This is a genomic window from Pseudoalteromonas sp. Of11M-6, from assembly GCF_022347905.1.
In the GTDB taxonomy this organism is placed as follows: domain Bacteria; phylum Pseudomonadota; class Gammaproteobacteria; order Enterobacterales; family Alteromonadaceae; genus Pseudoalteromonas.
Genome location: NZ_JAKRFW010000019.1, coordinates 1 through 57,671, shown reverse-complemented (window position 1 = coordinate 57,671; position 57,671 = coordinate 1). Strand labels below are relative to the sequence as shown.

The 57,671-nt window shown below is 43.4% G+C and carries 51 protein-coding genes (1 of these 51 running past the window's edge); 28 read left to right on the top strand and 23 right to left on the bottom strand.

Features of this window, described 5'->3' with window-relative positions; genetic code table 11:
* From alaS to csrA, 3 genes are all read left to right on the top strand, one after another.
* Positions 1-2,194 carry the 3' portion of an alanine--tRNA ligase gene (gene alaS, locus MHN32_RS11625; protein WP_239421771.1) on the top strand. 410 nt of this gene lie to the left of the window's left edge, so the window shows 2,194 of its 2,604 coding nt (coding positions 411-2,604); its start codon lies off the left edge, out of view; it ends in the stop codon at positions 2,192-2,194.
* A gap of 7 nt (positions 2,195-2,201) precedes the next feature.
* Positions 2,202-3,425, top strand: coding sequence for an aspartate kinase (locus MHN32_RS11620; protein ID WP_010606210.1), 1,224 nt, complete (start codon positions 2,202-2,204; stop codon positions 3,423-3,425).
* A 90-nt stretch (positions 3,426-3,515) separates the two neighbouring features.
* Complete coding sequence (gene csrA, locus MHN32_RS11615; RefSeq protein ID WP_010375935.1) at positions 3,516-3,701, top strand: carbon storage regulator CsrA; 186 nt, start codon at positions 3,516-3,518, stop codon at positions 3,699-3,701.
* Between the two features lie 76 nt (positions 3,702-3,777).
* Here csrA and MHN32_RS11610 read toward each other — a convergent pair whose 3' ends face one another.
* Positions 3,778-4,272, bottom strand: a complete 495-nt coding sequence (locus tag MHN32_RS11610) for a YcxB family protein (protein WP_239421770.1) — start codon at positions 4,270-4,272, stop codon at positions 3,778-3,780.
* 458 nt (positions 4,273-4,730) lie between these two features.
* On the opposite strand from MHN32_RS11610, the gene MHN32_RS11605 reads away from it, so the two are divergent.
* From MHN32_RS11605 to MHN32_RS11585, 5 genes are all read left to right on the top strand, one after another.
* Positions 4,731-4,979: an OadG family transporter subunit gene (locus tag MHN32_RS11605; RefSeq protein ID WP_128725554.1), complete on the top strand. Its 249-nt coding sequence runs from the start codon at positions 4,731-4,733 to the stop codon at positions 4,977-4,979.
* A gap of 12 nt (positions 4,980-4,991) precedes the next feature.
* On the top strand, positions 4,992-6,773 hold the full coding sequence (gene oadA / locus MHN32_RS11600; protein WP_239421769.1) for a sodium-extruding oxaloacetate decarboxylase subunit alpha: 1,782 nt from the start codon (positions 4,992-4,994) through the stop codon (positions 6,771-6,773).
* 10 nt (positions 6,774-6,783) lie between these two features.
* Entirely contained in the window at positions 6,784-7,914 is a 1,131-nt protein-coding gene (locus MHN32_RS11595; RefSeq protein ID WP_010606214.1) for a sodium ion-translocating decarboxylase subunit beta, read from the top strand.
* 120 nt (positions 7,915-8,034) lie between these two features.
* On the top strand, positions 8,035-8,757 hold the full coding sequence (bla, locus tag MHN32_RS11590; protein WP_102057295.1) for a subclass B1 metallo-beta-lactamase: 723 nt from the start codon (positions 8,035-8,037) through the stop codon (positions 8,755-8,757).
* Positions 8,758-8,766: 9 nt separating this feature from the next.
* Entirely contained in the window at positions 8,767-9,084 is a 318-nt protein-coding gene (locus MHN32_RS11585) for a hypothetical protein (RefSeq protein ID WP_010606216.1), read from the top strand.
* A gap of 86 nt (positions 9,085-9,170) precedes the next feature.
* Here MHN32_RS11585 and MHN32_RS11580 read toward each other — a convergent pair whose 3' ends face one another.
* Together MHN32_RS11580 and MHN32_RS11575 are read right to left on the bottom strand one after the other, a co-directional pair.
* Positions 9,171-10,715 (bottom strand): basic secretory protein-like protein, encoded by a 1,545-nt coding sequence (locus MHN32_RS11580; protein WP_239421768.1) that lies wholly within the window; start codon positions 10,713-10,715, stop codon positions 9,171-9,173.
* 249 nt (positions 10,716-10,964) lie between these two features.
* A complete protein-coding gene (locus tag MHN32_RS11575; protein ID WP_239421767.1) occupies positions 10,965-11,972 on the bottom strand; it encodes an alpha/beta hydrolase in 1,008 nt (335 codons plus the stop codon).
* 212 nt (positions 11,973-12,184) lie between these two features.
* Here MHN32_RS11575 and MHN32_RS11570 point away from each other — a divergent pair, with 212 nt between their 5' ends.
* Complete coding sequence (locus tag MHN32_RS11570; protein ID WP_010606219.1) at positions 12,185-12,367, top strand: ribosome alternative rescue factor ArfA; 183 nt, start codon at positions 12,185-12,187, stop codon at positions 12,365-12,367.
* A gap of 3 nt (positions 12,368-12,370) precedes the next feature.
* Here MHN32_RS11570 and MHN32_RS11565 read toward each other — a convergent pair whose 3' ends face one another.
* Complete coding sequence (locus MHN32_RS11565; RefSeq protein ID WP_239421766.1) at positions 12,371-13,852, bottom strand: diguanylate cyclase; 1,482 nt, start codon at positions 13,850-13,852, stop codon at positions 12,371-12,373.
* A gap of 180 nt (positions 13,853-14,032) precedes the next feature.
* Positions 14,033-14,440: an MAPEG family protein gene (locus MHN32_RS11560; RefSeq protein ID WP_010606221.1), complete on the bottom strand. Its 408-nt coding sequence runs from the start codon at positions 14,438-14,440 to the stop codon at positions 14,033-14,035.
* 94 nt (positions 14,441-14,534) lie between these two features.
* Here MHN32_RS11560 and MHN32_RS11555 point away from each other — a divergent pair, with 94 nt between their 5' ends.
* Positions 14,535-15,491 carry a helix-turn-helix domain-containing protein gene (locus MHN32_RS11555; RefSeq protein WP_010606222.1) on the top strand — a complete coding sequence of 319 codons (957 nt, stop codon included), beginning with the start codon at positions 14,535-14,537 and terminating at the stop codon, positions 15,489-15,491.
* 128 nt (positions 15,492-15,619) lie between these two features.
* Here the strand turns inward: MHN32_RS11555 and MHN32_RS11550 are convergent, their stop codons facing one another.
* From MHN32_RS11550 to MHN32_RS11535, 4 genes are all read right to left on the bottom strand, one after another.
* Entirely contained in the window at positions 15,620-15,907 is a 288-nt protein-coding gene (locus MHN32_RS11550) for a hypothetical protein (protein WP_010606223.1), read from the bottom strand.
* Between the two features lie 310 nt (positions 15,908-16,217).
* Positions 16,218-16,772, bottom strand: coding sequence for a hypothetical protein (locus tag MHN32_RS11545; RefSeq protein ID WP_239421765.1), 555 nt, complete (start codon positions 16,770-16,772; stop codon positions 16,218-16,220).
* Between the two features lie 117 nt (positions 16,773-16,889).
* A complete protein-coding gene (locus MHN32_RS11540; RefSeq protein WP_010606229.1) occupies positions 16,890-17,624 on the bottom strand; it encodes a YafY family protein in 735 nt (244 codons plus the stop codon).
* A 32-nt stretch (positions 17,625-17,656) separates the two neighbouring features.
* Positions 17,657-17,974 (bottom strand): hypothetical protein, encoded by a 318-nt coding sequence (locus MHN32_RS11535; RefSeq protein ID WP_010606230.1) that lies wholly within the window; start codon positions 17,972-17,974, stop codon positions 17,657-17,659.
* Between the two features lie 155 nt (positions 17,975-18,129).
* Here MHN32_RS11535 and MHN32_RS11530 point away from each other — a divergent pair, with 155 nt between their 5' ends.
* Complete coding sequence (locus MHN32_RS11530) at positions 18,130-19,140, top strand: hypothetical protein (protein WP_239421764.1); 1,011 nt, start codon at positions 18,130-18,132, stop codon at positions 19,138-19,140.
* A gap of 132 nt (positions 19,141-19,272) precedes the next feature.
* Positions 19,273-19,659, top strand: coding sequence for an MmcQ/YjbR family DNA-binding protein (locus tag MHN32_RS11525; protein ID WP_010606232.1), 387 nt, complete (start codon positions 19,273-19,275; stop codon positions 19,657-19,659).
* Here the strand turns inward: MHN32_RS11525 and MHN32_RS11520 are convergent.
* Entirely contained in the window at positions 19,637-20,518 is an 882-nt protein-coding gene (locus tag MHN32_RS11520; protein WP_239421763.1) for a LysR family transcriptional regulator, read from the bottom strand. The two genes, MHN32_RS11525 and MHN32_RS11520, sit on opposite strands and share 23 nt — an antisense overlap.
* Before the next feature lie 233 nt (positions 20,519-20,751).
* Here MHN32_RS11520 and MHN32_RS11515 point away from each other — a divergent pair, with 233 nt between their 5' ends.
* Positions 20,752-21,135, top strand: coding sequence for a rhodanese-like domain-containing protein (locus MHN32_RS11515; protein WP_010606234.1), 384 nt, complete (start codon positions 20,752-20,754; stop codon positions 21,133-21,135).
* A gap of 104 nt (positions 21,136-21,239) precedes the next feature.
* The gene (locus MHN32_RS11510; protein WP_239421761.1) at positions 21,240-22,685 is read left to right on the top strand and encodes a serine hydrolase domain-containing protein; all 1,446 of its coding nucleotides are present in this window, start codon (positions 21,240-21,242) and stop codon (positions 22,683-22,685) included.
* Between the two features lie 174 nt (positions 22,686-22,859).
* Here MHN32_RS11510 and MHN32_RS11505 read toward each other — a convergent pair whose 3' ends face one another.
* Positions 22,860-23,456, bottom strand: coding sequence for an ACP phosphodiesterase (locus MHN32_RS11505; protein ID WP_206473274.1), 597 nt, complete (start codon positions 23,454-23,456; stop codon positions 22,860-22,862).
* Positions 23,457-23,610: 154 nt separating this feature from the next.
* Between MHN32_RS11505 and MHN32_RS11500 the strand changes: the two genes are divergently transcribed.
* Positions 23,611-24,192, top strand: coding sequence for a VTT domain-containing protein (locus tag MHN32_RS11500; RefSeq protein ID WP_102057285.1), 582 nt, complete (start codon positions 23,611-23,613; stop codon positions 24,190-24,192).
* A 6-nt stretch (positions 24,193-24,198) separates the two neighbouring features.
* Here the strand turns inward: MHN32_RS11500 and MHN32_RS11495 are convergent, their stop codons facing one another.
* The 3 genes from MHN32_RS11495 to MHN32_RS11485 all read right to left on the bottom strand — a co-directional run bounded on the left by MHN32_RS11495 (position 24,199) and on the right by MHN32_RS11485 (position 29,308).
* Positions 24,199-25,257, bottom strand: coding sequence for a hypothetical protein (locus tag MHN32_RS11495; RefSeq protein WP_239421758.1), 1,059 nt, complete (start codon positions 25,255-25,257; stop codon positions 24,199-24,201).
* Between the two features lie 64 nt (positions 25,258-25,321).
* The gene (locus tag MHN32_RS11490; protein ID WP_239421756.1) at positions 25,322-26,806 is read right to left on the bottom strand and encodes a sulfotransferase; all 1,485 of its coding nucleotides are present in this window, start codon (positions 26,804-26,806) and stop codon (positions 25,322-25,324) included.
* A gap of 54 nt (positions 26,807-26,860) precedes the next feature.
* Positions 26,861-29,308, bottom strand: a complete 2,448-nt coding sequence (locus tag MHN32_RS11485) for a TonB-dependent receptor (RefSeq protein ID WP_239421755.1) — start codon at positions 29,306-29,308, stop codon at positions 26,861-26,863.
* A 339-nt stretch (positions 29,309-29,647) separates the two neighbouring features.
* Here MHN32_RS11485 and MHN32_RS11480 point away from each other — a divergent pair, with 339 nt between their 5' ends.
* The 4 genes from MHN32_RS11480 to MHN32_RS11465 all read left to right on the top strand — a co-directional run bounded on the left by MHN32_RS11480 (position 29,648) and on the right by MHN32_RS11465 (position 33,798).
* On the top strand, positions 29,648-30,112 hold the full coding sequence (locus MHN32_RS11480) for a CreA family protein (RefSeq protein WP_102057281.1): 465 nt from the start codon (positions 29,648-29,650) through the stop codon (positions 30,110-30,112).
* 131 nt (positions 30,113-30,243) lie between these two features.
* Entirely contained in the window at positions 30,244-30,417 is a 174-nt protein-coding gene (locus MHN32_RS11475; RefSeq protein ID WP_157782802.1) for a hypothetical protein, read from the top strand.
* 570 nt (positions 30,418-30,987) lie between these two features.
* Entirely contained in the window at positions 30,988-31,674 is a 687-nt protein-coding gene (locus MHN32_RS11470) for a hypothetical protein (protein ID WP_010606242.1), read from the top strand.
* Positions 31,675-31,929: 255 nt separating this feature from the next.
* Positions 31,930-33,798, top strand: coding sequence for a DUF885 domain-containing protein (locus MHN32_RS11465; protein WP_239421753.1), 1,869 nt, complete (start codon positions 31,930-31,932; stop codon positions 33,796-33,798).
* Between the two features lie 104 nt (positions 33,799-33,902).
* Here MHN32_RS11465 and MHN32_RS11460 read toward each other — a convergent pair whose 3' ends face one another.
* From MHN32_RS11460 to nfsB, 3 genes are all read right to left on the bottom strand, one after another.
* Positions 33,903-34,964, bottom strand: a complete 1,062-nt coding sequence (locus MHN32_RS11460) for an endonuclease/exonuclease/phosphatase family protein (RefSeq protein ID WP_235366597.1) — start codon at positions 34,962-34,964, stop codon at positions 33,903-33,905.
* 133 nt (positions 34,965-35,097) lie between these two features.
* A complete protein-coding gene (locus MHN32_RS11455; protein ID WP_010606245.1) occupies positions 35,098-36,210 on the bottom strand; it encodes a M35 family metallo-endopeptidase in 1,113 nt (370 codons plus the stop codon).
* Between the two features lie 387 nt (positions 36,211-36,597).
* Positions 36,598-37,257, bottom strand: coding sequence for an oxygen-insensitive NAD(P)H nitroreductase (gene nfsB / locus MHN32_RS11450; protein WP_211866694.1), 660 nt, complete (start codon positions 37,255-37,257; stop codon positions 36,598-36,600).
* Between the two features lie 96 nt (positions 37,258-37,353).
* Here nfsB and MHN32_RS11445 point away from each other — a divergent pair, with 96 nt between their 5' ends.
* Positions 37,354-38,265: a LysR family transcriptional regulator gene (locus MHN32_RS11445; protein WP_010606247.1), complete on the top strand. Its 912-nt coding sequence runs from the start codon at positions 37,354-37,356 to the stop codon at positions 38,263-38,265.
* Positions 38,266-38,267: 2 nt separating this feature from the next.
* On the opposite strand, the gene MHN32_RS11440 is transcribed toward MHN32_RS11445, so the two are convergent.
* Positions 38,268-39,116, bottom strand: a complete 849-nt coding sequence (locus tag MHN32_RS11440) for a sterol desaturase family protein (RefSeq protein ID WP_239421751.1) — start codon at positions 39,114-39,116, stop codon at positions 38,268-38,270.
* A 121-nt stretch (positions 39,117-39,237) separates the two neighbouring features.
* Between MHN32_RS11440 and MHN32_RS11435 the strand changes: the two genes are divergently transcribed.
* Positions 39,238-40,206: an AraC family transcriptional regulator gene (locus MHN32_RS11435; protein WP_239421749.1), complete on the top strand. Its 969-nt coding sequence runs from the start codon at positions 39,238-39,240 to the stop codon at positions 40,204-40,206.
* Positions 40,207-41,257: 1,051 nt separating this feature from the next.
* On the opposite strand, the gene MHN32_RS11430 is transcribed toward MHN32_RS11435, so the two are convergent.
* A complete protein-coding gene (locus tag MHN32_RS11430) occupies positions 41,258-42,085 on the bottom strand; it encodes a hypothetical protein (protein ID WP_239421747.1) in 828 nt (275 codons plus the stop codon).
* Positions 42,086-42,418: 333 nt separating this feature from the next.
* Here MHN32_RS11430 and MHN32_RS11425 point away from each other — a divergent pair, with 333 nt between their 5' ends.
* Positions 42,419-43,867 (top strand): RimK family protein, encoded by a 1,449-nt coding sequence (locus tag MHN32_RS11425; protein WP_010606541.1) that lies wholly within the window; start codon positions 42,419-42,421, stop codon positions 43,865-43,867.
* On the top strand, positions 43,867-44,976 hold the full coding sequence (locus MHN32_RS11420; RefSeq protein ID WP_010375872.1) for a GNAT family N-acetyltransferase/peptidase C39 family protein: 1,110 nt from the start codon (positions 43,867-43,869) through the stop codon (positions 44,974-44,976). Before MHN32_RS11425 ends, MHN32_RS11420 begins: the two co-directional genes overlap by 1 nt.
* Before the next feature lie 66 nt (positions 44,977-45,042).
* Here MHN32_RS11420 and MHN32_RS11415 read toward each other — a convergent pair whose 3' ends face one another.
* Positions 45,043-46,881 carry a di-heme-cytochrome C peroxidase gene (locus tag MHN32_RS11415; protein WP_102057270.1) on the bottom strand — a complete coding sequence of 613 codons (1,839 nt, stop codon included), beginning with the start codon at positions 46,879-46,881 and terminating at the stop codon, positions 45,043-45,045.
* 184 nt (positions 46,882-47,065) lie between these two features.
* Between MHN32_RS11415 and MHN32_RS11410 the strand changes: the two genes are divergently transcribed.
* From MHN32_RS11410 to MHN32_RS11395, 4 genes are all read left to right on the top strand, one after another.
* Positions 47,066-48,568 (top strand): ethylbenzene dehydrogenase-related protein, encoded by a 1,503-nt coding sequence (locus MHN32_RS11410; protein ID WP_239421746.1) that lies wholly within the window; start codon positions 47,066-47,068, stop codon positions 48,566-48,568.
* Positions 48,565-49,236 carry a DUF1566 domain-containing protein gene (locus MHN32_RS11405; RefSeq protein ID WP_239421743.1) on the top strand — a complete coding sequence of 224 codons (672 nt, stop codon included), beginning with the start codon at positions 48,565-48,567 and terminating at the stop codon, positions 49,234-49,236. Before MHN32_RS11410 ends, MHN32_RS11405 begins: the two co-directional genes overlap by 4 nt.
* A gap of 11 nt (positions 49,237-49,247) precedes the next feature.
* The gene (locus MHN32_RS11400) at positions 49,248-51,212 is read left to right on the top strand and encodes a pre-peptidase C-terminal domain-containing protein (protein WP_239421741.1); all 1,965 of its coding nucleotides are present in this window, start codon (positions 49,248-49,250) and stop codon (positions 51,210-51,212) included.
* A 256-nt stretch (positions 51,213-51,468) separates the two neighbouring features.
* Entirely contained in the window at positions 51,469-53,199 is a 1,731-nt protein-coding gene (locus MHN32_RS11395) for a hypothetical protein (RefSeq protein WP_239421740.1), read from the top strand.
* Positions 53,200-53,274: 75 nt separating this feature from the next.
* On the opposite strand, the gene MHN32_RS11390 is transcribed toward MHN32_RS11395, so the two are convergent.
* The gene (locus MHN32_RS11390) at positions 53,275-55,503 is read right to left on the bottom strand and encodes a TonB-dependent receptor (protein WP_239421739.1); all 2,229 of its coding nucleotides are present in this window, start codon (positions 55,501-55,503) and stop codon (positions 53,275-53,277) included.
* A gap of 138 nt (positions 55,504-55,641) precedes the next feature.
* Here MHN32_RS11390 and MHN32_RS11385 point away from each other — a divergent pair, with 138 nt between their 5' ends.
* A complete protein-coding gene (locus MHN32_RS11385) occupies positions 55,642-56,112 on the top strand; it encodes a DUF4920 domain-containing protein (protein ID WP_239421738.1) in 471 nt (156 codons plus the stop codon).
* 3 nt (positions 56,113-56,115) lie between these two features.
* On the opposite strand, the gene MHN32_RS11380 is transcribed toward MHN32_RS11385, so the two are convergent.
* Entirely contained in the window at positions 56,116-56,604 is a 489-nt protein-coding gene (locus MHN32_RS11380; protein WP_029215865.1) for a hypothetical protein, read from the bottom strand.
* A gap of 113 nt (positions 56,605-56,717) precedes the next feature.
* Positions 56,718-57,398, bottom strand: coding sequence for a hypothetical protein (locus tag MHN32_RS11375; protein WP_174169935.1), 681 nt, complete (start codon positions 57,396-57,398; stop codon positions 56,718-56,720).
* Between the last annotated feature and the right edge of the window lie 273 nt (positions 57,399-57,671).

Sequence of the window (57,671 nt, the reverse complement as noted above, 5' to 3'; positions counted from 1 at the left end):
AGCATTTGATATCTGGTCAAAACAAGTTGGTGTTCCTGAAGACAGGATCATCCGTATTGCGACGGCGGATAACTTTTGGTCAATGGGCGACACGGGTCCTTGTGGTCCTTGCTCTGAAATCTTTTATGACCACGGCGAACACATTTGGGGTGGACCTCCGGGCTCACCAGAAGAAGACGGTGATCGCTTCATTGAGATCTGGAACTTAGTATTCATGCAGTACAACCGTCATGCAGATGGCACAATGGAGCCGCTGCCAATGCAGTCGGTTGATACCGGCATGGGCCTTGAGCGTATCTCTGCAATTATGCAAGGTGTGCACTCAAACTATGAGATTGACCTGTTCCAAGCGCTGATTAAAGCCGCTGCAAAAGTAACAGATGCTCAAGATTTAGAAGATAAATCACTACGTGTAGTTGCTGACCACATTCGTTCGTGTGCGTTCCTTATTGCTGACGGCGTTATGCCATCGAATGAAGGTCGTGGTTACGTGCTACGCCGTATCATTCGTCGTGCAGTTCGCCACGGTAATAAACTCGGTGCAAAAGGGGCATTCTTCTATAAGTTAGTTGCTGCACTCGCTGAGCAGATGGGTGAAGCTTATCCTGAACTAGTGAAACAACAAGCAATTATCGAAAAAGTATTGCGTATCGAAGAAGATCAGTTTGGTAAAACCCTAGACCGTGGTTTAACTATTCTAGAAGAAAGTCTTGGAGGTATTGAAGGCGACGTTATTCCAGGCGATTTAGTGTTCAAACTGTATGACACTTACGGTTTCCCTGCGGACTTAACGGCAGATGTGGCGCGTGAGCGTTTTATGACGATTGACGAGCGTGGCTTCCAAGCATGCATGGAAGAACAGCGTAAAAAAGCGCAAGCAGCTGGCAAGTTCGGTGCAGATTATAACGAACGCTTGAAGTCTGATAAAAACACTGACTTCAAAGGCTATGATGCTGAGCACTATACCGGCACTGTGGTTGAAATCTTTAAAGACGGTCAACATACCAATACGTTAGAAGATGGTGAACAAGGTGTGGTTATCCTTGACCGCACGCCTTTCTATGCTGAGTCAGGCGGCCAAGTTGGTGATACGGGTGTACTAAAAGTGGCTAACGGCGAGTTTGTGGTTACTGACACGCAAAAGCTAGGTAATGCATTTGCACACCATGGTCATGTGGTTGGCCGTATTGGTGTTAACGATAAAGCCGATGCACGTATTGATGCTGAGCGTCGCGAGCGAGTGAAGAAAAACCATACTGCAACGCACTTGGTGCACAAAGCACTGCGCGATTTGTTGGGTGACCATGTTACTCAAAAAGGTTCATTGGTACTGCCGGATCGTTTGCGTTTTGACTTTTCACATTTTGAAGGCGTCACTAAAGCGCAGTTGCAGCAAGTAGAAGATGCAGTGAACGCAGAGATCCGCCGTAACTTTGCTTTGCAAACTGAGTTGATGGATATCGATGCTGCCAAAGACAAAGGTGCGATGGCGCTCTTTGGTGAAAAGTACGATGATGAAGTTCGAGTCGTTTCAATTGGTGGGTACTCAATCGAGCTTTGTGGTGGTACACACGTGAAGCGCGCTGGTGATATTGGTCTCTTCAAGATTGTATCAGAAGGCGGTATCGCAGCGGGTGTTCGTCGTATCGAAGCGGTAACAGGTGCTGATGCTATCGCTTATGTTAATGAGCAAGAGCAAGTGCTTTCTGAAATTGCGGCTTTGGTTAAGGGTGATACCTCATCAGTGCTAGAAAAAGTATCTGCGCTACTTGAAAAGTCAAAAGGCCTTGAAAAGCAAGTTGCTCAACTAAATGACAAACTAGCAAGTGCTGCGGGTGCAACGCTACTTGACTCTGTAACCGAAGTGAATGGGATTAAATTACTCGTAGCGAACGTTGCAGGAACTGAGTCTAAAGCACTGCGAGGCATGGTCGATGACCTGAAGAACAAGATTGGCTCAGGTGTCATCGCGCTAGGTGTAGCAAATGGCGATAAAGTAAGCCTAATCGCTGGCGTAACGAAAGACTTAGTTGGTCAGGTAAAAGCAGGTGAGCTAGTTAATCACATGGCTTCTCAAGTCGGTGGTAAAGGTGGCGGTCGTCCTGATATGGCGCAAGCTGGTGGTTCACAACCAGAAAACCTAGACGCAGCACTAAACAGTGTTCCAACTTGGTTAAATGAAGTAACGCAGTAATCAGCAAGTGGCGCTGATTGTACAAAAGTTTGGCGGCACCTCGGTAGGTTCGGTAGAGCGTATTGAGGCGGTTGCCGAACACGTTATCAAAACACAACAACAAGGCCACCAAGTGGTGGTCGTGTTGTCTGCAATGTCAGGCGAGACAAATCGTCTCATTTCCCTTGCCCAACAAATCGATGCACGTCCGAGTTCTCGTGAGCTAGATGTATTGATCACCACCGGCGAACAAGTTTCTATTGCGTTATTGGCGATGGCCATCATTAAGCGTGGGCATTCTGCCGTGAGCTTACTTGCCGATCAGGTTGGTATTAAAACAGATAACATGTTCTCTAAAGCGCGGATCACAGAAATAGACACGACCCGCTTAAAGCAAGAGCTTGAGCATAACCGAATAACCATTATTGCCGGATTTCAAGGGCGCGATGAAGAAGGCAATATCACCACGTTGGGGCGTGGTGGTACAGATACCTCAGCAGTTGAAATCGCAGGGGCTTTGCAAGCAGACGAATGTCAGATATATACTGATGTCGATGGCGTTTATACTACCGATCCGCGCATAGAGCCAAATGCAAGGCGTTTATCACATATTACTTTTCCTGAGATGTTGGAGCTGGCCAGTGTGGGCGCTAAAGTTTTGCAGATCCGTTCGGTTGAAGCGGCTGGTCGATATAATGTACCACTGCGTGTACTTTCTTCGTTTTCTCCTGACAACGGCACCTTAATTAGCTATGAGGAAGGTAAGATGAAAAATACTAAAGTGGTCTCTGGGGTAGCGAGTGTCAAAGACGAAGCGCTTATCTTAGTTAACAATGTAGATGCAAAACCTAGTAATCTTGCCAATATACTTTCTCTTCTTGGTGAGCATAATATCGAAGTCGATATGATTAACCATTTGAACCACAGTGAGAAAAAAATAGACTATGCTTTTACTGTGCACACAAATGATTGTATTCTGGCGGAAGAAGTTTTAGCGCAACATGCACAAAATTTAGGTGGCGCAACCGTAGAGGTTAATGCTAACGTGGCAAAAATCTCAGCGGTTGGCATCGGGATGAAATCTCATTCAGGTGTTGCTGGTCTCTTTTTTATGGCATTGGCCGAAGAAAATATTCACACTCTATTAGTATCTACATCAGAGATAAAAATCTCGGCACTGGTAGAAGAAAAATATTTAGAGCTAGCTGTACGGGCTTTACATGCCAAATTCGAATTGGAAAGTACTGAGTAAAAGAAGTTTTTGCTTACTTTTCTAGGAACTTTTATTTAAAATGGATTTGACGCGGAATCTTTTAAATTTTGGAATAACAGGAGCAAGAGAATGCTAATACTAACTCGTCGAGTAGGTGAAACCCTGATGATTGGTGATGAAGTGACTGTAACAGTACTAGGTGTTAAAGGTAACCAAGTACGTATTGGTGTAAATGCGCCTAAAGATGTTTCAGTTCACCGTGAAGAAATTTACATGCGAATTCAGGCTGAGAAATCTAGCCCGGGCAATATGTAATTGACCAAATATTGAATTACGATGTTAGTTAACATAGTTTGACTGGCATAAAAAAACCCCGCCACTGCGGGGTTTCTTATTTCTGGCTTTGCCCAGACAAAAAAGCAATCGCTTCTTCGTTAAGTCCAGATTTACTGATATAGCTCGGTTTGTTTTGGTGAAATACCAAAAAACCTCTACTCGTTTCAACGAGTTTATCTAAGTCGTCAAATGGGTAAGAAAATTCGGCATGTCTCGCTTTGGTGCTAATACCAGTTTTAGTGATTGAAACTTTGACGACATTGCCAGCAGCGCGAGAATACGACTGTCTTATCACCCACCAAGCTTTACGATAATAGAAAGCGACGCATTCAACCACAGCCAATAGAATAAGAAAGTTCCCTACGTAGTGCTCCTGCAACCCGTAAATAGCAAACAGCCCCAATGCAATTAGCAGTACAAGCAAGCCATATTTCGGCTTAACAGCAAGTCCATTGGCTTCAGATTCTTCAAAACACTCTCGATAATAGGCTTTATCTAACTTAAATTGGCTTTGAAAAGATAAATTTTCATTTTGTTCAAGGGAGGGCATAGACGTTCGTTGTGGTAAAAATTTCCCACTATTATACCCATCTATATTGAAAAAGCTGTAACGCGAGTAAATTGTTTGCAGTTCCCTTTTGCTATATCCAGCGAAATACGCGCCATACAGTATGACGTTTACGTAAACGTTAACTCTTGGTCAGTCCAATTTACAATTTATCTTGCGTAATCAAAAATCCTTTCTATATTCATTAGGATCTCAGTATTAGTTGGCGCTATTTTGAATATTTTTCATATTTATTACGTTGGTTTTCCATATTTATTAGTGCTTTCCTAGCTAACTAACTGATTATTTGTAAGTTAAGTGTTTTGGTAATACCAATTTACAGCAGGCTTTACAGTGGAACATTTTTTGTTATAAGGTGAATAAATATCTATAAAAAGTGAAGGTTTATACCAGTTCGTTAACATCGAATAGGAAAACCAAACAGCAAGTAAGGGGTAAAAATGGATATTGGAGCGCAGCTACTGCAAGCAGGAAATCTTATGCTGACCGGTATGGTTGGTGTTTTTGTTTTTCTGTCCATTTTGATTTTTGCGATGCGACTGTTGGCCAACTTTGCTGCTCAATTTAAAGAAGTAGCGCCAAGTACCACAAGATCAAAAACAACCAGAGCAACATCGTCACAGGGTGTGCCACAGGCACATATTGCAGCCATTAGCGCTGCCGTTGCAGCCTACAGAAAAAACAATTAATAGGGGTTTTGCATGTCACAGTTAAAGCTAACCGAATTAGTGCTGCGCGATGCGCATCAGTCATTACTCGCCACCAGAATGCGCTTGGAAGATATGCTTCCTATCGCTGAGAAGCTCGACAATATGGGCTACTGGTCTGTTGAATCATGGGGGGGAGCAACCTTCGACTCGTGTATTCGCTATTTAGGCGAAGATCCATGGGAGCGGATCCGTGCACTGAAAGCTGCAATGCCAAAAACCAAACAGCAAATGCTACTGCGTGGTCAGAATCTATTGGGCTATCGTCATTATGCTGATGATGTTGTCGAAAAGTTTGTTGAACGTGCCCACCATAACGGGGTAGATGTATTTAGAATATTCGATGCAATGAACGACGTGCGCAACTTAGAAACGGCTATTAAAGCGGCCATTAAAGTGGGCGCGCATGCGCAGGGCACGATTTCGTACACCGTAAGCCCTGTTCATACGCTGGAAATGTGGCTCACGCAGGCCAAGCAGCTCGAAGACTTAGGCTGTCATTCCATTTGTATCAAGGACATGGCTGGATTACTGAAACCCTATGATGCCGAAAAGTTAATCTCTGGGCTTAAAGCGTCCGTCTCTATTCCTATCGCAATGCAGTGCCATGCAACCACAGGGCTCAGTACTGCAACTTATCAAAAAGCCATAGATGCGGGTATCGATATGCTCGATACGGCGATTTCTTCGATGAGTATGACCTATGGTCATAGCGCAACAGAAACTATCGCGGCGATTGTGGAAGGCACAGAACGTGATACCGGGCTGGACTTACTTGAGCTTGAAGAGATCGCAGCCTATTTCCGTGAAGTGAGAAAGAAATATACAGCTTTTGAGGGCAGCTTGAAAGGGGTCGATGGTCGTATTCTATCTGCACAAGTGCCTGGTGGCATGTTAACCAATATGGAAAATCAACTGCGAGAGCAAGGTGCAGGTGACAAGCTTGACGCAGTACTAAAAGAAATTCCAAGTGTGCGTAAAGAACTTGGCTACTTACCGCTGGTAACACCAACCTCACAGATTGTCGGGACGCAAGCGGTATTAAACGTACTTACAGGTGAGCGTTACAAGTCTATAACTAAAGAAACTGCTGGCGTGCTGAAAGGCGAATATGGAGCGACACCAGCGCAAGTCGACCAAGCTTTGCAACAACGCGTGCTTGAAGGCGCAGAGCCTATTACCTGCCGTCCTGCAGACTTAATTGAACCTGAGCTGGATAGTTTACAAAGCGAGTTAGTCGCGACGGCAAAAGAGGAGCAAATTACCTTAGCCGACGAGATTATTGATGATGTGCTTACCTATGCATTATTCCCGCAAATTGGCCTTAAATTCCTGAAAAATCGCAATAATCCAGATGCGTTTGAGCCAAAACCGACGCTTGTTGAAAGCAAAGAGCAAAAAGCTGCAGCGACGCCTGCTAAAGCCAAGTCATCAACTAGTGAGCGTTACAGCGTAAAAGTGGATGGCAAAGTATACGATGTGGTGGTTGCGCCGGGTGGAGAGTTACAAGAAGTACAAGTCAAAGACAGTGAGCTTATTCCTCAGTCAACCTCGGTAAGCTCCAGTGAAACTTTGAATGCGCCACTTGCTGGCAACATATTTAAGCTTATGGTGCGCGCAGGAGATGAGGTGCAAGAAGGCGATGTGGTACTCATCATGGAAGCCATGAAAATGGAAACCGAGGTGCGTGCAACACACAGTGGCCATGTCGCGGAGCTACTCGTCTCTGAAGGCGACTCCGTCAGTGCTGGCGATGCCATCATGTCTTTAGCATAAGGATGTCGTGATGGAAGGGTTACTTAATTTATGGCAAGCAACAGGGCTTGCCAACTTCACCGTGCCTGCACTTTGTATGATGGCTGTGGGCTGCGGACTTTTGTATCTTGCGATCGCCAAAGGCTTTGAGCCGTTGCTATTGGTGCCCATTGGCTTTGGTGCCATACTCACGAATATTCCTGTTGCTGGGCTTGCCGATCCTGGTGGGCTTTTATATTACGTGTATTACATTGGCATAGACAGCGGAGTATTCCCCTTACTGATCTTTATGGGGGTGGGTGCGATGACAGACTTTAGTGCTTTGATAGCCAACCCCAAGATGCTGTTGCTTGGTGCCGCAGCTCAATTTGGGATCTTTGCCACCTTGTTTGGGGCTATATTGCTGAACTATATTCCGGGCTTTGAATTTACCCTGCAAGACGCCTCTGCAATCGCCATTATTGGCGGTGCAGATGGTCCAACTGCGATCTTCCTCGCGTCTAAGCTTGCACCAGAGTTACTAGGGGCAATTGCGGTGGCAGCCTATTCGTATATGGCGTTGGTGCCAATTATTCAACCACCAATCATGAAAGCACTCACGACGCAAGAAGAGCGCCAGATTGCGATGCCACAGCTGCGCCATGTATCAAAAACCGAGAAAATCCTCTTTCCTCTGGCGGTACTGGGTCTAACGATACTGTTTTTACCTGCTGCAACACCTTTGGTTGGTATGTTCTGCTTGGGTAACTTGATGAAAGAGTGTGGTGTAGTAGACCGCTTGAGTAAAACGGCGCAAAACGAGTTGATTAATATCACCACCATTTTCCTCGGGTTGGCGGTGGGCTCAAAGTTGGCAGCTGATCAATTCTTAACGGTTGAGACGTTGGGGATTTTAGCACTAGGTGCCGTGGCATTTGGAATTGGTACCGCAGCAGGTGTATTAATGGCTAAAACCATGAATAGATTTAGTGATACCCCCATTAATCCGTTAGTTGGCGCTGCAGGGGTATCCGCAGTCCCGATGGCGGCGCGTGTGGTCAATAAGGTTGGCCTTGAAAGCAATCCGCATAATTTCTTGCTAATGCATGCGATGGGCCCCAATGTCGCGGGTGTATTAGGCAGTGCGGTTGCTGCTGGTATTTTGCTTGCACTGGTAGGCTAATTTACACTTCTCCAACCATTTGCGTGGCGATTTTAGGTTGCCGCGCATTTTTATTTCTGGACTTTATATTCTTGAACTTGATAGTCTTTCGTCACTTTTAATTAACACGAACAACTTCAGATGAAGTTTTTAGCTCCTTTCTTATTTTTGTTACCCTGTGTGACAGTTGCAACGGAAACATCGACTTTAGTGGTAACACCGATAGCAGAGCATGTTTATAAACATGAATCTTCGCTACACGTTGAACCTTGGGGGTTAGTGGCAGGCTCTGGGCTGATTGTGGTCGACGGTCAAGATGCTTACATTGTTGATACACCTTGGACCGAGCAAGACACAGAAGCACTGCTATTGTGGGCCGAGGACCGCAAGCTCAATATTAAAGGGGCGGTGGTCACGCATTATCATCAAGATGCAAGCGGTGGCCTAGCGGTATTAAATAAACATCAGATCCCAACCTATGCATCAGCCCAAACTAATCATTTATTAGCCCAAAAACACAGCGCTATCGCGTCACATAATTTGCCGCAAGCCTCAGCAGCGATAAAGTCAGGTGTCGTTGAAACCTATTACCCAGGTGCAGGACACTCGAAAGATAATATTGTCGTGTGGCTGCCACAATCTAAGATTTTATTCGCAGGATGCTTTGTGAAAAGTGTGGTGAGTAAAAATTTAGGTAACTTGGAGGATGCTTCGGTTGATGAGTGGCAAGCGTCTATACACAAGGTATTGAGCCGATATCCGGAAGCAAACATGGTTATTCCAGGGCATGGTAAAGAAGGGGATTTATCTTTGTTGCACCATACCGTTAAGCTAATCAAAATCGAGCAATCAAAAGGTAAATAAAGGACTGACATGAAATTTATTCCATTTCGTAATTTACGCTGTCCGGGTTTAGAAACTGCGCTGTGGTATTGTCGCTTGTTGTTTTTAACGGGCGTAGCCTTGATAGTGCTTGGGGTTATCAAAGAGGGGATTGCAATCTATCATTGGCTAATCGCCATGATAGAGAATGGCGACGCGCCAATAAAAGCAGCCTATATCTATGACTTAGATTTGCTTTCCCACCCAAACTTTCATTTGATCATTGTTGGAGTGGTGAAGATCTACTTCTCCTGTGGCCTCGCGATTAAACTAAAAACAATGTCCCACGAGCAGGCGTTACAAAAATAACGAATACCACGTAAAGGAGTCTCATAGAGGAGTTTCTCAGAGAAATTTCTTAGACCCTTTTACGCGGCAGAGCTACTATTTAAAAATTAATACTCCAGCTGTCCACCATTTTGGATAAAGGCGACATATTCGTTCCAAACATCTTCAACACTTCGGCCCAAGATGTGTTGAAATGCAGCATCAAATGACCAGGTATAATTGCCCATATCTTTCGCCGCTTTATTAAACTTGTAGATAAACTCTGAGTCGTGCTGTTGTTTGACGTAATGTAAGAAAAACCCAGTTGTGGTGTAGCCACTAAGCCAGCGTTTAGCGTTGATGATATCTGGTGAGCGTGACTTATGAAAACCAGCACCGATCCGCACGGCATCAGCTAGACCTTCGGTGTATGCCCAGTTTGCCTTGCCATCACCATAGCTGTCATGAGTCAGCGGCGAGTTATTGTAACCATGGGTGACTTCGTGGAATAAAATGCCGTCGATTTCATCACGGATCACGGCATCGTTGTTATTATTATCGCGATAAATACGCTCTAAGTGCGCAGTGCTAACGACGATAGTCATCTCACCCGAACCGTCTTGTCCCATCTTATAGGCAACGAAATCCTTACCCCAATGATCTTTGGCTCTCAACTCAAACTGCAATTTTCTAAAACGCTGGGATTCACTGGCGTCGCGGTATAGCACTTTTGCTACATCTACACAGCGTTCGGCCATGTGTGCAGTTGGGTTTGGTATGATCCGTTTAAATAATTCCGAGCCTTGTGTTTCAGGATTTACATCAACAAAGTTTACTTCCGGACGTTGCCACGTGTCGTTTGGTGGTGTGCTATCGCTACTGACGGCTAATTCATAATTGGCGCTTTGGAAACCGTATACAGAAACATAAACCGGCGCATTTGAGCTTATATCGCAGCGCTCGTTGGAGCTGGCATCATTGATACTTTGGCAGTCATAACTTGCGGTGGTCGGTTGGCTATTTGCTTTTAGGTATAGATCCGCATCACCGCTGCCAGTCAAGGTTGCTGTGATAGGAGCTGAGCTTGTAAATGGCCCAAAATGCGCCCATTGGCCAGGGGTAACGCTACCACTTCGGTTAAATGGCAAGGTTGTACCACCGTTTGCCGGAGCACCGATAAATTCGATTTCTGCAAGCTGTAATAAATTGGCACCTTGCGTTGCGGTGACATTTAAGCGCACAAAGCGGTACGCTTGATTGATACTGACATTAAACTGCTTAGTTTGATGTCTCGAAGCAAAACTTTGATTGTTTTGCGAATCTATAGTGAACCACACTTGACCGTCTTGAGAGCCTTGAAGCGTCCAATTTTTGGGATCTCTTTGTGGCGCATCGTTCGCGGAAGTGAGGGTGTAAGCTGTTAAATTCACCGCTTCGTTAAACGCATAACTTATCCAACCGGAAGCTGAAAAAGTAAGCCACTTGCTGTAGTGGTTATTATCAAATGCGTTGACTTTGCCCTCATAGGGCTGGTTTTCTCCTGAAGCGCTGATAGCAGCGGCATTGGCAGTAGTCAGATCGCTGTTTGCGTGCGCCGAGCTTAAGCCCAGGCTCACTAAAGCGGCTGCTATAAAAGAACGTTGGAATCGCGTTTTAGCTATAATGATGTTCATGTTGACCTCTTTTGTATCGTTCCACTTTTTGTGGGTAGATATCTGTTGATGTTGTATCCATGGCTATTTTTATTTTGGTGCCCAAATAAGTTTGGAACGGTTTAATTGTTGTTGCTTTTATGTTCGTTTGTCAAATGGAAATTTACTTTAATTTAACGATAAGGGTGAAATTGTTGCTTCTCATTTAGGCTGAATCACGCTGCGAAGGCTAGCACTATCAGGCTTTACAGGGCGTGATGTTAGGGAATGTTATTTATTTTGAACTGTGTTTTGTTGGGGCGTGTTTGATTGATTTTTCGGGACTTTTTTATTTGTAGTCTCCTGGGCTGCATTTTGTTTGCGCTGTTTTTTTTTTAATCGCTTTCGCTCTGCTTTAGTTACGTGTTTTGCCACCCATTTGGCAATCTTTTGCATGAGCATTGGAGGGAAGTCATGACCCATCCCATTGACCAGTTTTAGTTTGGATTTGCGAATAGTAGCGGCGGTTTGCTGGCCTGCGGCCGCGGGGAAAATAGGGTCGTCTGTACCATGGATAACAAGTGTAGGCGTTTTTATCTTTGCCAGCGTGTGCTTGCGACATTGGCTTGCGACAATCGCTGCAAGCTGACGCTTAAATCCTTGCGGGTTATGCGCGCGTTCAATACTGTGTTTGGCTTGTTGATGTAGCGTCCCTTCGTCTTGAGGGTAAGCAGGACTGCCGATCAGCTGGTTGAGTTTTATATTGTATTGAATAGCAGATTGGTGGCAGTCTGACTTTGGCCGTGCTTTTGCTAGTTGCAGCATGACTTTTACATTTGCTGCGGTAAACTTGGGATACGCTGAGGTTGACATAATTGAGGTCAAACTTACCACTTTCTTTTTATGCTTAGCAGCAACGATTTGTGCAATCATCCCGCCCATAGAAGCACCAACAAGGTGGGCGCGTTTAATCTTAAGTCCTGCCATCAAAGCGACAACATCTTCGGCCATATCTTCTAGGGTATAGGGAACAGAAGCGCGAATGGGAAGTTTTTTGCTCAGCATGGTTTTTATCACACTCGGTGAACCTAAATGGTCCAAGTGGCTCGACAATCCCGTGTCGCGATTATCAAAACGGATCACCCGAAAACCTTTATTGACTAGCCCAAAGTACAATTCATCGGGCCAAATCGTCATTTGTGCCCCAAGACCCATTATCAAAATAATAACGGGGGCGTGAGGCACCCCCTCGTCCTGATAATGTATGCTGATCCCGGTTGCAATCTCGATATCGGTCATTGTCGCGAATGTTTAGCTTGACTTGAAAGGGCTGCATTTAAGTATAGAGCGTAGGTATGAACTTAACTTTAAAATAGCAGTCAAAAAAGACGAAAATTTATTGCTAAAAGCCATTGCGCTTTAAAACATTTAGGTTAATATTCGCGCTTGTTGATGGTCTGAAATTATGCATCAACACTATCAATTTATATGATTCTTATTTGGAGTAAGTCATGACTAAAAAAAGCAAACTTCAGCATGCTCATCAGCGTGGTGAAATTAAAGACAACGCATTAAAAGCGTTGGTAACCAGCCCGTTGTTTAAGGCGAAAGTTGAAAAAAGTAAAAAAGGCAAAGGTAGTTATCAACGGAGCGTAAAGCACAAAGGCCAAGAGCCTTACCTTAAGGCAGCCTAAGCTTTAAGATAAGGTTTTTTGCTGATACATTTGCTTGTCAGCTTGTGCGATTAAGTCGCTGATATCTGTTATCGGGTGTTGGGAAAATGCTCGCCCGACACTACCTTGAATTGCTACCTCTTGTTTTCCATGACTAAATTGCAAGGTATTGAGCTGTTGTTGCAGCTGTTGTGCTTTTTCTTCTGCAGACTGTGTGTCGTCAAATAAGCACAGGGCTGCAAACTCATCGCCACCTAGGCGTCCTACAATATCTTGTTTTCTGATACTTGATGACAAAAACGTCGCAACATGGGCAAGCGCCTTATCTCCAGCATCGTGACCAAATTGGTCATTAATCAACTTAAACTTATCTAAGTCAATGTAAAATAATGCCAAAACACCACCACGTTTATTAAATTGCTCGACTAGCACGTTGGCTTGTTTGTACCAGCCTCGACGGTTAAAAATGGCGCACAATTGATCATAATTTGCTTCATTTTCAGCTTGTTGCTTTTGCTGTCTGAGTCGTCCAATGCGTTTAGATACCGCAACGGCAAGCAGTAAAGACTCAATGGCAAACGCAAAAATAAGTGCATACCGCTGCATAAATGGGCTATATCCCACTAACAGCACGCGAAATACCATACCGACTAATACTAGGCTCAGTGCCGCAAAAACCAAACTTGCTTCGCCAATTTTACGCTTGGTTTGAAGAGCAGATAGCACAAAGATAGTGGCGACAATAACGAGGGTGATATAGGCCATAATTTGGCTTAATAAGTAGGACACTTGTGCTTGTTGAGTGGGAATTTTAAGTATGCTCAGGAGCATCACGATACCCGCGGCACTTTTAAGTAACAACACGAGTTTTGGCCACTGTTTGTCAACAAGTAGGATACTCAACATAAACCAGGTTGCCGAAACCACAGTGAGACCAATACTAAGTAAATATGCGTGTTTGAGTAATGGCTTGTACTGAGATGAAACAAAAAGATTTAATTGCCCTTCTTGGAATAATACAAATCCACAAAGGCAGAAGATATAAGCGCCGTAAAGCCTAAATATAGGATCATTGAGGCGACTACCCATGATCAATACATAGCAAATCAAGGTAAAACAAAGGCCATAAAATGCGCCCATGACTAGGCTGCTTTTTTGACTTTCCCAAATAAATTTCCCTATGCTCATCAGCCTAAATCTTGGCGTATGAATTTGCATAGAATCCAAGCTTAAGGTTGCTGTGTAGTTACCTTTTGGAATGATAAATGCGGGCTGTGAGAACTTAGCGGGCAAAGGGGCGTTGACTCGCCACTGATAGTGATTAAGGCCAACATCTACAAATGAAAAAACGCTGTCTTCATGTAAATTGCAGGCTATCGAGACGGTATTGTTGCCGCGTTCAATTTTGCTATAAGACGTGGTATTGATAGCAAGCGAAATTGAGTTGCCGTGAGCAGTCGTGAGCGAGCAATTGTCATCAAGCGCAAAAATTGAGGGGCTAAACAAAAATACGGCGCCGTAAATAACAGTGAGTAGGAGCGTAAGCTTCCCACTAAAGTTGCTGTGTATTTTGACGCCATTCAACCTAGACTGCAGCACAACCAAAACCTAAGGTTATTATTGTGGTTAATGTAACAAACTTGTACGTAACTTAGCCAGTGTAAAATCCCTTTAACCAGTGACTTTTTACATTCTATCGAACAAGAAGCTAAACCAGGCAAAAAACAAGCAAAAGCTACTTAATCCAAATGCTAGGGTTCGTAACCGTAAATTGCTGCCTAGCACGTGCTCGTAGCTGTGCCAATATCTTGCTGCGACAAACACGGTGCTAAGCACAAACCAAAATTGTCCCGTCATTTGCTCAATATGCAAAAGTATCAGTAATGCGATAAATAACACCGGCTGTTGAAACTGGCTGTCATAGCTATTACCTAATAATCTTATGCGCTCGGGGAAGGCGTGTTTTTCAACATAGCGAATATCTTGAAGTGCAATATCACCATTTTTGACTGCGCGAATTCTACTCGTTGCGGTTAAAAGAAATAATAGCAGCGTTAGGCTAAGCAAAAATAAAACCGGAATATGGATCCACATAGTAAAGCTCCTGAATTTGAAAGAGGTTTTACTTTAACTAGATTGATTGCTAACTTATCGTGTCAATAATGACTAATTTTGGTTTGATATTGCCATGAAGGTGATTTTGCTTTGTCCTGAACATGTGTTTGCGAGCGCATTAACTGGCGTGATTGATATATTGAACGTGGCAAACAAAGTCGCTGGTAAGGCGGTGTTTTGCTGGCAGACGGTTGCGCTTTCAGGGCAAAAGTCGGTGATGAGTAGTCAAGGCTTAGAATTTGTTTGTCATGCTGAATTTAGCGCATTGGCTGATGCTGATGTCGTTATCTGGCTCGGCAGTCACTTTTCATCAGAGCCTTTGTTGTGGCAACAATGCCAACAAGTCAAAGCACAATTAAACAAGCATGGTATTGAATTTCATCCCGCGACTTATCAACTTGCCGGATGTTGCGGTACCGCATTTTTAGCCACAGCAGGATTGTTGGATAAAAAACAATTTACGTGTAGCTGGTGGCTTACGCCTTTTTTTACACGATATTATCCCGTTTTAAAGCCCAACAGCCAAAAGGTAACAGAGCAAAGCGGTATGGTGTATACCGCGGGCGCAGCTCATAGTTACTTGCACTTGATGCTGCGGTTTATTACCGACGTGCTGGGTTCAGAAGTGGCAAAAACAATCGCCGCGTGGCTGGCGATACCAAACGAGCAAGCGAGTCAAAATGAGTTTGTGCAGCTCAGTGGCTTTTTACAACATAGAGATGCGCAATTGCTTAAGGCACAGTATCATATCAGTGATAATCTCGATGTTTCGCATAGCTTACAGAGCCTTGCGAAACATGCTTGTATGTCAGAGCGTACGTTAATTCGACGCTTTAAACAGCACACGAGTATGACGCCTTTTGAGTACGTGCGACTTGCGCGACTCGTTCGCACCAAACAGCTATTGCATAGCACTAATATGAGTGTGGAGCAGATAGCCAATCAGGTTGGCTACCAAGACAGTCAGGCTTTAGCTAAGCAATACAAAAAGCACTATAACCAATCGCTTAATCGAGTGAGAGGGTCGTAATAGTGGGTGTTAACCTTTCTCTTTGTGCAATAAATAACATCGGTTGTTATCGCTATTGTTAACTGCAAAACATGACTACTACAGGAAACCAAACTACGGAAATACTAACTTGGACATGTATTGTATGTTTACTTGTAAAGTTTCTCTGTTGCTTCTTTAAGTCCTGAATGGGGTAAAAATTGATCTGTGATTGTTAGAATCGAGTGCAGATTATTTTTTAATTTATCAAGCTCTATGTTACCTGGCTGAATAGCCGTTTGTAATAAATGAATGGCCATGTCAGCTAATAGAATACGCTGTTTTTCTAGCCATTCCTCATCGCCTTTGGTAGCGGGATTGCCAAGGTAGCTACTTTCTACCAAACTATGCAAATCCCAGCTAGTTTTGATTAACTTATTCCTTTCAATATCATTCACTGCCGACCTTCCGAAATATAGATATAATGACTCCCACACCGTGCTAGCCTTCTCTTTTTCGTGGGTTCGCTTTATATAAAGCAGAGCCATAATTAATTTGTTAAATAACTAAACAGCTGAGGCTAGCATGAACAAACATAACATACTTTATATGTGAACTAATACGCATAAAGCATTTAATGAAGTAGCCATATTTTGCTCAAAGTCGCCTGTCAGTCAAAGTCCATATCAATTTGTCTAAATGGTAAGGCAAGTGATGAGCAAATACAGTTGGAGGAATATTTTCCTCCATTCAATCAGTTCAACTTGCTTAGTTTGACGCGAGGCAACGGGCACTTGGGGTTTCACCGGGTTCGATGATATTAATATTGACCTCTTTTAAGTCACCAATTATGGGTTTTAAAGCTTTATCAAAGCGATTTGCTGCGGCTTCGATTTTTTCGGCATAGTCGTCAATGGCATCAAAATTAGCTGCGTGACTTTCAATTACTGCCTCAATTTGCTTGGCCTTTTCTTCTTGTTTTGCCAGTAGCGCTTTATTGATCACAAGTCGATCGTCGTCTTCTTGTATCGCCTCTTTACTAATGGCTTCCATTTCTTTGCTGAGCAGTGCGAGCTTGTCTTCAATATCTTTCATTGGTAACTCAGAAGCTGAGATATCAAGCTCTGCCGCTTTGAGTGCTTTGTATGCGGCCACCTGTTCGGCGTCCATGGTGTGTTTGATTATTGGGTTACAGTCTTGGTAAGCGATAAGCCGGTAGCTGCCTTGTGTTTGCGGCTCGGTTGTATTTGCATTGGAGTAGCCAACGCAGGCACTCAAAGCCAGTGTTACCGAAATTATGAGTATTGATTTTGTGGTTTTCATAAGCACCTCGAAGGAGTAAGTCTGATTTACAAAATTAGTCGCGGTGCAGTCTGAAAAGGTTGATTTTAGGTGCGCAAGTATTAGTAACAAAATATGAATCGGGCAGTGAGCTTAGAATTAGTTGCTACTTTTATCAGGCGCTTGGCATTGGTGCTGTGCAATTTCTTCGGCGTATTTGGCTTTAACTAATTCAACATAATGATTGAGGTTTTTATCAGGATTTACGGTAAAGGTCAGCTTACTTTTATGTATCGCGGTGATACGGTCCAAGCGAAATTCACGGTAATCACTGCGGAGCTGACAAAATGCGACCAGCGTCCACTTTCCACCCCAATAAACCAATCCGAGAGGCTCGATAATACGCTGGGTTTGTTGCTTTGCAACGTCTTGATATTCAAGTTGTACACACTGCTTAGCCGCAATGGCGAGCCTGAGTGTAGCGCTAAAGGATTGTTGTTGTGGTCCGTGTTTAAAACTCGAAACCAAATAAGGGGAGTGGTCATGCTGTTGTTTGAGGTGAGCGGGTAGTACGGCCTCGATTTTGGCAATGGCCGCTTTTGCATGCGCGCTTAGTTCGGGATCCGTCCATGCTCCAACCATTTTACTACCAAGTAACAATGCGGTGAGTTCATCATAGCTAAACATCATCGGGGGCAGTGGGTAGTCACCAATGATATAGCCGACACCTGCTTCCCCCTCAATTGGCACGCCAGAACTTTGTAAGTCCTGAATATCGCGATAAATCGTACGCTCAGATACCGTAAAGTGATCGGCCAATGACTTAGCGGTAACCGCTAATCGTCGACCCTTGAGCAGATCCACTAACTGAAAGAGACGTTCTGATTTATGCACGAGTTTTCCTTGTTATTCAAATCTCAGATTAATTAACCGCTACATGGCGTTTGAGAGAGCACATTACTGTGACTAATGGTGACACTCTCGCTGTCTATGTATTGCGTTAATCTTTGGCATACTTCGGTTGTTGGGAATTGTGCCGAAACCGCTTTAGCATGCTCCATCGATTGCCAATAAATAATATCTAAATACTCGTCAGTCTGACTGTCTTTAGTCAACGAACGATATAGTAACCCAGGTTGCTGTTCAACCCACTCGGTAAAAGCTGGGTTTACACCCATAATGTCACTCTCTGTAGCACCAAGAGCCAATTTAAATTTTACAATCTCTACGACATTTTGTTGCATGGTCTTTCTCCTTTTTGAGTTCAAAAAGAGTAAACCACGATGTTGTGTCAGGGAGTGTCAGTAGTGTTTAAATATACAGTGCATTTTATATCTAGATCTGTATTAGGATTTAGGGTACTGCAATTGGCAGGATTAAACGTGTAAAGGATAAGGAAATGAAATTAAGTACAAGCATATTTGCAACCAGTTTGGTTGCATCCGCTATCTGCGCTTCCCATGTTTTTGCAAAGGATACAAATGACAGCGATGTCAAAAGGTTGCATGTCTTGGCAAAGCAAGTCGCATCACAAAGCGTCAGTGGGTCGTATACTTTTGCTATCAACTGTCATACTAACCCCAGCTTACTGAAACGTGCCGTTGAGCAAGTAAGTTGGCCTGTCGATGAAATTACCTTTGCTATTCAAGGACAATGTCAGGGCCCAATTAAGATCACGAGATCTGGTATCACCATTACTGGGTCTGATAATACCCAAGATGTTATCACTGCGGCGCTAAGCGGCGTACAGCCGACCATATTAGTGGAGTCTGGCTCGGCTAAGCTCAATAACTTAGGGCTTGTCAGCACCGCTCAGCAAAGTAGCGTAACGGTAACGGCGCAGGGAATGGCAAGATTGGATAATGTCGTGACTCAAGTGCAAGGTACTGAGCCTGAATACCACTATATCGTGACAGATAATAGTAATCTTTACTTAAGTAACCTAAACCAAGCTAAAGTGAAAATAGCAGGGGGCGCTTTTGCTGAATTTGTAGCCGGCAATCAGGCAATGACAGCATATGTGTTTGATACCGCCAATGCTAGAAGTACCCAAGGGAACCAGTTCGACGCAGTACAAGTTGCTGGAAATGGCTACTTTTTAGCAGATGGGCAGTCGCATATAAATCTATTGATGATCTGGAGTAAAGGCGCCGCCGAAATCGACCAGCAAAGTAGTGTTGGCGAACTGATGATGGGCGGCCAAACTTTGTTTGCTGCTTATAGAAACTCGACCTTGTCAGGGCCTTACAGCTTCTTTGGGAACGTGGTTTTTGAGTTGGAGCATTCCTCTGCGACAAATTGGGTAACGCAAGAAAGGCCGCACTCGCTGTTTTCTGGTAATAATGCCGTCGTGAATGGCGAACTATTTCCAAGTTGGAGTTGGCAAGGACAGGCACCACAACCTGAGTAACCTGAGCTTCAAAACAATGAGTTAGCGTATTTCTTATTCAAACCTCAGGTTGAGTAATTTATGCTACTACGCCGCTTGGTATTATGCTTTACTACTAAGCGGCAACGATTAATCTAAAGGTAGAAGAATAAGATGGATCATCAACAAGTACATGACTACTTGCTTGCAAAACCCTATACCAGCGTAAGTCAACCTTTTGGTGAAGGCGTTGATGTATATAAAGTGAAAGACAAAATGTTCGCGACGTTGGCGCTTGGTAAAATGGGCAAAGAAGATGACGAGCATCCCCATTGGCGCGTAAATCTCAAATGCGATCCTGATGAAGCGCAAGCGCTGCGAGACATTTTTAGTGCGGTGTTACCGGGTTACCACATGAATAAAAAGCTGTGGAACACGGTGGTGCTCGATGGCTCCATTCCTACAGGAGAACTTGAGCGGATGATGGATAACTCATTTCGCCTTGTAGTCGAAAAAATGCCGAAAAAGCAGCAGGGGATTATCCTTGCGCAGCATCAATAGATGCACAAACCACTTGGTACACGGCGTTCACTTTAGGCTCTGTGAGCGCTTGATTTGCCACAACAAAATGTACTGGGAGCGAAAAGTCTAGCAAACTAGACAAGGCAACTTCTGCTTCTTGATCTGCAATGGCGTTGGCTTCAATAAAGCTCACGCCGAGTCCTGCCTTAACTAAAGCCAAGCGGGAGCGCTCATCCGCAGCATTAATATTTACCGCGTTTACTTCGCTTAGCTGTTGATCAAGTTGCTTATCAAAAGGGCAGCCTTTTCCCATACGTATCCACGTCATCTGTGCCAATTCGGCTTTATGTGATGGCGTAGGCCAAGATGCAGGATAAGCGGTGGTAACTGCAACTTCTGTGAGCGGTACCGCGCTAAAATGTGCAGGTACTTCGCCATAAATAACCCCACCATCAAGTAGCCCATCACTGAGTTTGTCGACGATGACACCACTTGAGAGTAATTCCAGCGAAAAAGAAAGACTTGGAAAGTGCTGGTTGAGGGTTTTTATTAGTGTGCCAAGTTCGCTCGAGGTGCCAATAGGGTGGTTCAAGCCAAGTCTGAACTCGCCTGTGAGCAGTGTTTTGGCTTGCGCTGCGGTGTGCATTAAATCATTTGCACTTGCAAGCGTTAACTTAGCTTTGTCTAGCAAGATCTTACCTTGCTCTGTGAGCTGCATCCCTTTGCTAGAACGATGAAACAATACGGTATTGAGTTCCTCCTCAAGCGCTTTGATATGGGCGCTGATAGCAGGTGGTGTGGTGTACAGTCGTTTCGCTGCTGCCGTTAGATTTTGGGCCTCTGCAACCGCAACAAACGACCTTAAATGGTAAAACTCCATTGCACTAAACTCAATCACGTATTGAATACCACCAGTTTAAATGAGCTTGCTGCGATTGCCTATTCTGAAATGATGAACATCGCCTTCAAAAAATATGAATTCATTAACGCCTATCAAGTGCGTAACGTAGTTGACCTCGGGTGAGGTTAAAAAACAATGAGCTAGCTCATTCCTTATCCAAACCTCAGGTTAAATAATTATCCGCAGCTCAGATTATTTAGGACCCAGAGTATTTAAATAGGAGTTAAAAGATGAAAGTAGAAGTATCACAGTATTTTGCAATGAAGCTGGCTTGCGAAACGGATTGTGCTGATGTTTATCAGGCGATGTTAACGGGGCAGCAGGATTTTGTGCTATTTGATGTCAGGTCGAATGAAGCCTTTGCCAAAAGTCATGCTCAAGGCGCAGTTAATATGCCAAGCGCAGACATAAGCGAACTGACGATGGCTAAGTATGACAAGGTCACACCAATCGTGGTTTATTGTTGGGGTCCTGGGTGTAATGGCGCGACAAAGGCCGCGTATAAGCTTGCAAAAATGGGCTATCAAGTAAAAGAGATGATAGGTGGAATTCATTACTGGGAGGACTTCGAGCGTTACCCCGTTAATCGCCGAGTGTCTCAGGCTCAAAGTTGATGTAGGTGCATTTTTCTTCATCTCATGATTATACTGTTATTCATTCACGGCACATTTATCAATGTGTAAAGTGAGTGAATAACGATAATAACAAGGGAAATATCATGTCGAAACTATTGTACTGCGCCATATTTTGCTCGTCTTTGCTAAGTCAGACATCCTTCGCCACTGACTCAGCTCAACATCAAGTTCAACAAGTTGCACAAAATCTTTTACCTAGAGTTCAGTTAGAAGGCCAAAAATACCAACCTGTAGATTTGCAGACGCGTCTTCAAGAAACGCATTTGCCGGGCTTAAGCCTTGCCGTGATCAAAGATGGTAAAGTGGTGTGGGCTGAGGGTTTTGGCATTGCAGATAAAAAGCAAAATCGAAAAGTGACCACTGAAACGCTGTTTCAGGCAGGGTCAATAAGTAAGCCAGTTGCTGCGCTTGCGGTATTAAAGTTAGCGCAAGATGGTAAAGTCGATTTAGATGCTGACGTTAATCAATATCTCACCTCTTGGAAAGTACCAACGAACGAATTTACCAAAGCCAATCCTGTTACTTTGAGACAGTTAATGACTCACACCTCGGGGCTCACTCAACATGGTTTTCCGGGCTACGTGCGTGGTAGTAAAATTCCAACTGACGTTGAAGTCTTAATGGGTAAAGGCAATACCGACTTAGTGACGGTTGACACTTTGCCAGGTAAAGCTTGGCGCTATTCTGGCGGTGGTTACACGGTAATGGAATTGCTCGTGGCAGATGTGACAAAAATGCCATTTGAAGAGTATGTCCAGCAGGCAATTTTAACTCCGCTAGGGATGCACAATAGTACCTATGCGCAACCATTACCGAAAACGCTATGGTCAAAAGCCAGTGCTGCGTTTGACGATAAAGGCGAGCAAGTTGAAGGGGACTGGCATGTTTATCCAGAACAAGCCGCGGCTGGCCTTTGGACCACTCCGGTGGATCTCGCTAAATATATTATGGCCGTACAACAAGCGTATGCAGGCAATACCGTGGGGCCCATCACACCAGAGCTGGCGAAGCAAATGCTTGAAGTTCATCATGACGTATGGGGTTTGGGACCAGAGCTTGAACAGCGAGAGCAAGGGCTTGTTTTCACCCATGGTGGTAAAAATAAAGGCTTTAGCAATCGTTTTGAAGCATTTGTGGAAAAAGATGAGGGTATGGTGTTGATGTCCAATGGCGACTCAGCGAGTACCGTATTTGGTGAGCTTCGCATTGCCATCAGCGAACATTACGGCTGGAATTTTATACGCAGTAAAAAGATAACCGCGATTACATTACCTGAGGCACGCGCAAAGCAATTGGAAGGTCTGTATGCTTATGAGAAAGATCATCAGTTTAAAATGAAAATCACCCGAGAGGGGACGCGATTTAACGTCTTAGATATGGCTCGCGATAACCTGATGGCCTTTGTTGCCACAGAGGAAGACACCCTGATTGAGCTTGAAGGGGGCGCAGATGTCACCATTGAAACGAATGATAAAGGTGAGATCATCGCGGTGATTTGGCGTGGCCTATATCGTTTTGAGCGGATTTAATCGGAAGTTTCACTTCAACGAGTAGTCTGTCTCTGGTATTGGTATAAAATACATCTAGCGTTTATGTACCGTTTTGACTGGTTAGATAGCAGCCAAAGAACAGGTGTCCAGCGGGGGGGCAGCCCTTCCTGGCAACCTTGCAATCGAGTTGGTATTGAGTAACACGGCGACAGTTTACTCTATTTTCTGGTGCTCTATGGATTGCTGCCTTATGTGCTCAACCAACTGCGGAAAAAAGGTTTGAAATCCAGATTCAAGCTGGTGGTAGTGCTCTTTTATATCCACTTCAGTGCCTGAAAATTGGTTTTGAAAACGAATACGTTGGGCGATGTTATCGAGTGCATGACCCACACCAGCTACGGATTCATAGGTGGCAAACCAATCATTTTGTGTCATTGCGCTAACGACTCGTTGCATGTGCGCAGGCATGATGTGCAAGTTATCGTGCAGCAATGAAAAGCTCTGACGTTTAAAGTCATCAAGCGAGGTGCTGTGATATTGCTGCCAGTGCTTAATCAAAAAGTGGTCATATAACACATCCAGTGCAATGCCTGCAAAGCGACGACGCGCGGGCGAAAAAAGTTGTTTAGCAGATTTTGTTATCGTGTGGCTATCAGTAAATTTATCGACTTGCATATGTGTTTGTAGACCAAGTTGCACAGGTTTGGGCAGTACTTGTATATTCACGCCTTTTTGAAAGTCACCGAGCAAGTTGCCAAAGTGCGATGCGGCAGTTGGTTTGGCAAAGTACAAATGCGCCAAATAATTCACAGAAACATCCCCCAATAATTCACTCTAAAACAGAGTATCGCATTTGTCCGCACATACAAATACCAGCATATATGAATAACCATTTAATTCAGGAAGGAGAAACATAGCTTAGGCTATGCTTGTCTCCATTACTCAGAACATCAGGGGAAATGTGATGGCGCTAACGGCTGAATTGAAGCAAAAGACCAAGCGATTAGTAGAATCAAAAAATATGCTCAAAGGGATCACGGTTGCCTCTTTTTTAGAGTCAACCATCGTGCCTATTCCGCTTGAAGCTGTGATGGTGCCGCTAATGCAGGCGAGGCGAGAAAAACTGTGGCTAATTGCGCTAATGGCGACGGTTGGATGTGTGATTGGTGCCTTATTTGGTTATGCGTTGGGGTACTATTTATTTGATGCAGTGGGGGATTCCGCTATTGAGCTGCTGTCGAGCCAGTCTCAGTTTGAGCAAGTGAAAGCGCAGATGCAAAGTCAGGGATTTTGGTTTGTGTTGACCTTAGGTATTGCGCCAGTACCTTTTCAGATTGCCATGTTAGCAGCTGGCGCCACAAAGTTTTCACTATTACAATTTCTAATTGCAACCTGTATTGCCCGTTCACTACGTTATTTTGGCTTGGCGGCGGTCGTTTACTTTGCTGGTGATCAGGCTGAAAAGCTAATTAAACAACATAAAATAAAAGCCGTTATTCTCACAACGGCAATTGTGCTGCTCGCATGGTGGATAACTAGTCGCTAGTAGGGCCTAGTATTTTCTATACAAAAATTTTGATTCATTTTGTGAGCGTGCAAAAGCGAGTAAATCATCGCTCAGTGTTAGTGGCTCTGACACCAGCATTTGATACTGTTGATAAAAGTTATGAGGGGCTCCGGCGCGCTCAAATAATGCGAGGGCTGCTTTCCCTTGTCGAGCATACTCTCTGTAATCTTTGGACTTATTCAGCAGTTGAATATAAGCAAGGTAAAAAAGCTCAAACTCAGCATGTCTTGCAGAGCCTGTCTGCTTTAACATGAGATCAATGTTGTACAGCAGCTCACTTTGGTGCTGCATTGTCTCAATTAATTTATTTTGATCTTGGCGGATCATTGAGGCTACTACTCGTTCTTCAAAGTTATTCAGTTGCTCTGTCACTGTGTGATGAAGCTGTATAAATTGCTCCGCATGTATGGTACTTAATTGCTGCTGAAGGTTGCGCAAAAGCAAACTTTCCTGCTTACCTAGTTGTTCAATTTGAGATTCAGCCACCGTCAGTACAGTTTGGTAGATTGCATTGTGCTTTTTACCTTCAGGAATAGCTGCAATCTGCTTTCGAATCGCTTGAATATGAGCGTTGATCAGCGACAATTTTTGATTGACGTCGATTATGTTCCATTTACTAGGAGGTTGGTTAAAGAAGCTCGTGAGTGCAATTTCATGCCGGTTTGATGCAGAATGTAACTTTACCAATGTATCAATCAGCTCCGTCAGAGGATAGTCGGCAGATAAGGTGCGCAGCAATGTATCCGCTTGCACTGAATTGTTAAGTGCTTTTGATTGCGCGGCTTTTATCTGAGCCGTAACGATATCAGCGTTTTCATAAGCAATTTGTGCGTCTAGTAGTAAAGCTGAGGCATTTTGTGTTTCTTGATATAAGCTTTGCCATGTGGCGCTGTCGTATTCACTGAGTGTCTTGAGCGCCTGTGCTTGTGCTTCTATGTCTCTTTGCTGTTGAGCTTGTGTGAGTGCTCGCTCGGTTTTTGTTATTTCGACCGGTGTACAAGCCACAAGTGTTGCGAAACAGAGAGTAGGGAATAGTTGCTTCATATCGTTATTGTTTTATATTCCTTTTGCTTAACGTTAGCATCATCACTGCAATGGGGCAATATTCCTATATTGGGTATACATTTCGATATTTGCCTACACTTGCATTGTTCAATGGCTGTCTGATCTGCATTTTGCTGGCTGTCGCTGAGTAATAACCTTGCTTATAAAAGTGAAGTGCATTGTCTTGCCAATCCAACTCGAGAAATTGACAGACTTCCTTCATCACAGCCTGAGGCATTTCTACCAGCGATTCATAATTCACAAATTTAATTTGAGTCGGATGTTTTTGTGCGGCATCTTGCAAAAACGCATAAGTATTATCATACATAGCTTGAATATCTTGCATCCGGTATGAGTAGCCATGAAAGGGGCTATTCGTTTGATATAATTGACGGAAGTTTGCGATACAAGTATCTGTTCTGTCTCGTTTCATCACGACAAATTTCGCGCGTGGAAACGCCTTTGCAAGCAAATCGATAAAGAAAAAATGAAATGGTTGTTTGTCTACAAAACGTTGAGCACCAGCAACGGACTGCGCGGTGAAGAGACGGTATTGCCCAATGGCGTTAGCCTCTTTATAGGCGTGGCTGATATATTGAATATTACTGTCGTAGTCACGAGAAAACCTAAGTGCTTGGGGCAATACACTGATTTCTCCCAGCGGTTGTAGCGACAATTGCGCTAAGATCTGCTCCATTAAACTGGTGCCTGAGCGTGGTAGCCCAATGATAAATACAGGTGCAAGCGTTTGCTCTGGAGCAAAATCAATAGGCTTGTCTAGAAGTTTGCCAAGTGCTTGAAAATAGCCAGTCATTTGTTTAGGTGAATAGGAAACCTCGGTACTTATCGCTTGTTTACTGGCCACAAAGCTTTGCCATGCTTTGGGATAATTTTCCTGCTTTTCGTATTCGAGCGCCTGCGCATGGTAAAGCCGTTGTAATGCAAGAGGTGCAGTTTGCGCTGTTATTTCAGTTGCTAACTGAGCGATGCGAGCCGATGCTAATTCTACAGGCGTAAGCTCTGAGTAGGCTAATTGGCACTTTGCATTACTTGGGTTTGCTTGCACTAAAGAGGCAAGCAGCGTTCGCGCTTGTGCTAATTCACCAGACATCTTTAAATGCATTGCATAGTTGAGCGCGATTTCAGGACAGTGTGGTGAGCGTGTATAGGCATGGCTAAAATGCCAACCAGCGTCAGTATATTGATTTAATCTCAGTAATATATTTGCGAGGGTATCGTGCTCAGATCCCGACAACTGTGTGTTACCTAGCAAATGCAGAATATAGCGCTTTGCCACTAATGGTGCTTGGCTAAAAAGCGCAAGTTTGGCAGCGCTCAATGAGTAAAATGCGCAGGGAAATAAACTTAGGCACTTGTCGTAAATTTTTAGTGCTTTGCTGAGGTTACCGAGAGCGATATTCAATTCGGCCAATAAGGCGTACGCGTGGTGATCGTTGGCATTGGTATTAATGCGAGCGACTAATGCGTGATGCGCCGCTTGAAATTGATGCTGTTGAATATAGCTTTGGATCTGATTGTATGATGTCATCGCAACGTGAAGAGAGTGAAGGTAGCTTCACTCTCTATTTTAGTTTTTTGCTGATTATAACTCAAACTGGTAGTTAAGCTTGACCCCAACGGTACGAGGTGTTGTGACATAGTGTCCGTACACACGTTGCTGCTCTGGCAAGGCTTTGTTTAACGCCGCGAATGTAGCTTCACCAGCCCAAGACTTGTCGCGTCTTACCGAGGTGAAAGCAAGTTTGTCAAACAGGTTGTCGACATAAAAAGTGACGGCCCATTGCTCGCTTGAAAGCTTAGCACTGAGGTTAGACAAGGCAAATCCTGGCAATACCTCCCCGTCAGCTTTGAGTCCGACTTTCGTGTATACGTCACTCTGCGCGGTGACCCCATAATTAACGTTAAGCATTTTGTCGTCGAACACTTCCTGCTCGTAGCTTAAGCCGAATGAAAACTGCTGTTTTGGCGCGCCAGGTAGGCGGTCGCCATCTGTACCGTCATAGTACGGCTGGTAAAGCGCAATTTCTTCTGCGCTATAGTCACCTTCTTTGAATACCGCAAACAGGGCTGGTGCATCATCAGTGAGCTGTGCTTTTGCATAAGAATAGGTTGCATACACCGTCCACTGGTCGTTCAACATAGCCCGGGTTGACAACTCAATCCCACTAGAGTTCGCAGAGCCAGCATTAGAGGTAATGATCTCTTGGCCGTTTACCGTCACGGATGAGATCTGTGCATCTTCCCAATCAACACTGAATAATGCGGCGTTGAAATGCAGCTTGTTATTTAGCCATGTAGATTTTAATCCCAGCTCATAGTTAGTGGTGGTATCTGGTTTATAGCTAAGCTCATGCGGCAGTGCACAGATGATCTGTTGCTCAGGTAGTGTTTCTGGACAGGACTCCAAACCGTTGCCACCGCCTAACCTAAATCCTTCACTGACAGTGAAGTACGTCAGCAGTCCATCTTGCCAAGTGTAATTGGCATTAAACTTAAACAAACTACCATTGTCTTTGGCACTGACTTGTTCAAATGAAATTTGTTCGAGGCTTGGCAGGCCCCCAGAATAGAGCGGGGTTTCTGCAGCTGACTCAGTTTTAACATCATAGCGATAGAAACGAGCGCCCACTGTGATATTAAAATCGTCTGAAAAAGCATAGCCAATTTCGCCAAACAATGCTGACTCTTTGCTGGTGGCATTGGTCAGTGCAATATACTCAAGATCTTGCTCAATATTGTCGATTTCATCGCCCCAAAACGCCGTGAGTCCTGGCGTGTACTCTCTATCGTCCGAACTAATTTCTTGTTTGCTGTAATATACCCCTGCAATCCAATTTAGCGCGTCATCCCCTTTAGAGACTAAACGGATCTCTTGGGTAAAAGTGTCTTGATCAGTAGTATCTTTAGTCAACGCGGTAAAACTAGGAAAATCCGCATAACCCGGCCAAATATCATAAAGTAGATCGGTTTGATCTCGTTGGCCTTGTTGTTCTTTGCTTGACCAACCGGATGCCGAAACTAAATCAGCAAACTCTAAATCGGCGTTGATTTCAAGGCTAAGCAGGTCGTCTTCTTGTTCGTTAGGTTCAAGCACGCGGTAGGCTGACTCGTATGGTTTGATCGTATCGGCAAGCGGGTGCTGTGCCGCAAGGCTTTGATATTGTGAAATTGAGTTAGCGCCATTTTCTTGTTTCTGGTGAAAATAGTTCAGCGTGGTATCGATATTCTCACTCACCAACCAACGTAGAGAAACCCGTGTGGTCGTAATGGTCTCATCATTTGCATCCGCAACTGCGTTGATGTTTGCTTTTACATCCTCAGCATTGGACCAATCAGGATCTGGGTTTGAAACGCCAGCTTGCTTAACCACATAACTGTAATCCATAAAGCCGGGGTTGTGATAGCGGTTAATACTTGCACGAACGGCTAATTCATCCATCACTATAGGCATATTGAAGACAGCACCCACTTCATGACCATGGCTGTCACTTTCATTGATACTGAATAAGTCACCACTTAGTTTACCTTCAATAACGTCAAGCACTGGCACTTTAAGCATGGTTCTAATTGCACCACCTAGCGTGCCTGCACCGTAAAGCGTACCTTGTGGGCCAATCAAGACTTCAACACGTTCGATATCGGTTAGTCGCAAATCCACATTGATTGGGATTTCGCCGAGGTAAGTTGCCACGGTTCCCGAGTCAGAGGCACGTTCTGACGAATTAGTATTCAAACCACGAACAATAATAGGTGAACCTTCACGGCCACCTTGTTCTGTGATTGTCAAACCTGGGACCCATCTTGCTACGTCTTCAAGGTCGCCAATATTTTGGTCGCTCATTACATCGCTGTCGACGGCGGTAATGTTTAATGGCGCTTCTTGAACTGTGCCTGCGCGTCGAGTTGCTGTTACTTGAATTCGCTCAATTGACTTTTCTTGAGCCTTACTTTCTTCTGCTTGTGATTGATTAACAACAAAAAAACTCGAACTAACAGCTAGTGCGACTAAGCTTGGATGGAGCTTACTCATAAATGGTGGAACCTCAAATTTAGAATTAAACGTGACGAAATTTCAATATTTATAAATGGGTAAGTATGCAGGTAGCACATTTTAGTCCCGAGTTTAGAGAAAATTTCATACAGCTGGCGGTAAATAGACGGGCAATACTTTGTATTTACTTTAGGTAATTTAACCACCCTGAAACTGCGGCGCATGCTAACATGCTTATTCGTATTTTGTGAATAATTATTTTGATTTTTTGAATGGTTATTTCTTTATGGAAGACGGCTATTTGCGAAAATTTTTAAATAGCTTAGAGTATTAGCTCCGTATACTTCTTTTATACATCGATAATATTAAGGAAAAACAATGAAAAAGCTGATGTTTGCATTGTTGGCATCTTGTTCGTTACTCGGTTGCTCTGACAGTGAAGTTGGTGATGTATCTCTTGGTCTATTTACGCTCAAAGATATAAAACTAGACTCTATGGTTGACCCTGTTGTAACGGGCGTGACCTGCCATGTCGCGAGTGTTGAAGATAACTTGAGTTTTTCAGATCCTAGCGATAGCTCTATTTCTTGTCGTCAAACGAGCGAAATAACACCGGCAATGCTAGCAAATATAGACAAAAGCGATTCTGGTGAAGTGGTGTTCAAAAAATCAAAAAGTGTGTTTTTTAAAGCAATGAAAGTGAGAAGGATCTTTGATGCAAAAAACCAAACTTTAATGTACTTAGCCTATACCACCAAGGAAACCTCTGGCAGTTTTAAGCATAGCTTATCAACTGTGCCACTATGGGGAACTCAGGCTTATCAAGGCGATAAAACCAATTAACTCGAATGTTCGCTAGCACATAAACCCACACGCTTCGATAATTGCATTTAATGAGTTATTTTTTTGTTTGAATTAAACCTTTTTGCTCACGATTTCGACTAAGCTTAGTAGTGATAAGTTTAGGAGAAATCGTGATGTTAAAAACACGCTTTTTAGGGAAAACGGTCAATATTGCATTTGCAGTGATGACTGTATTGTTTGTTATTTTAACGTTAACAACTGATGCTCATAGCATCTCATCTCAAGCTGCTCAGGTTGAGATGTTTAGCCAAGACGAGGTAATCTCTGAATCCAAATCTAAGTAAATTTGGGCCGTGATTTATCTTGTTTTGCTGATTAATGTCATTCGAAACGATGAAAATATAATATAAATATTGCGCTCTGCTCAGTCTCTGTCGCGCGTGGTGTTAAGTGCATAAATTTGCATGAAGTTTTTATGACATACATTCATGCTTCACTTACGCGCTGTATAGCGTATAAGCTCTAAACCGCCATCTCTGACTCATCTCATTAATAGTCTTAGCTAGGCTGCCAGCAAAATTGTAATTAATTTGTTGCGTTCTCCTCAGTCTGCATTAGCTTTAATTAGGGACTCATACCAATTTGTCTTAATACTTGCTCAATATTATGGGGCAAATCTGACGCTAACTGTGTTAAAAAGTTTCTTATTTAGAACAACTAAATAGTAAAATTTGTGCCTGGTTATCGACAAGGTTTTCTTGCTTCAAAATAGATCTCTTAATTAAGTAAATTGGTATAAAAAAGCAGCGCAGTTTGCAATCGGATATTTGCAAGTTTCTGTTTTAAAAAACTCGAATTTTAGCTGACGCACTCTCTATTCGTCTGACTAAAACGCTTACAAACAAGGAAGAAATATGGCACGCCAATTTGATAACTTTTATAGTCATGGGGCAATTAGCTTTAGTGACTTTGTTAATTGTGTTTCTAGCTTATATACAGGTCCAGCTTGCTTGGATGACAGTACATTGAGGCTGCTGGCTGAAATGTTGTATCGGCTATCGCAAAATAAGCAATTTCTCGCGGCACAAGTTGCGGGTAGTAGTAATTACCAACATCATGCGCGAGGGATGGTGGACAATGATGATCTATATGTACTTTATGAAAATAAACGACCATTTTTTAAAGTATGTGCACAGATTTGGCATCCAACGCCAAAGCGGGGAACTCAGCGCTGCTTTATTCCACAAGTGCGGGACTACAATTTTACGGCATTGACGACCTGTTATTTTGGCCCCGGTTGTGGCAGCAAGCTCTATCAATATGAATATAGAAAGGACTTACAGCAAGGCGATCACTGTGATTTGCAGTTTGGGCAGTTTTATCAATTTACCCCTGAATCTGTACTCTTTACCGAAGCATCGAGAGATGTGATAGCCCAAGCTTTACCCAAAAGTTTGAGTATCACCATCAGCTTACAGTTAGAGCAAAGGCCACATGCTTGCTTTGTGTTTGACAAGTCATCTGGTCGCGTGCAGCGCGTTATCGTTGAGTTACCGTCACAATGCGCTAATACGCCAAAGCCCCTAGTGCTCGAAAGCTAAGCTAGTTTGCTGGAAAAAGCTCGGAAAAGTCAATTAATTCGCAATTTTCCGTCTTTTATAGCTGTAACAAAAACGCAAATATGTTACTTGTAGTTGCATCTATGAGAATAGCGTGAGCACTTTATTGCAGTCTCATATTCTTAATAAAGTGCTTATATCCATTTGCTTTTTCAAATAGGTATGACTATTCCATCAGCAGCCAGATCTGCACTGGTATTTTAGCTTTGACAACAACCTTAATGGAGCGGCGTAATAATGAATAAAATAAGCTTGGTAGCACTCTCTGTTGTGCTAGGTTTGAGCGGATGTGCTCAAGACAAGCCAAAAACAGAAACTACATCTGTTGCTAAAACCACTGAATCAACTCTCTCTCGTGCAGAAATCGACAAAGTCGTAGAACAGTACACCAAGCAGTTTATTAACCACGAACCCGCACTTGCCACTTCGCTCAAATTATCAAGCAGTGAATATGGTCACTACGCCAATAGACTGCCAGATTACTCGGTTGTCGGTATGCAGGCGCTACAGGTGGATATGAACGCAGCCGCAGATAAATTAAAACAATTACAATCGGGCGTGGCGAACTCTGATGACTTGTTGCACCTTAAAGTAAATGAAGTTATTGCCCGTTATTATGCCGGCGATAAAGGCTTCTCAGCAGGTTATATTGATACTTGGGGCGGACACCTGCCATACATTGTTAACCAGTTGTCTGGCCCATTGCTGGATATTCCGAATGTGCTTAAAGACCAACATGGAATAGAGAGCGAGCAAGATGCAAAAGACTATGTTGCGCGCCTAAATGCCTTTGTTGAAGTCACGAAGCAAGTTGCAAGCAAGGTAAAAGCGGATGCCAATAAAGGCGTAATTTTACCAAAAGTATTATTTCCAAACACGCTAGGTTATTTAGATAACTTCACGGCGCCAAGTGGTACAGAACATCCTTTGGTTGCGTCGTTTAAAGATAAACTTGCGAATATTGATGGTATTACGGATAAAGCCGCCGCTGATTATGTTGCACAGGCAACACAAATAGTTGAGCAAAAGCTTTATCCTGAGTTTAAAAATGTGTCTGCGATTATGCACGCGCTAGAGAGCAAAGCGCCTGAAAATGTCGGTATTTGGGTTCAACCAAATGGCGAATCTTTCTACCAGCATGAAATCACCTATTTGGCGGATTCTGATATGAGCGCGGAAGAGATCCACCAAATTGGCCTTGCTGAGGTGGAGCGTATTTCAAAGCGCATGGACGAAATCCTTAAGCAAAATGGCTATTCACAAGGTACTGTTGGTGACCGGATGAAGCAGCTCAATGAAGAGTCGAGATTCTTATATGCGGATTCTGACGAAGGTCGTGAAGCGTTATTATCGTTCTTGCGTGGTGAAATAGGGACAATTTTACAAAAAGCGCCAGATTATTTTTCTACAATTCCACCGCAACCTGTTGAAGTTAAACGTATACCAAAGGCCGTGGAAGCAGGTGCGCCAGGTGGTTACTACAACGGTCCATCGCTTGATGGCAGTCGCCCAGGGGTATTTTCAATCAACCTAAAAGACATGAAAGCAGTACCAAGCTTTGGCATGAAAACCTTAACGTATCATGAGGCGGTTCCTGGTCACCACTTCCAAATTGCGCTTAATATGTTGCAAACAGAAATCGGTTTGATGCGTCAAAATGCCTCATTTAATGGTTATGTTGAGGGCTGGGCGCTGTATTCAGAGCTATTGGCATACGAAATGGGGATGTATAAGGACGACCCATTTGGAGACTTAGGTCGTCTGCAAGCTGAGGCATATCGTGCGGCTCGATTGGTGGTTGATACGGGCCTACATTATAAAAAGTGGACACGCGACCAAGCGATCACGTATTTTGCTGATGCAACTGGTACGGCGATGAGCGATGTGGTATCGGCTATCGACCGTTATATCGCTTGGCCAGGACAAGCGCTTGGTTATAAGTTAGGTATGCTTAAATTGGTTGAGCTTAGAGAGCATGCTAAACAGCAACTGGGCGATAAGTTTGATATTAAAGCATTCCACGACGTGGTGTTGCTAAAGGGCGCAAGGCCAATGGCGCTTGTTGAAGAAGATATCAAGACTTGGATTAATTCTCTGAAGTCGTAAATACACTTTTCGGCTTGAAGTCAGTGAACGATGCTGGCTTCAAGCTGATGTTATTTAAAAAACCTTATAACACTCGTTCACACTTAGCGTACTTAAATTCGCTATCATAATTTGCAATTCGGCTTTGCCACGGCATTTTCAATAATTTCTTTGCTGCGATGTATATCTTTCTTTTTCAGCTCAAGTCCTGCTTCATCTTCATTTTTGACCGGTTGATAAGCGAGTTTTGCATAAAGCGCAAAGTGATCTGACCCTATGTTGTTGAGCCTTTTAATATCGATCACTGTGAAATGGTGACTCGAAAACAAATGATCCAGCGGCCAACGTGCAAACGGGTACTGTGCATGAAAAGTGTTAAACATGCCTCGGCCAACTCTCGGATCAAGAAGCCCACTTATTTTCCTAAATAACCTCGTGGTTGGTGACCAAGCAACATCATTGAGATCGCCAGTGACAATGGTGGGCAGTGGCTCATTTATGACGCGTTTGGCGACAACCACCAATTCCGCATCTCGCTCAATGGCCGTTTCGTTTTCGGTGGGGCTTGGCGGTGCCGGATGTAAAAAATGGGTTTGGAGCATGATATGGGGAGCGATCCTGAGTTTTGCATGTATCGAAGGTACGCCTTCTTCAACGATATACTCACATTTTGCCTCGTCTAGCGGGTAGCGAGCATAAACGTGCATGCCGTATAAATTGGATTGTGGACATTTAACGCTGTAGGGCAGTATGTCCAGCAATGAGTCTAATTGTTGCTCCCATATCTCATCACTTTCTAATGTGACTAAAATATCAGGTTGATGTACCCGGACTTGCTCCAGCAGCAAATTAAACTGTCGATTAGTTTGCAGTACATTGGCGGTGATCAAACTAATTGTGTGAGTATTGGTTGTCGCTGTTTTTACCTCGACAGGCCAAAGCGGGGTGTAGGGTAAAATCCACCACAGTTGAAAACTTAAACAACCTAATAGAGAAATGGCAGCAAGCGCGGCTACACTTTGAAGATTAAGATAGAAAATGGACAGCAGTAGCGTAAATGCGGTAATAACAACGAGCTGAAGCCGCGGGAACTCCATTGCTCTCACACTCCAATGCGGATGTTTAGCAAGTGGCAATAGCGTAGCTAGTAGGATAAAACCACACAGCGCGACGATAACCCAAGTCATGAAATTCCTCAGCAAATAGATGAATTTAAGAAGTATATTTCATGTTAGCTGAAATCGCTGTGAATAGCATCGGGTCTAGGCGCTTGCCTAAACCCGATACTCGTCAGGGATATCTATACCAAATAAGTCGAGATTAGTTTTGGTACGGAGTGTTTTCCGCAAAATATTCATGGCTGTCAGCATTTTGAATTGCTTGACTTGGATTTGAGTTTGCTAAGTTTTTCGCACCAGATTGGCCATAAACGATGTCATCTGTACCTGCAACGGCATTAAAGTGACTTAGCTCATGAACAATCGTGCCTGCGCGTGAATCCGTACCTAGCTCATTTGCGCTCCAAAATGCGCGACATAGATATACTTTGTATGGTTGATTTGGGTATACATAAGCAAAGTATGATTTGTTACAACTACAGTCAAAAGTGAGATCTTGGTTGTCGATTGCATCATTGATTGCGTTGAAGTTAGATTTCACGGTTGCATAGCGGCTGCTTGTCGCTGCGCCAAACCAAGTTTGATAACGCGTAGACGGGTTGCTCGCTGAGTGGCTATTTAAGTAAGCAACAGAGTCATTAGTAATTTGGTCCGCAGCATTCAGTGCTGACAAAATACTGGTTTTTTCACTGTTACTACAACGACCTGTAAAACAAGTGCCATCAGTACAGTCTGCTGCACCAGCGACTGGTTTTGCGTTAACTTGGAGGTTACCTTTGCTTAATGCTACACCTTCAAGCCAAAGATTGACCGAATTTGAGCTGAGTTCTGCTACATCGGCACGCATCATCGATTGCTGCCCCATCGTTCTTGTAGTCATGCTTGGGATTTCTTTTTTACCGAAAAGGTCAAATGATTCAACATCATAACTAATTTCGTAGTTACCTGGCTGGCTAAGATCATAAAGGCCCGAAAGCTCAAATGATTTAGTGAGCGTTTCGCCAGACTTTAGCTTGATAAAGTCAGCTTCGGTAGGAGCTGGGCGTTTGTAGTGAGGGCCAAAGAAATTAACTTCTTTACCATCACGCGTAATTTTAAAAATATGCTCTTCTTCGAGATCTGTATACCAGCTTAAGATTTTTTGGTTACCTTTACCCTGATTGGTGATGTTTAGCGTCGCAATAACATCGCCATTGCTTTTTGTGTCGACATCAACGCTTACCGCTAGGTCTTTATTCATTGCTTGAGCATTCAGTGATGCGGTTACGGCTGCTGCGAGTAACCCGGTAGATAGTGTGCGTGATAGTAGCTTCATTATTTCTTCCTGTTGAGGTTGCTACAGTCTCTCGGCTGGCAGGTACAAAACCAGTTGTGAGGACTGAGTTTACTTGTTGTCATTTCGTTATTTTTAAAGGTGAATTCACTCTTCACTTTTAATTAACAATAATATATTCGATGTTTCAAGCAGAATTTTCACAATAGAGCTAAAAAGTTTACATTAAAAAATTACCAATAATTTCAAATAACTGTAATGTTATTGAAAAGTATGGATAAATTTAATACAAAACTGGGGAGCGGGTAGTTGTGAATTTATTGTTTCATTCACATTGATTTACATTGTGGTGTTTGAAATGGTATTCCAGCCGAAGTTGGAGTGGCACTGATGTTATCTAGTTAGCCATTATCAGTGCCAAACTGGGTCTTAGATTTCGGTAATGATATCGTCGATAGCAAAGCGAGATTTAGGTAATTTAGCATTAAAATCACCTTCGTCTCGATAGCCCAACGCGACAATGGCAAGGGCATCAAAGCCTTGCTCAGTTAACCCAAGTTCATTGCTGAGAATTTCAGCGTCAAAACCCTCAATGGGTACAGAGTCTATACCGAGTAGTGCAGTGCTTAGCAAAAATTGCCCAAGATTTAAGTAAACTTGTTTGCCAGTCCATGCTTTGATTGCTTCATCGCTGGTTTGATTTAAGCCGACAAAATAGCGACGGCCATTATTCATTTGTGCTTCTACCTCAGAGCCTTTTTCAAATCGGCCGTCGGCACTTTCTTTGGCAAGCACTTTATCTAAATGTGCATCATCTATATTTTGTTTTGCAGCAAATACAACAACATGTGATGCGTTAAGTACTTTGGCTTCATTAAATTTGTAATTCTCTTGTGTGCTTTTAGCCACCTGAGTTTTGCCTGTCTCAGTACTTGCGATGACGAAATGCCATGGCTGAACGTTGGTACTAGATGGGCTCAGCCTTAGTACTTGCTTAAGTAGCTCAATATCTGAATCACTAATTTTTTTATTAGGATCAAAGGCTTTTGTGGAATAACGATTGTGAATTGCATCGCGTAATGTGTACATAACAGACTCCTAAAATTGCTTTCAAGAGATAATAGGGTTTTACATAATCAATAAAAAGATGATAATGAGTTAAATAGTTTCAAAAATTTTTTGAAAATGAATACACAAGATTTAATCGTCGTGATGAAAACGGCTAAACTTGGCAATATTAGTGCGGCGGCTGCGCAGTTAGATATGCAAGTTGCCACGGCGAGCGCTGCGATAAAGCGAGTGGAAAAGCACCTTGGCTTTCAACTTTTTGTGCGTTCTACGCGTAGCTTAAGGCTATCAAAGCAAGGTGAAACTTATTTGCCAATTTGCGAGCAGGCACTTGCGCTTTTGGCTGATGGCAAAAAGCAGGTGCTCGACAACGACAACGAAATTGACGGTGAGCTAAGGTTAACCGCACCGTCAGATTTTGGCCGTAATATTCTCCTTCCTTGGCTAGACGAATTACTTGATGAATACCCTAAACTTGCCCTGAAACTTATTCTTAATGATCACAATCTCGACTTTTATCGTGACGGTGTTGATATCGCGCTGCGCTATGGTGCGCCTGAAGACAGTAGCTTCTACGGCTTTAAAATTTGTGATGTGCCATTACTGCTTTGTGCCTCTACGGAATACTTAGAAAAACAAGGCACGCCAAAGGATCACGAGGAATTAAGTGAGCACCAAGGGCTATTCTTTTTGATCAGAGGCAGTAAGTTTGATACGTGGAAACTGACGAAAAATGAACAAACTTACAAAGTGGTGCTTAAAGGGCGTAGAACCAGTAATGATGCGGATGTGGTAAAGCGCTGGTGTGCGCAAGGAGCGGGTATTTCATTGCGATCCGCGATAGACGTAGCAGACCAACTAGAACAAGGTGTGGTGCAAAGTATATTAAATGACTACCGCGTTGAATGTAAGCCGTTGTGGTTGATCTGCCCGTCAAAGCAAATGATCAACCCAAGCGTGAGAGTGCTGCGCGATAAACTAAGAAAGTACTGCCAAGCGCTTGTAGAAAAGGCCGAGCGGTATAAATAGCTCTAGGATTTGGCAGAGTCCGTATTTTTTAGCTTGTCGGGTAAGTGGGTTGGATAACCAAACAGCGCCAACCATTTGCCTTTTAAAGTGTTTGCTTGTGAAAAGCGGTGGAACATATGACGCCACTGAGCAAAGTTAACATCTAAAGGGGTCTGCTTTGGTGCCGCACCTCTTATTCCATAACAAATTGTAATGTCTTCACGCTCCTCGATAAAGGTGCCAAAAAGCTTATCCCAAATGATCAGCACCCCGGCAAAGTTTTTATCTATATAGTCAGGATTACTGGCGTGATGGACTCTGTGGTGGGAAGGCGTATTAAAAATTCGCTCTACCATCCCTAATCGATTAACCGTTTGTGTATGAACAAAAAATTGAAAAGCTAAGTTGATTGCGACGATGGCAAATACCAAGGTCGGGGTAAATCCAAGAAGTATCATAGGCAGCCAGAACAGCCACATACCGACAATTGGGTATAGCAAGCTTTGGCGAAATGCAGTGGTAAAGTTCATGTTGTTAGAACTGTGATGGACCACATGTGCACTCCAAAGCCAGTGAATACAATGTGATGCGCGGTGAAACCAGTAATACAAAAAATCTTGCAAGATAAACCCAAAGAGCAAAGTGAAGGTATTTAATTCGATTGTGAATAAGGCAAATTGATGGAGCCAGTAAAAGAGCGGCATCAGTACAAGTAAAGCCAACGCGTCGCTGCCTTGATGTAGCAACGCAAGTAGGGCATTGAGTAATGAATCTCGCCAATCATAGTGTTCGTGGTGCTTGATATACTCCCAGGCAACACAAAGTAAAAAGACGGGACTGAGTGCCAGTAAAATTAGCGATACATCAATCATATATAGCTCCTTCTTTAGCCATAGCTTTGGTACTTTATATGCACTAGCGTAACGGGTTAGCCATTGACAATCCTGCCAAACTGCGCCAACAATTTGTCCAAATACGACAAAAGGAACTGCAATGCACTCCACTTCGTTTGTTTATTTTTATAGTGCGTGGGTATATCTCCATGACCATTTTACCGATGACAAGAGACTGCAAGGCGAGTTTGCTGAGCTGGTAGCGTCACGGCCTGAACGTGTAACACTCGTTGAGTACGAGCGGTTGCTTGAGGTAGGGCAGGAGTTAAGCGGCGATCCCTTGATTGGTTTTGAACTGGGTAAAGCCATTCAGTTGCATGACTATGGGGCGCTTGGCTACTTGGTCGAAACCAGTAAAGACTTGCAGCAGGCTATAACCTCATTATTGCATTACGACGCAATTGTCGCCGATATTGGCCTCGCCGTATTCACAAGTGATAGTGACAATGCCAAGTTAACTTGGCAACCAAAAACCCCGCTGGGTAAGCACGCCATTTTGCGTAATATGACCGCTTGGGTGAGCGCTGCACGGCAGCTTTTGCGATCAACTTTATCGCCTAACCAACTCCAGCTTAGCTTTAGCGTGTGTGACCTAGAATTACAGCGGTTGCAAACTTGGTTTGGTTGCCCCATATCACAAAATTGCCCTGAAAATGCACTGTCGTTTCCGTTAGATTTTCTTACCATGCCAGTCGCTACCGTCGACAGCCTAATGCACGAACATATTGAGCAAGCGGTTGCAAAATGCGTATCAGCGCTCTGTGATAATCATGATTTAAAAACGCGTGTTGCCAATTTACTGGCGGCAAAGCACTCACTGGCTGGAGTCAACCAAGCAAGTATGGCTAAGGCATTAAACATGAGTGTGCGTTCGATGCAGCGTAAGCTAAAAACACAACGCACCAGCTTTAGAGCCTTACTCGGCCAAGAGCGAAAGCATAGATTTGAACAACTCATCGACAACACCAGATTGCTCGATATTGTAGACGCACTCGGTTTTACAGAGCAAAGTGCGCTCAATAAAGTTTGTTTAAAATGGTATGGGAAGCCACCGTCAAAGCTAAAGTGAAGAACCGAAGGTAGGTAAGTTTTGGTTTGTTAGTCAAATTCCCAGCTTCGGTGCAAATAGGTAGTGGGAATACTATAGTGGGCGTCATCGATTCCTCAATTCTTAATTATTTGAATAATAAATTAACAAATCCTATAAATAGCAATAGGTATATGGTGGTTATTATTAATAATGTTTTAGATCTAAATAAAGATGAGGGAAAAGAAAATTCAACTTGGTTTTGTGCTAAATTTTTAAAGAAATCTTTAGGGTTTGTTTTTTTCATTATATTTATCCTTCTCGTTTAGATTTAAGTGTTTTTGGAGTTAAACTTTTTCCTCTAATTAGTTGTATTAAAAAATAAAAGTTAAAACCTATAATTAGTAAAAATAAACTAATTGTTATCAAGTTTAAGGCTTTGTATGTGGCTGCTAAAGTTAAAGATAACTTTGTGATGGAAAAAGAAAAAAACGGAATTAGTAGGGTTTTAATCATGTTTTTACTCGAAATTAAATGCCTAGTTTTTTAGGTGTAGAGTTTTTACAAATACCTAAATAAACTAAAATTCAACATGAAAGCTTCAATGAAGAAATGATAGGTTTCACTAAAATATCGCATAGTAAATATTTTTCTTCCGCGAGTATAGAGCCATTTACATTAATCTAGTCAATTCCAGTCGGGGACTCGCTGTGTACGAGTCCTAAGATGCGACTTGATAAAACTACCATAAAAATTCACAAGAACAAAAATCAATAAAATAAAATTTATCACATTATATCATAGTGTTAGTTGTGTTTGTTATAGAGCAATAACAACTAGATTTGCCAATCATAATAATTATTTTCAGGTATGTAGCCGACAGGGTGGGATTCCACTTCAGTTTGTGCTGACACCCACCTAAAGTTTGTGTATTCAAAAGATGACAGCTTCAACTTTGAAGTGCCTTCCCTGTATCGGTGAAAATATGGGATGGGTATTATCTGTTCGCTCTCTTTTTAAACCTAAATTTACCGGCAACGTTATGTTGAAAGTCGAATAGTAGTGATTATTCTTCTTTAATCATGTTAAACCGCTAGTCCTTTTTATGCTTTGCTTCTTCAGAGCAATATGATTCTTGATCCGTACTTTCTACGCAATGACAAAACCAGCTTTCAAAACGTTTGAGATAATAAGCTCCTCCGAATCCATCGTTCTTATCATAAACAATGTAATCAGTGCCGCCACCTCTAAGGTACTTCTCTCCGGTGCCAACATATTCCCAATAGGTTAAGGAAGTGAATAAATAATTGTCATTAACCAAAAAACCAAGAAAATTAGGAGTATGTTCATAAAGGTAAGTTTTGATCGTGACGTGTTTCATTCCCTCGGCTTGCAACCTTTGCTTGGTAAATTCTATTTCCTTTAATACTGATTGGACTACAGAATATCTTTCCGTACCACCATCGATTGAGCCGACTTGTTGCGGCGCTAATAAAGCTATCTCTATGACTATTTGCTTTTTACTCAACAGACACATCTCTGAGCTTGGATCTAAAAATCTGGCAATTACAGTACTCCAGCCATGTCTTCCTGCGACACCGATATATTTGATATTTATTTCTCGTTCAGATTCACATAGTCGACCAATGTCTCCTAACAAGTCATTGGATTTAATTATTTTTACTTCTCTACGATTGTGCAAAACAGCATCGTATATTTTGAACAAAAGCTCCAGCAAGATAAATGCAATAGGTAACATCAACCCTGTTTTGATGGTGTTGGCGACTTCAACTCTAAAAAATAATTCAGTTGGCAGCATGTCAACAACAACTGCAAGTAACAATAATAATATTAGTAGTTCTTTTTTAGTCGTTTCATATGCGATACGAAGTCGGGCCAGAAGATTTGCTTTCCTTTGCATGAGGAAGTCCTGTTATTTTATTTTTGATCAATTAAGTATTGTAAACTTTACTGATAATGCAATTTTTCTTCATCGTTAGCATTAATCTTATTTATCGAACCTTTAATTTATTTAACCGATTGAAAATAAAGCTTTTTATTCCATACGCCGACAGCAAGAAAGATTTATCTTGAGAATCAAAATTACTCAATTGCCAAGTGCTATATTTAAGATTACAACTACTCCACTTTAATGTGGCCCTTGAATTTGCCCACTAACCCTATGTTAAATCGTGGGGTGCCTAAACCATCATGTACTGATGTGCTAACGCATCGCCACCTAAGGATTATTTAGATGCTATCTACTCTATTCGTTGTTGATCAAAATGCAGATGTACTGCCTTTGGCAAATAACGTAGTGACGTTTGAAACGTATTTGCAAGAGTACCCAAAGCTCGGTGAATCAAAACTTCGAGTGATTAATTTATGTGACTGTGACCGTTATTTAAGCCAAGGTTATTACTGCTCTTTACTTGCTGAAGCGCGTAATCACCAAGTGCTTCCGAGTCTAAAGGTTATTAATGGTTTACGTGATGGCGATAATGCGTTGTTTTTATCGCAGGCTTGGTTTGATAAGCGTGGGATCGCGATTACCGATGACGCTGAGCTGATCATTTGTATGGGCGAAACCCAACAGCCTGAATTTAGTAAGTTGGCGGCGTATTTATTTCAGCAATTTCCAGCGCCTTTACTAAAAGTGACATTACAGCAGCAAGATAAAGGCGTGCGAGTGCAGGTGCAGCGTCGCGACTTCTCGACTCTGCAGGTGGCGCAGCTTGAGTTTTGTACTCAAGTATTAGGTCATGTGCATGCCACTCAGTGGAACAAGCGTAAGAGTCATAAAAAGTATCGCTGGGATATCGCGATGCTGGTGGACCACGATGAAAAATTGCCGCCAAGTAATAAAGGGGCGATCAGCCGCTTTGTTAAAGCGGGTGAAAAGCTTGGCATTAAAGTACATCCATTAGAAGCGGCTGAGTTATACAACTTAGGCCAATACGATGGGCTATTTATTCGTGAAACCACAGCGATTGATCACCATACTTATCGCCTTGCACAAGAAGCAGAGCAAAAAGATTTAGTGGTAATTGATGACCCAAGCTCGATTCTACGCTGTTGTAATAAGGTGTTTTTACATGATGCTTTTAATTACAAGAAGGTGCCAAGTTTAGAAACGCGATTTGTGAGTCAGTGTAATGAACAAGTAATCGATAAACTCATTGCTGAGTTATCGTTACCTATGGTGCTTAAAATGCCTGAGAGTTCGTTCTCAAAAGGCGTATTTAAAGTAAAAACCAAAGAAGAGCTTGGCGAGCGTTTACAAGAGCTGATGAGCGTCTCTGCGATTGTGTTGGCGCAAGCTTACTTATACACGGACTACGATTGGCGTATTGGGGTATTAAATGGCCGTGCAATTTACGCATGCCGTTACCATATGGCACGTAACCATTGGCAAATCTATAACCACGAGTCAAAACGTAATTTCTCGGGTGGGTTTGACACGCTACCAACGTTTGAAGTGCCAAAAGCGGTGTTACGCGCAGCGTTAAAAGCGGCGGCAGTCGTGGGTAATGGTTTGTATGGTATTGATATTAAAGAGCACAACGGCAAAGCCTACGTGCTTGAAGTAAACGACAACCCGAATATTGACCAAGGGGTTGAAGACAAATATCTCGGTGACGAGCTGTACATGCAAGTGATGTCTGAATTTTCAAGACGCCTTGAAGCGAGAGGTAAAAAGTAATGTTGCAAGCCGCGTTGGTGCTTGAAAAGGCGACACAGCACGATTTGAATTCACTAAATGCGTTGGAGCAAAGCTGCTTTAGTGCGGATAGACTGAGTCGTCGCCAACTCAAGCATTACATCAGTTTTGAACATAGTCTGCTGCTCACTGCAAAGTTAGCAGGGGAACTTGTGGGCTATGGGCTGCTTTGGTTGCACCAAGGAACGCGGCTAGCAAGGCTTTATTCATTGGCGGTATCGCCTCATCATCAAGGTAAAGGGATCGCACGCCAACTGATGTCTGAGCTTGAAGTCAGAGCGGGTGAAATGGGCTGGTTATATATGCGTTTAGAAGTGGCTAAACGCAATGACGCGGCCATCGGCTTATATAAACGCATGGGTTATCGTGTATTTGGCGAGTATCAAAACTACTATGCGGATCATGATGACGCGCTAAGAATGCAAAAATGTGTGCGTAAGCTGTCGCAAAAGGCGGTGTTGCATCAGGCTCCTTGGTATCAACAAACAACAGACTTTACCTGCGGACCGGCGTCACTGATGATGGCAATGGCAAGCATAGATCCAGGCTGTATGGGCGATCAGGCCTTAGAGCTTGAGATATGGCGTGAAGCGACCACCATCTTTATGACCGCAGGTCACGGCGGCTGTCACCCATTTGGTTTGGCATTGGCTGCGGAGCGCCGTGGTTTTGCGGCAGAGGTGATGGTGAATACGGCAGGCCCGCTATTTTTAGATGGCGTGAGAAGCGCGCAGAAAAAGCAGGTGATGACCTTAGTTCATGAGCAATTCCGTCAAGAGTGTGAATATCGTGATATTGCTATTCACCAAGCCGATGTAAAGCTTGAACAGGTTGAACAATGGTTGTTACAGGGCAGTGCGGTATTGGCTTTGATCAGCACTTATCGGCTAAACGGTAAAAAAGCGCCGCATTGGGTGCTTATTACGGGGTTGGATGAGTTGTGCTTATATCTTAATGACCCTGATGTTGAGGACGACCAAAACCCTATCGACTGCCAGCAAGTACCAATCGCAAGGTCGGATTTTGAAAAAATGATGACGTTTGGCGCAAGCAAGTTAAGTGCGCTGGTGGTGTTGCACGAGTCATTTTAAATAACCTTTTCGGTTATAAGTCAAAGGGCCTGTATTCGGCCCTTTGTTTATAGCGCTAAACGGCGTTTATAGCGTTTTCAAAAACTCAACGATTTGCCATTTTTCATTGTCACTCAAGGTTGTGCCGTAAACGTGACCGCTATTATCATTGCCCGGCATCACTTCACCGCTGGCTTTGTTCACTTTGAACTCGTTCATGCCTTGATGAGTAATATAACCAACGTTGATAGGATCGAATTCACGACTGCCAACCCAGAAGGTATCTGGGCGCGACTCTGGTGATTGTAGTAGTGACCATAGGTTTGGCACAGAGCCATTATGTAAATAAGGCGCGGTTGCCCAAATTCCATTTAACGGCCTTGCTTTGTAGACACCCGCATCGTAAAAACCATCCACACAGTCTTCGTTAGTATTGGGGGTTAACTGTTGTCTATTTGCCAAATAGACTTTGAGGCGCTCTTCAATGGATTTTTTCACGGTGGTTTTCTTACCATCTGGCCCGGTGCGCTCTGCTATTAAGCCCGCTTCGATTGCTTTGATGGGATCTTTTAGCACTAGACCCACAACCCCGTTTACTGGGATATCGATAGCGCTATCCACCGCTTGGAATTTGTCTCCCGCGATAATGTCGGTTTTTGTGCCTTCCAAGAACAGTGTTTTTGCCATGTGGCAGCTGGCGTTATTAGACATAGTGGGATCGGTACCAATCTCTTTTACCGGTACTTTTACCGCTTCGTAATCTTTAAGTAGATTTTTTTGGTCAATTAATTGATGGCAGCTAGCACAATTTGCTTGGAATAGCATTTTTCCTTGTGCCGCCTTATTGGTGTCAATCCCTGGAAGGTATTGTTCAGGCCAAGCTGGTGGCAGAAGTGTTTTTACCCACGCTTCTAGTTGCCCTAACGCATGTAAGTCTACCGTTGAGCTATATCGAGCATGTTTCCCCCAAACGCGCTGCCAAACCGGTGCTTCTTCAATGGATAACGAACCAAACACACCCACAACTTCACCAATGTTGCGTACTAATGGGCCGACCACAGGAATATTGGGTGCGGAAGCATTCCACTGCACAACATTTGACTGGTGCGTCCCCCATAAAAATGGATAGGAGACGGGCGCGGTGGGCGCATTTTTATTGTTAAGGTCGTCAAGCGCAAATGCCGTACCGGCGTTTTGAATATTGCCAAACGCATCAAGTCGAGCATAGCTGGTAAAATCGTCTGGATAGTCTTCGGGTAAGTCATTAACGGTTTGTCGCTCGGCGGTTGCAAGCGCCACATGCTTGAGATCGTCTCGTAAATCATCAATCAATTCTTGCGATGCCCCTTCTTTTAATACGCGCATCGCGAAACGGCTAAACTTTTGATTATCGTTAAGGGTCGCTTCTAACGCGGCATTAAGGCGGCTAAAGAAGAGTACAAAGTTGGCGAGGGTGGGCGCACCTTCTACCAAGATTTTTGTGCCGTTATAGTCAATTTGGTTAGTGTGACATGCGGCACAGGTCATTCCGACCCAAGCTTGTCCCGTGGTTTGATTGTTATGCACGGCAAAACCGATGGGCAAGCCTGAAGGGTTATTGGCGGCGGTTTTACTGGGCAGATAGCGCAGCATTTCCATATGTTCGCTATCGCGAAAGAGCTTTTTACTGTTAGGTTGCTCTAACCAAGTAAACCAAGTATAGGGAATGATTTGTGACCCTTGGCCTGTGAACCAAAAGTCTTGCCGAAGTTTATCTGACCATCCTTGATTGAGCCAAACTCGCTCAGGTACTTGACCAGATTCTGCAACTGGGTCGAGCGTTTCTTTTGGCACTGAAGGTTTTTTACTTGGTGAGCTACAACTTGCGAGAAACAATGTGCAAGCCACTGCCGCACTTACATATTTTATTACTAGTCTATTGTTCATGTTGAACTGTCCGTGACGGTGGAAGTACCAACTACCTTAGTACAAACTAATTAACAATCAAGTTACACGACATTACACTTGCCGCTAATTCACAAGATGAGAAAGTCTCATCTTTCCAAATATGAAATATTTATGTAAATTTATTTGTTTACACTAAATTTACTTTATTTGTTTGGGAGCGGTTGTGCGTCGAAGTAGTTTTGCCATTTTTCATGTTATGGCGGTAATAGTTATCTTGGTTGGGTTACTGACAGGTCCTCGTTTGGGCATTATCAATCATGATTTTCTGGCGTTTCTTTCGCCTTTGCTTCCACAAGGCGCGTTGCTGTCAATACATGTGTTATTTGGTTGCTTACTCACCTTGATTGCGATTGTTTTTACTGTGGCAACCATTCGCGCACCGTTTCGTGGTGCACCAAGCAAGTTTGATAAAGCCGTTAACTACATTGGGTATCTTGTTATTGTGCTGAGTATAGCCACAGGATGGTTACTTTGGCTCAATCCAGAGAGTCTAAGTTTAGTCATTCATGGGTTATCAGCGACAGGCATTTTTTTGTATTTGGTGTTACATGGCATAAAGCACACGGTGTTTAAGGGCAAGCAAGTACTGAGCGTGTTATTGCCCCGAAATGCGCTTATTTTGCTCAGTTGCAGTATTGCTCTGGTGTATTTTTGCGGCCTTGGCATAAAGCTTATTGTTGCAGATCAGCATTTACGGTTAGAAGTTGCGCCGCTATCAAGGCAAAGTCACCTTGAAATAGACGGTAAAGGAGACGAGCCTGAATGGTTGCGTGCTAAGCCTATTAAGTTAACTACATTTGGTGGTGCAAACTTCTTGGATGGGAGTAGTGAGGTCGAAATAAAAGCGTTGAGCAACCATGATGAAACCTTCTTTCTGATCCGCTGGCAAGATCCGACCGAAAGCCTAGAGCATCTGCCGCTGGAAAAAACCTCGGACGGTTGGCAAGTACAAGAAAATGGCTTTTATCGCTTTGACGAGCGCACTTATTACGAAGATAAGTTTGCCATCATGTTATCGACAACCTGTGAACTAGGAGGTGATGGCACCGTTCAATACGGCGATGCGCCGCTTGCAGGTAAGCCCCGTAACTGGCATGGCAAGGGCTATCACGCAAGTACGGACGGCCGCACGCGAGACTTATGGCACTGGAAAGCGCTGAGAACCAATGACATGTACTTGGCCGATGATAATTTTTTTGGGCTACCTCAAAGCGTTGCACTTGGGCAAAGGCGTTACACCGCAGGATATCAACCTGATGGCAAAGAAAGCGGTGCTTATGTGATGAACTGGCGCTGGTATTCACCAACTGAGGTTACGCCAAAGCGAATGCCAATTCCATCGCCGGATATCACTGAGCGCAAAGTCCTCGACTGGTTTGCCAGCGAAACCTACAACCCACAACGAGACATGGCGAAAATTGGCGAACAGCTCCCGTCCGTGTTGTACCGTTCAAATCGTTTTGAGGGAGATAGAGCCGATGTTAGAGCTAGGGGAGAGTGGCACGATGGCTATTGGACGCTAGAGCTGGTACGTAAACACCAAACGCATTCTCCCCTTGATGTTGAACTGCGCTCTGGTGTTTGCATGTGGGTTTCGGCATTTGATCACGCACAAATCGCGCATACTCGTCACCACAGAGCGATTCAATTGAGGTATATGCTATGACCGTTGCCTCACGTTTAATACTTAGTTTAGCGATTGCCGCTGTGGCGATTAGCTACTTGTTATTCAGCGCCCCTGAGCGAGAAATTCCAACTCATGCACGCTTTATTAAAGTCACTAATGACATGCAGTTTTTGTCTGTCTGGCAGGGTCCTTGGCATTGTGTCTATGACAAAAAGCTTAATCTGCTCTGGGAAGTAAAACGAGATGATGAGTCTATCCACGATGGCTATTGGAGTTACTCTTGGTATGACGGTCAATTTGGTCATGCTGATCAAGGTGATTGTTATTTCGAAGCATCCCACTGCGATAGCCAAGATCTGATCCGTAAAACTAACCAAGCTTCATTATGTGGTAGTGCCGAGTGGCGCTTACCTACACCTGATGAGCTACGCTCTTTAATTCAAACGCCAAATAGTCCCGGACAACCCCATATCGCAAGTGATTTTTTCCCACACATTAAAAATGGTGACTATTGGAGTGGTGAGGCTGGCGTGCCGTTACCCAAGTCATTTAAGCGTGAAAAGTTAGGAGCAACGGCTGTGAATTTTCAATCTGCAGAGGCGCTTTCGCTCCCATATGCAAACGCCGCATTTGTCATGTTGGTGGCTACGCCATCAACACCACTCTCATTGGCTCAAAGTCGTGCTGAGCCTGTTACTCTAAACTAGGAACCAAGGAAATGAAATATACTCAAATGGCAACTTTTGTGGTTGCAGCAGGTCTATCTTGCAGCAGTTTTGCTGCGAGTGACTACCACCGTCTTGTGTGGGACACCAGTCCAAGCACTTCAGCAACAATAGGGTTTACACCTACATCAGGCACTAATCATATTGTAAAATATGGCAGCACAACGGATGAGCAGAGTTGGCAAAGTGCTGCGGTCAGCGCTACGCATACCTTTGATGGTGGCCTCTCAAGCTCATTTGTGAAATTAACCGGCTTAACCCCTGATAGTGCGGTTTATTATCGTGTTTGTGATTCACAAGGTTGTGGTCAGCGTTTGTGGTTCAGAACTGCGCCGCAAACGGCATCAGGGATCACTGCTGTAGCTGGTGGTGATACGCGCACGGGTTGGACAACACGCCGTAAAGGCAATGAGTTGATCGCTAAAATTCGACCGCTATTTATTATGCATGGTGGCGATTACACCAATGCAAACTCCGTTTCTGAAATGCGTGAATACTTAAAAGATTGGCAATTAACCTTTTCGGATGATTTGATTGATGGCCTTGCATACAAGCGAATTTATCCATTTGTAGCAACACATGGCAATCACGAAGACGATAACTACAAAACGCTATGCGAAGTATTTGGCGTAGATTATGACCAAGATGGTGCGTGTACAGCAAAAGATACCTATGGTGCTTTTAACGTGGCGGGGCTTTTAAGGGTTTATACCTTAAACAGCCAATTTAAAAATAGTGGCTGGTCGAGCTATGCCACAGCGATGAACAATTGGCTGAAAAGCGACTTACAGTCTCAGGGCAACAGCGCAACGTGGCGTATCGCTCAGTATCACAAGCCGATGTATCCTCACTATTCAGGTAAGTCAGACAACACCATATTACACACTTGGTGGGCACAAGACTTCTATAATAATGCGATGAACCTAGTGGTAGAGTCCGATACTCATATCAATAAACTGACTTACGCACTAACGCCTACCAGCAATGGCTTTACTGCAACGACCCAAGGCGGCACCGTTTATGTGGGTGAGGGAAGCTGGGGTGCACCGGCAAGAAGCGCCAATGATCCAAAAAGCTGGACTATCGACCTTGCGAGTATTCAACAGTTTAAAGTGTTGAGTGTGACAAATGATAAGCTTACTGTTCGAACTGCTGAGTTTTCAAGCAATGCAACTGCCTTATCTAAAGCGCAGCGAGATGCCGATCCGCTCGCGTTACCTATGAATATGACATGGTGGTATGCCGCCGAAATTGGTGATGAACTAAATCTGATCAAAGCAAGCAATAATCTATCTGTGATAGAAACTCCCATTGTTGAGCCGCCAGCTGCAATTGAACTTATCAGTGGTCAAACACAAGCGAATGTCACTGGCGTTAAGTCTTCTCAGACACTTTATTACATTGATGTGCCTGCAGGAGCGACGCAGCTAAAAGTTGAAACAGCGGGCGGCAGTGGGGATGTAGATATGTATGTGCGTTTTAATGCGGAGCCGACGACACAAAACTACGATTGTCGACCCTATAAATCAGGTAATAATGAAGTCTGTACGATTACTCCAGTACAAACTGGTCGTTACTATGTCATGCTTGATGGCTATGAGCGTTATTCGGGCGTTGCGCTAACAGCTACGGTTTATACTGACACTCCACCAGATCAAGGTAATAGCCAGCAATGGTTGGATCAATCCGCCAGCAAAGGCCAGTGGCAGTATTATACTTTTGACGTGGCACAGGGGACACAGAGCCTACAAGTAAAGGCATTGGGTGGTACTGGAGATGCTGATTTATATCTGCGTTTTGGTCAACAACCAAATAGTAATACCTACGAGTGTCGGCCTTATGAAAATGGCAATAATGAAACGTGCACAATCACCAATCCAAATGCGGGAACTTGGTATATTGGGCTCTATGGTTACGCCGCTTTTTCAGGGTTGACTCTACAAGCAGAAAGTCAATAACCCTGTAAATGAGAGCTTGGTGGTTATTGGTGTAACGATCAAGCTCATTTTAAAACTGACCGAATATTGAGAGTAGCTTGATCATTCACAATTAATGGAATTGAGACAATAATCGAGGTACAATACCGCTGCATTTTTGGACATGCAATTGTCTTTATGCAACGACCTCTGACGCGCGCAATCGTTGCGGTTCGTAGGGAAGAATAAATTTACCACGTGTTTGGCTATGTTCCGTGGTGATAACAAGGATCACATTATGAATACAAAACTTCTCATTGGCTTAGGTGCTGTGGCTATTGCCGTTGGTGCTTATGTAACCACTCAATCATCATCTTCTTCAAGCATCGCGATGGAACAACTGGAATATGTTCCGGCTGATACCGCGGTATTTTGGGGGCAATTAACGCCTTTTGAGCAACAAAAATATTTGTCTTTCATGCCTGAAGAGCTTCGACAGGTTCAAAATATCGAAGAGATAACTGGGTTGCTTAGAAAAGAAAATGATAAGCACTTGGACTTTGTAGCAACGCTACTAGAGCAATACAATCTAGCGATGACATCCCCTGAACAAATGAAAGCTATCTTAGGCATGGGTGATACGGTCAGAAGTGTATTCTACACAGTTGGTTTGCTGCCAACATTGCGCTATGAACTGGCGGATCCTGAGGCTTTTCAACGTACGATAAAAATGGCTGCAAAAGATGCCGAAATCACATACCAAGAAGATACGCTTGATGGTGTCGCATTAACGCGTTATCAGCTTGAGTTCGCGCCAGAAGCTAAAATTGAGCTTATCACATCCGTGCAAGGTCAATGGGTAACAACAACATTTAACACGCCAATTAACACCGAAGCGGATTTAAAAGTTGCTTTGGGTATTGCCAAACCAGCCCAGTCACTGGCGCAATCTGGCAAACTTGAGCAATACAATACGCAGTTTGGTTTTGATGGTTCGTCAATTGCGTTTCTGAACCACGTAGCTATCGTCGATGGTATTACTGCAAACAAGCAGTCTGATTTGACTCGTATGTTAAATAATCTATTGCAGCTAGGTGGTGGTACTGAGAAATTAGCAGCGGTACGTGCTCCAGAGTGTCAGGCGGACTACAGCGAAATCGCCAATCTGTGGCCGGCGACGGTATTGGGTACCAAGAATATCCAATTTACAAATTCCGCAATCGACTTTGAAGTTGATACTGTGGTGGTGGGTAAAGATGCTGAACTGATGAAAGCGCTTGGGTCTATCCGTGGTTTTATTCCTGCGCACGTCACCAACGGCGAAGAGAAAGTGCTAGGGTTTGGCTATGGTGTTGATGTTGCAAAAGTTGCACCGCTTGTAAACACCCTTTGGGGCCGCTTTACTAAAGCTGAATTCAAGTGTTCTGAACTCGTTGCACTACAGCAGCAAGCGAAACAAAACAGTCCAATGGCTATTGCGATGATGACAGGCATGGCGAACTCGGTTAAAGGCGTGAGTGCATCCATTTTTGATCTTGTTATGGAGCCAAACGACCAAGGCATGCCAGAACCTAAAACGTTTGATGCGCTAGTCACATTGTCTGCCGAAGATCCTTTAGTACTTGTTAATACGGTGAAAGGGCTTGCACCTATGCTGGGTCAAATTCAAATCCCAGAAGATGGTACTCCGGTTTCAATTAACCAGTACATTCCATCTCCGCAGCCATTGGGTATGGATATCAAGTTGGCGGTTAAAGGCGATCACTTAGTGCTGTTTACGGGTGAAAAGGCGACAATTATTGCTGAGAAAATGGCAAGCCAAGCACTAGAAACTAATGGCATGACGCATTTCAGTATGGATATGCAAGCGTTTTTAGCACCAATGTTAGAGGCGGCAAAAGCGACTGGTCAACCAATGCCCGAAGGTATTGATGCATTTTTACAGCAAAATATGGTGTTTGAGTTTAGTATGGATGTTGCAGATCATGGCCTTGTATTTGGCACTGATATGAAGCTGAAAAAACTATAACGAGCAAAAACCCAAATGATGTTAAAAATGCCGACTTTAAGTCGGCATTTTTGTTCTAAAATCACATTTACTTTATCAAAATTGGTAGCTTACTGTCGCTTTAATGTTTCTGCCAAGCTCTGCGGGGTCGTTCGCTTCACTTGCTGGCGCTCGCAAATAACGCTTATCCGTTAGGTTGTCTACACCCAGTCGGGCAGAAAAGCCTGATAATACTCCCTCACCTTGGTATTTTACGTTGAGGTTGTAGATAGTATAGGTCCCAGTACCGTATCCGCGTGTGATGAGATCTTCGCTAAGGCGCTGTTGAGCTCTGTAGTGTAACAATTGAAAACCCAGATTTAAATTACTGTTCAATTGATAATTGGTATTCCAAGTAAGCTTATCTGCTGGTGCTTCAGAATATGGCTGGCATGTATGGTCAATAGTGCCTAAAAAGAAATTAGGTACACCGACGACATCCATATTCATAGAGGCGTATCCTAGGTAGGTGTCTAATTTTTTAAATGAATACTGTGCCTCAATTTCAATACCGTGACTGAATAACTTGCCGATGTTTTTCGCACTATAATCACGGTGTGTGGCGACAGGGACCCCATTGCTGGGATTGGGACCGGGTGAGCCGAGCTGTTTATTGCCATTCTCATCGATGTAGTACATAAAAGGTACATTGTCGATGTAATTATCTACCTCACTATCAAAGTACATGACTTTTACACTGAAGTTATCAGCGAAGGATAAGTCTTGCCAACTCAAACCAAAACCAACTTCGTAGCTTTGAGAGTCTTCGGCTTTTAAATCTGGTTGCGGTTCGCTAAAGCAAATTTTTCCACCAATATGACATCTCCACTCATCTTTTTTATACAACTCTTGAAGCGAAGGTGCTCGAAATGCCTCCGCGGCTTTAGCGTAAAAATTAAGATAATCCGCGACTTTAAAAGTTACTCCTAGCTCGCTAGAGAGTTCAGAATCATCATTATCGGAATAGGCGACAAAATGGTTACTTGAGCGGGTGTATTTATCGAATCTCACACCTCCTGTAAGGAGTAATCTCTCATTTAAAAACTGACTTTGATCGATAACAGAAATTGACCAATTGGAGGCGTCGCTATCGCCATAGTAGGTTGACTTATCAGCAGGATTTTCGTCCCATTGCTGTTGGTCGAAGCTTTCGGATTCGTACTGCGCTTCAATGGCTAGTTTGTGCTTTATTTTCCCAGTGAATGTAGCCAAGTTAGCGACTCTCAAGCCTTTGCGCGTACTTTCTCCATTTTTCTCTCCATCATAGTTAATTTTGTTGCTGCCGCGTTCAATATAACCTTTGGTGATTTCATCATAGGTTTTTTGTGCAAAGAATGCTTGTATATCTAAGTCAAGCAACTCGCTAACACCTTGATACGTGTAGTTGAGCATTCCTTCCAGATAGTCATTTTTGTAATCTTCTGCAAGTGTCGGATAGGCCAACGCTAAGTCTATGCGCTGGGCATATGGCTGATCGATTGACTCGGTTTTACTGTAATCAATTTTACTGCTCAAAGTATGGTGTTCGTTGATGTACCAAGTATTTTTAAGCGCGAGGTTTTGACGTTTTGACTGATTCTTTATTTTACTTATCTGCTGGATACTTTCGTCTTCTGCGGCTTTGGTGTCTGCCACGACATCAATATCGTTAAATTCCACTTGGCCAAGAGACAAGACCGTATCACTGTGATCATTCAGGTGAAATAGACTGACGCTAATATCATTGGCATCCGATACAGATAAATGTGTGACCGAAGCTTTGACGCCAAATCCATGCTGGTCATTTAGGTAATCTGCAGCGTTTTTGGTTACGAGTCGTATACTCCCTCCGATGGCCCCTGAACCGACGGTTAAAGAATCGGCACTTCGTAATACTTGCACTTGCTTTAATTGATCTGGGTTTATTCCCAAGGAATTAATTTGCGCGATATTTTGGCTGCCATCCGAATCAATCTTACGCTTCACATTGTCTACAGAGATGTGTATTCGTTCACCGTACAACCCTCGAATGGCGGGTTGTCCAGAGAGCGGCGTCACGCTACCAAATAGTTCAACATTGGGGAGAGTCTTGAGTAATTGGTTTAAATCGGATGCTTGTTGCCGCGCTATTTGCTCTTCCGTTAGCGCTGAAACTGAAGCCGCTACATCATGGTTTAAGGTCGATAATTTGTGTCCCAACACCTCTATTTTTTCAATTTCGGAATTGGTTGGGGAAGACGGCTCAGCATATGCATTCCAGCCGCTGAAGGTTGCAAGAATGGATAAAGAGAGAGTAGAGAGTTTCATATTATTAATCCTTAATAAAAATAATTACCATTTGCAATTGCGGCGAAGATGTTAGTTGTTATAAGATCTAATTGCAATAAATAATTACTTATAGTTATATAGATAAAGGCGTTACTATTCTGACTTTTAAGGAAAAATATGAAGATAAACAATTTACTCTGTGGTTTAGTTATCACACTGCTAGTATCAACGGCTGATGCTAAAACAATTGAGTTTGGCGGCGGTGCGAACATGAACAAGCTTGTTGCGGCCGCAGATGTATTGAAAAACTCGGAGCAGTTTACGGGAAGTGAGATCACGCTGTCAGGTGAAGTGGTAAAAGTGTGCAAAAAGCGTGGCTGTTGGATGACACTGAAGGTAGATAATGGTGAGGAAATAAACGTAAAGGTACGGGATGGCGATATGGTTTTTCCAATGTCAGCCATTGGCAAGCGCGCTTATGCGACTGGTGTACTTGAGCAGTTCGAGCTAGATATTGAGAAAACTAAGCGTTATTTGGCCCATAGAGCGCACGAAAACGGTGAAGCGTTTGATGCAAGCAAAGTCACTGAGGGGATGAATCTAGTTAGGCTCAAACCGGATGCAGTAACGATTTTAGAAACGAAATAAAAGCTATTTCACAAGGACGGCGTACTCGAAGTTTGTACGCTGTGAATTTGGGCTGATCACCACTTGGTAAGTGTCAGCACCAAGCATCACATAATTCACCTTACCCACCTTTAGGGGTTTTGGTGTGCTATCTAAATCCATTATCCAGACACCAGTTTCGGTATCTGGTGCTAAATTTATTAAGGTTCTGCCGGCGTTATTTGGAATATATAAAGCGGCATTACTACTTTTACCCCAAATCGCTTTTAGTTTGTGGTTTTCCGACACCAATGTGTAATCCGCGGGGCCAGAAGGGCGCATATCGGACTGGCGCTTGACTTCACACTGTTCGCATTGAATTGAAGCAGCGGAAAGATGTGTTTGCAGCTGCCCGTCAAAGATAATGCCCTCAGAGGCTATTTTCCACAAAGGTTGGCCTTCACCCAACTGATGACACCCTGACACCAGTAAAGCTGAAAATACTAAGCTGTAATATTTGTTAACAATAGGCACCGGATCACCAAACGAAAACTAGTTAAACCGGTACAAATAGTAGCTAATCTTAAGCGTCAATATAAGGTCTTAACGTTAACGAATGTAAAAGGTTACTTCATCAATTATTAAGACTAACTGCTACAGCCGCTGCCACAACTTGAGCCACTATTACAACTTGAGTTTGAAGAACTCGACGAGGAGGTACTGCTGTCGCCACTGTCCATTGACGTACACCCGATGTGCCCCGCATAGGTTGTGCTGCTGGAGTCGCCTTTGGCAATGGGCTCTCGAAAATCAGTTGCCGAGTAGTAATAGCCATTTGGAATATTAAGTAAAGCGTCAACTGCGAATAATATAGGTAAAGTAGCCGGTCTGCGAGGAGATATTCCTTCGATGCTACAGCAGGCTCTCCATGTTTTACGCAGACTGAGTTGAGCTTTGTTTTTCCCTTTCATTGCCTCAGATGGACAATGATGTAAGAAACGGTCAAAGGCCTCATAGCAAAAGGAATGATACTCTTGTGTGTGTAAAATAAATTCATGCCACAGCGCATCGACAACCTGGGAGGGCATAGCTAAGGACTGATCTTCGAGCAATAAGTTCGCTTGGAAAAACTGCTTAAGGCCCAATTCAACCTGTGTAAGTTGCTCATTGGTAAGTTCAGGATAATGTTGACTGAGTTTGGGTCTTAAATGCGTGAGATCGTAATCTTGAATAAAACTACGTCTACGCGCCGTCATTTTTACTTTTTGATATTGTAATACACCAACAAAGACCACAAATACCGCAACAAGTAGAAGAAATCCAATCATGTTATTTCCCTATATTTTTGCGTCCTAGACTGACCGAATGTGTAGCGTGTGTCAATAACGGGAAATATTAGAAGCAAGATAGCTTGCCTCTAATTGATTTGATTGTAAGTTTCTTAAATAACCTGAGGTTTGGATAAGGAATGTTCCAACTCATTGCTTCTAAAGAATAACTTGGTTTTTTCCTTGTCTAGCCAGAGAGTTTTAGGGAAAACACCGCTTCCGCGTCCTGCTCTCGCTAAGGTACCTACATCCTGTAGGCAAGGCGAATTTACG

Coding starts and splice junctions, on each gene's coding strand:
- csrA (WP_010375935.1), top strand. CDS start 3,516: ATGCTAATACTAACTCGTCGAGTAGGTGAAACCCTGATGATTGGTGAT.
- MHN32_RS11610 (WP_239421770.1), bottom strand. CDS start 4,272: ATGCCCTCCCTTGAACAAAATGAAAATTTATCTTTTCAAAGCCAATTT.
- MHN32_RS11605 (WP_128725554.1), top strand. CDS start 4,731: ATGGATATTGGAGCGCAGCTACTGCAAGCAGGAAATCTTATGCTGACC.
- oadA (WP_239421769.1), top strand. CDS start 4,992: ATGTCACAGTTAAAGCTAACCGAATTAGTGCTGCGCGATGCGCATCAG.
- MHN32_RS11595 (WP_010606214.1), top strand. CDS start 6,784: ATGGAAGGGTTACTTAATTTATGGCAAGCAACAGGGCTTGCCAACTTC.
- bla (WP_102057295.1), top strand. CDS start 8,035: ATGAAGTTTTTAGCTCCTTTCTTATTTTTGTTACCCTGTGTGACAGTT.
- MHN32_RS11585 (WP_010606216.1), top strand. CDS start 8,767: ATGAAATTTATTCCATTTCGTAATTTACGCTGTCCGGGTTTAGAAACT.
- MHN32_RS11580 (WP_239421768.1), bottom strand. CDS start 10,715: ATGAACATCATTATAGCTAAAACGCGATTCCAACGTTCTTTTATAGCA.
- MHN32_RS11575 (WP_239421767.1), bottom strand. CDS start 11,972: ATGACCGATATCGAGATTGCAACCGGGATCAGCATACATTATCAGGAC.
- MHN32_RS11570 (WP_010606219.1), top strand. CDS start 12,185: ATGACTAAAAAAAGCAAACTTCAGCATGCTCATCAGCGTGGTGAAATT.
- MHN32_RS11560 (WP_010606221.1), bottom strand. CDS start 14,440: ATGTGGATCCATATTCCGGTTTTATTTTTGCTTAGCCTAACGCTGCTA.
- MHN32_RS11555 (WP_010606222.1), top strand. CDS start 14,535: ATGAAGGTGATTTTGCTTTGTCCTGAACATGTGTTTGCGAGCGCATTA.
- MHN32_RS11545 (WP_239421765.1), bottom strand. CDS start 16,772: ATGAAAACCACAAAATCAATACTCATAATTTCGGTAACACTGGCTTTG.
- MHN32_RS11535 (WP_010606230.1), bottom strand. CDS start 17,974: ATGCAACAAAATGTCGTAGAGATTGTAAAATTTAAATTGGCTCTTGGT.
- MHN32_RS11530 (WP_239421764.1), top strand. CDS start 18,130: ATGAAATTAAGTACAAGCATATTTGCAACCAGTTTGGTTGCATCCGCT.
- MHN32_RS11525 (WP_010606232.1), top strand. CDS start 19,273: ATGGATCATCAACAAGTACATGACTACTTGCTTGCAAAACCCTATACC.
- MHN32_RS11515 (WP_010606234.1), top strand. CDS start 20,752: ATGAAAGTAGAAGTATCACAGTATTTTGCAATGAAGCTGGCTTGCGAA.
- MHN32_RS11510 (WP_239421761.1), top strand. CDS start 21,240: ATGTCGAAACTATTGTACTGCGCCATATTTTGCTCGTCTTTGCTAAGT.
- MHN32_RS11500 (WP_102057285.1), top strand. CDS start 23,611: ATGGCGCTAACGGCTGAATTGAAGCAAAAGACCAAGCGATTAGTAGAA.
- MHN32_RS11495 (WP_239421758.1), bottom strand. CDS start 25,257: ATGAAGCAACTATTCCCTACTCTCTGTTTCGCAACACTTGTGGCTTGT.
- MHN32_RS11490 (WP_239421756.1), bottom strand. CDS start 26,806: ATGACATCATACAATCAGATCCAAAGCTATATTCAACAGCATCAATTT.
- MHN32_RS11485 (WP_239421755.1), bottom strand. CDS start 29,308: ATGAGTAAGCTCCATCCAAGCTTAGTCGCACTAGCTGTTAGTTCGAGT.
- MHN32_RS11480 (WP_102057281.1), top strand. CDS start 29,648: ATGAAAAAGCTGATGTTTGCATTGTTGGCATCTTGTTCGTTACTCGGT.
- MHN32_RS11470 (WP_010606242.1), top strand. CDS start 30,988: ATGGCACGCCAATTTGATAACTTTTATAGTCATGGGGCAATTAGCTTT.
- MHN32_RS11465 (WP_239421753.1), top strand. CDS start 31,930: ATGAATAAAATAAGCTTGGTAGCACTCTCTGTTGTGCTAGGTTTGAGC.
- MHN32_RS11460 (WP_235366597.1), bottom strand. CDS start 34,964: ATGACTTGGGTTATCGTCGCGCTGTGTGGTTTTATCCTACTAGCTACG.
- MHN32_RS11455 (WP_010606245.1), bottom strand. CDS start 36,210: ATGAAGCTACTATCACGCACACTATCTACCGGGTTACTCGCAGCAGCC.
- nfsB (WP_211866694.1), bottom strand. CDS start 37,257: ATGTACACATTACGCGATGCAATTCACAATCGTTATTCCACAAAAGCC.
- MHN32_RS11445 (WP_010606247.1), top strand. CDS start 37,354: ATGAATACACAAGATTTAATCGTCGTGATGAAAACGGCTAAACTTGGC.
- MHN32_RS11440 (WP_239421751.1), bottom strand. CDS start 39,116: ATGATTGATGTATCGCTAATTTTACTGGCACTCAGTCCCGTCTTTTTA.
- MHN32_RS11435 (WP_239421749.1), top strand. CDS start 39,238: ATGCACTCCACTTCGTTTGTTTATTTTTATAGTGCGTGGGTATATCTC.
- MHN32_RS11430 (WP_239421747.1), bottom strand. CDS start 42,085: ATGCAAAGGAAAGCAAATCTTCTGGCCCGACTTCGTATCGCATATGAA.
- MHN32_RS11425 (WP_010606541.1), top strand. CDS start 42,419: ATGCTATCTACTCTATTCGTTGTTGATCAAAATGCAGATGTACTGCCT.
- MHN32_RS11420 (WP_010375872.1), top strand. CDS start 43,867: ATGTTGCAAGCCGCGTTGGTGCTTGAAAAGGCGACACAGCACGATTTG.
- MHN32_RS11415 (WP_102057270.1), bottom strand. CDS start 46,881: ATGAACAATAGACTAGTAATAAAATATGTAAGTGCGGCAGTGGCTTGC.
- MHN32_RS11405 (WP_239421743.1), top strand. CDS start 48,565: ATGACCGTTGCCTCACGTTTAATACTTAGTTTAGCGATTGCCGCTGTG.
- MHN32_RS11400 (WP_239421741.1), top strand. CDS start 49,248: ATGAAATATACTCAAATGGCAACTTTTGTGGTTGCAGCAGGTCTATCT.
- MHN32_RS11395 (WP_239421740.1), top strand. CDS start 51,469: ATGAATACAAAACTTCTCATTGGCTTAGGTGCTGTGGCTATTGCCGTT.
- MHN32_RS11390 (WP_239421739.1), bottom strand. CDS start 55,503: ATGAAACTCTCTACTCTCTCTTTATCCATTCTTGCAACCTTCAGCGGC.
- MHN32_RS11385 (WP_239421738.1), top strand. CDS start 55,642: ATGAAGATAAACAATTTACTCTGTGGTTTAGTTATCACACTGCTAGTA.
- MHN32_RS11375 (WP_174169935.1), bottom strand. CDS start 57,398: ATGATTGGATTTCTTCTACTTGTTGCGGTATTTGTGGTCTTTGTTGGT.